45 protein-coding genes (1 of these 45 running past the window's edge) are annotated in these 57,671 nt (G+C 71.2%); 24 read left to right on the top strand and 21 right to left on the bottom strand.

What is annotated here, in order from left to right; translation table 11 throughout:
- The 4 genes from ACH442_RS13065 to ACH442_RS13050 form a co-directional block, all read left to right on the top strand.
- Nucleotides 1–192 carry the 3' portion of a DMT family transporter gene (locus ACH442_RS13065; protein WP_396338181.1) on the top strand. It extends 138 nt beyond the left edge of the window, so the window shows 192 of its 330 coding nt (coding positions 139–330); its start codon lies beyond the left edge, outside the window; its stop codon occupies nucleotides 190–192.
- A gap of 251 nt (nucleotides 193–443) precedes the next feature.
- On the top strand, nucleotides 444–926 hold the full coding sequence (locus ACH442_RS13060) for a TetR/AcrR family transcriptional regulator (protein WP_396338180.1): 483 nt from the start codon (nucleotides 444–446) through the stop codon (nucleotides 924–926).
- A 26-nt stretch (nucleotides 927–952) separates the two neighbouring features.
- A complete protein-coding gene (locus tag ACH442_RS13055) occupies nucleotides 953–1,177 on the top strand; it encodes a hypothetical protein (protein ID WP_396338179.1) in 225 nt (74 codons plus the stop codon).
- On the top strand, nucleotides 1,170–1,601 hold the full coding sequence (locus tag ACH442_RS13050) for a cupin domain-containing protein (protein ID WP_396338178.1): 432 nt from the start codon (nucleotides 1,170–1,172) through the stop codon (nucleotides 1,599–1,601). Before ACH442_RS13055 ends, ACH442_RS13050 begins: the two co-directional genes overlap by 8 nt.
- A gap of 191 nt (nucleotides 1,602–1,792) precedes the next feature.
- Here ACH442_RS13050 and ACH442_RS13045 read toward each other — a convergent pair whose 3' ends face one another.
- The 6 genes from ACH442_RS13045 to ACH442_RS13020 form a co-directional block, all read right to left on the bottom strand.
- Entirely contained in the window at nucleotides 1,793–2,422 is a 630-nt protein-coding gene (locus ACH442_RS13045) for a putative glycolipid-binding domain-containing protein (RefSeq protein ID WP_396338177.1), read from the bottom strand.
- 244 nt (nucleotides 2,423–2,666) lie between these two features.
- Nucleotides 2,667–3,032 (bottom strand): hypothetical protein, encoded by a 366-nt coding sequence (locus ACH442_RS13040; RefSeq protein WP_396338176.1) that lies wholly within the window; start codon nucleotides 3,030–3,032, stop codon nucleotides 2,667–2,669.
- A gap of 148 nt (nucleotides 3,033–3,180) precedes the next feature.
- Nucleotides 3,181–3,795 carry an FMN reductase gene (locus ACH442_RS13035; RefSeq protein WP_396338175.1) on the bottom strand — a complete coding sequence of 205 codons (615 nt, stop codon included), beginning with the start codon at nucleotides 3,793–3,795 and terminating at the stop codon, nucleotides 3,181–3,183.
- Nucleotides 3,792–4,910, bottom strand: coding sequence for an LLM class flavin-dependent oxidoreductase (locus ACH442_RS13030; protein ID WP_396338174.1), 1,119 nt, complete (start codon nucleotides 4,908–4,910; stop codon nucleotides 3,792–3,794). The genes ACH442_RS13035 and ACH442_RS13030 overlap by 4 nt, the downstream gene beginning before the upstream one ends.
- Before the next feature lie 364 nt (nucleotides 4,911–5,274).
- Nucleotides 5,275–7,233 carry a protein kinase gene (locus ACH442_RS13025; protein ID WP_396338173.1) on the bottom strand — a complete coding sequence of 653 codons (1,959 nt, stop codon included), beginning with the start codon at nucleotides 7,231–7,233 and terminating at the stop codon, nucleotides 5,275–5,277.
- A 125-nt stretch (nucleotides 7,234–7,358) separates the two neighbouring features.
- Nucleotides 7,359–8,372 carry an aldo/keto reductase gene (locus ACH442_RS13020; RefSeq protein WP_396338172.1) on the bottom strand — a complete coding sequence of 338 codons (1,014 nt, stop codon included), beginning with the start codon at nucleotides 8,370–8,372 and terminating at the stop codon, nucleotides 7,359–7,361.
- An 87-nt stretch (nucleotides 8,373–8,459) separates the two neighbouring features.
- Here ACH442_RS13020 and ACH442_RS13015 point away from each other — a divergent pair, with 87 nt between their 5' ends.
- Nucleotides 8,460–9,041 carry a TetR/AcrR family transcriptional regulator gene (locus tag ACH442_RS13015; RefSeq protein ID WP_396338171.1) on the top strand — a complete coding sequence of 194 codons (582 nt, stop codon included), beginning with the start codon at nucleotides 8,460–8,462 and terminating at the stop codon, nucleotides 9,039–9,041.
- 47 nt (nucleotides 9,042–9,088) lie between these two features.
- Nucleotides 9,089–9,646 carry a dihydrofolate reductase family protein gene (locus ACH442_RS13010; protein WP_396338169.1) on the top strand — a complete coding sequence of 186 codons (558 nt, stop codon included), beginning with the start codon at nucleotides 9,089–9,091 and terminating at the stop codon, nucleotides 9,644–9,646.
- On the opposite strand, the gene ACH442_RS13005 is transcribed toward ACH442_RS13010, so the two are convergent.
- From ACH442_RS13005 to pgi, 4 genes are all read right to left on the bottom strand, one after another.
- On the bottom strand, nucleotides 9,634–10,881 hold the full coding sequence (locus ACH442_RS13005) for a dienelactone hydrolase family protein (RefSeq protein WP_396338168.1): 1,248 nt from the start codon (nucleotides 10,879–10,881) through the stop codon (nucleotides 9,634–9,636). The two genes, ACH442_RS13010 and ACH442_RS13005, sit on opposite strands and share 13 nt — an antisense overlap.
- A gap of 288 nt (nucleotides 10,882–11,169) precedes the next feature.
- Nucleotides 11,170–12,480: a carbohydrate-binding protein gene (locus tag ACH442_RS13000; RefSeq protein ID WP_396338167.1), complete on the bottom strand. Its 1,311-nt coding sequence runs from the start codon at nucleotides 12,478–12,480 to the stop codon at nucleotides 11,170–11,172.
- 86 nt (nucleotides 12,481–12,566) lie between these two features.
- Nucleotides 12,567–13,613, bottom strand: a complete 1,047-nt coding sequence (locus tag ACH442_RS12995) for a winged helix DNA-binding domain-containing protein (protein ID WP_396338592.1) — start codon at nucleotides 13,611–13,613, stop codon at nucleotides 12,567–12,569.
- Nucleotides 13,614–13,675: 62 nt separating this feature from the next.
- The gene (pgi, locus tag ACH442_RS12990; protein WP_396338166.1) at nucleotides 13,676–15,304 is read right to left on the bottom strand and encodes a glucose-6-phosphate isomerase; all 1,629 of its coding nucleotides are present in this window, start codon (nucleotides 15,302–15,304) and stop codon (nucleotides 13,676–13,678) included.
- Between the two features lie 141 nt (nucleotides 15,305–15,445).
- Here pgi and ACH442_RS12985 point away from each other — a divergent pair, with 141 nt between their 5' ends.
- The 3 genes from ACH442_RS12985 to ACH442_RS12975 all read left to right on the top strand — a co-directional run bounded on the left by ACH442_RS12985 (nucleotide 15,446) and on the right by ACH442_RS12975 (nucleotide 21,597).
- Nucleotides 15,446–17,443, top strand: coding sequence for a glycosyltransferase family 39 protein (locus ACH442_RS12985; protein ID WP_396338165.1), 1,998 nt, complete (start codon nucleotides 15,446–15,448; stop codon nucleotides 17,441–17,443).
- Between the two features lie 99 nt (nucleotides 17,444–17,542).
- Nucleotides 17,543–18,883: an SWIM zinc finger family protein gene (locus ACH442_RS12980; RefSeq protein ID WP_396338164.1), complete on the top strand. Its 1,341-nt coding sequence runs from the start codon at nucleotides 17,543–17,545 to the stop codon at nucleotides 18,881–18,883.
- The gene (locus ACH442_RS12975; protein ID WP_396338163.1) at nucleotides 18,880–21,597 is read left to right on the top strand and encodes a DUF6493 family protein; all 2,718 of its coding nucleotides are present in this window, start codon (nucleotides 18,880–18,882) and stop codon (nucleotides 21,595–21,597) included. Before ACH442_RS12980 ends, ACH442_RS12975 begins: the two co-directional genes overlap by 4 nt.
- A gap of 336 nt (nucleotides 21,598–21,933) precedes the next feature.
- On the opposite strand, the gene ACH442_RS12970 is transcribed toward ACH442_RS12975, so the two are convergent.
- Nucleotides 21,934–22,980, bottom strand: coding sequence for a glycoside hydrolase family 26 protein (locus tag ACH442_RS12970; RefSeq protein WP_396338162.1), 1,047 nt, complete (start codon nucleotides 22,978–22,980; stop codon nucleotides 21,934–21,936).
- A gap of 284 nt (nucleotides 22,981–23,264) precedes the next feature.
- On the opposite strand from ACH442_RS12970, the gene ACH442_RS12965 reads away from it, so the two are divergent.
- Nucleotides 23,265–24,494 (top strand): dipeptidase, encoded by a 1,230-nt coding sequence (locus ACH442_RS12965; RefSeq protein ID WP_396338161.1) that lies wholly within the window; start codon nucleotides 23,265–23,267, stop codon nucleotides 24,492–24,494.
- Nucleotides 24,495–24,922: 428 nt separating this feature from the next.
- Here ACH442_RS12965 and ACH442_RS12960 read toward each other — a convergent pair whose 3' ends face one another.
- Nucleotides 24,923–26,551: an amino acid permease gene (locus ACH442_RS12960; protein ID WP_396338160.1), complete on the bottom strand. Its 1,629-nt coding sequence runs from the start codon at nucleotides 26,549–26,551 to the stop codon at nucleotides 24,923–24,925.
- Nucleotides 26,552–26,659: 108 nt separating this feature from the next.
- Between ACH442_RS12960 and ACH442_RS12955 the strand changes: the two genes are divergently transcribed.
- Nucleotides 26,660–26,932 carry a hypothetical protein gene (locus ACH442_RS12955; RefSeq protein WP_396338159.1) on the top strand — a complete coding sequence of 91 codons (273 nt, stop codon included), beginning with the start codon at nucleotides 26,660–26,662 and terminating at the stop codon, nucleotides 26,930–26,932.
- A 28-nt stretch (nucleotides 26,933–26,960) separates the two neighbouring features.
- Here ACH442_RS12955 and ACH442_RS12950 read toward each other — a convergent pair whose 3' ends face one another.
- The gene (locus ACH442_RS12950; RefSeq protein ID WP_396338158.1) at nucleotides 26,961–27,611 is read right to left on the bottom strand and encodes a response regulator; all 651 of its coding nucleotides are present in this window, start codon (nucleotides 27,609–27,611) and stop codon (nucleotides 26,961–26,963) included.
- Nucleotides 27,608–28,846: a sensor histidine kinase gene (locus ACH442_RS12945; protein ID WP_396338157.1), complete on the bottom strand. Its 1,239-nt coding sequence runs from the start codon at nucleotides 28,844–28,846 to the stop codon at nucleotides 27,608–27,610. The genes ACH442_RS12950 and ACH442_RS12945 overlap by 4 nt, the downstream gene beginning before the upstream one ends.
- 133 nt (nucleotides 28,847–28,979) lie before the next feature.
- Between ACH442_RS12945 and ACH442_RS12940 the strand changes: the two genes are divergently transcribed.
- The 3 genes from ACH442_RS12940 to ACH442_RS12930 all read left to right on the top strand — a co-directional run bounded on the left by ACH442_RS12940 (nucleotide 28,980) and on the right by ACH442_RS12930 (nucleotide 33,204).
- On the top strand, nucleotides 28,980–29,867 hold the full coding sequence (locus ACH442_RS12940; protein WP_396338156.1) for an ABC transporter ATP-binding protein: 888 nt from the start codon (nucleotides 28,980–28,982) through the stop codon (nucleotides 29,865–29,867).
- Nucleotides 29,864–30,619: an ABC transporter permease gene (locus ACH442_RS12935; RefSeq protein WP_396338155.1), complete on the top strand. Its 756-nt coding sequence runs from the start codon at nucleotides 29,864–29,866 to the stop codon at nucleotides 30,617–30,619. The genes ACH442_RS12940 and ACH442_RS12935 overlap by 4 nt, the downstream gene beginning before the upstream one ends.
- 272 nt (nucleotides 30,620–30,891) lie before the next feature.
- Nucleotides 30,892–33,204 carry a peptidase M6 immune inhibitor A gene (locus tag ACH442_RS12930; RefSeq protein ID WP_396338154.1) on the top strand — a complete coding sequence of 771 codons (2,313 nt, stop codon included), beginning with the start codon at nucleotides 30,892–30,894 and terminating at the stop codon, nucleotides 33,202–33,204.
- A gap of 212 nt (nucleotides 33,205–33,416) precedes the next feature.
- Here ACH442_RS12930 and ACH442_RS12925 read toward each other — a convergent pair whose 3' ends face one another.
- Entirely contained in the window at nucleotides 33,417–34,109 is a 693-nt protein-coding gene (locus ACH442_RS12925) for a cyclase family protein (protein ID WP_396338153.1), read from the bottom strand.
- 59 nt (nucleotides 34,110–34,168) lie between these two features.
- Between ACH442_RS12925 and ACH442_RS12920 the strand changes: the two genes are divergently transcribed.
- The 3 genes from ACH442_RS12920 to ACH442_RS12910 all read left to right on the top strand — a co-directional run bounded on the left by ACH442_RS12920 (nucleotide 34,169) and on the right by ACH442_RS12910 (nucleotide 38,777).
- Nucleotides 34,169–34,906, top strand: coding sequence for a MerR family transcriptional regulator (locus tag ACH442_RS12920; RefSeq protein WP_396338152.1), 738 nt, complete (start codon nucleotides 34,169–34,171; stop codon nucleotides 34,904–34,906).
- A gap of 9 nt (nucleotides 34,907–34,915) precedes the next feature.
- On the top strand, nucleotides 34,916–37,525 hold the full coding sequence (locus tag ACH442_RS12915; protein ID WP_396338151.1) for a VIT domain-containing protein: 2,610 nt from the start codon (nucleotides 34,916–34,918) through the stop codon (nucleotides 37,523–37,525).
- 301 nt (nucleotides 37,526–37,826) lie between these two features.
- Nucleotides 37,827–38,777, top strand: a complete 951-nt coding sequence (locus ACH442_RS12910) for a ricin-type beta-trefoil lectin domain protein (protein ID WP_396338150.1) — start codon at nucleotides 37,827–37,829, stop codon at nucleotides 38,775–38,777.
- A 359-nt stretch (nucleotides 38,778–39,136) separates the two neighbouring features.
- On the opposite strand, the gene ACH442_RS12905 is transcribed toward ACH442_RS12910, so the two are convergent.
- Entirely contained in the window at nucleotides 39,137–39,550 is a 414-nt protein-coding gene (locus ACH442_RS12905) for a DUF2000 family protein (RefSeq protein ID WP_396338149.1), read from the bottom strand.
- A gap of 50 nt (nucleotides 39,551–39,600) precedes the next feature.
- Between ACH442_RS12905 and ACH442_RS12900 the strand changes: the two genes are divergently transcribed.
- Complete coding sequence (locus tag ACH442_RS12900) at nucleotides 39,601–40,398, top strand: AraC family transcriptional regulator (protein ID WP_396338148.1); 798 nt, start codon at nucleotides 39,601–39,603, stop codon at nucleotides 40,396–40,398.
- 257 nt (nucleotides 40,399–40,655) lie between these two features.
- On the opposite strand, the gene ACH442_RS12895 is transcribed toward ACH442_RS12900, so the two are convergent.
- The 4 genes from ACH442_RS12895 to ACH442_RS12880 form a co-directional block, all read right to left on the bottom strand.
- Complete coding sequence (locus ACH442_RS12895) at nucleotides 40,656–42,236, bottom strand: amidohydrolase (protein WP_396338147.1); 1,581 nt, start codon at nucleotides 42,234–42,236, stop codon at nucleotides 40,656–40,658.
- Between the two features lie 148 nt (nucleotides 42,237–42,384).
- On the bottom strand, nucleotides 42,385–44,112 hold the full coding sequence (locus ACH442_RS12890) for an L-lactate permease (RefSeq protein WP_396338146.1): 1,728 nt from the start codon (nucleotides 44,110–44,112) through the stop codon (nucleotides 42,385–42,387).
- A gap of 165 nt (nucleotides 44,113–44,277) precedes the next feature.
- Complete coding sequence (locus tag ACH442_RS12885; RefSeq protein ID WP_396338145.1) at nucleotides 44,278–46,842, bottom strand: molybdopterin-dependent oxidoreductase; 2,565 nt, start codon at nucleotides 46,840–46,842, stop codon at nucleotides 44,278–44,280.
- Nucleotides 46,839–47,618: an FAD binding domain-containing protein gene (locus tag ACH442_RS12880; protein WP_396338144.1), complete on the bottom strand. Its 780-nt coding sequence runs from the start codon at nucleotides 47,616–47,618 to the stop codon at nucleotides 46,839–46,841. The genes ACH442_RS12885 and ACH442_RS12880 overlap by 4 nt, the downstream gene beginning before the upstream one ends.
- A 154-nt stretch (nucleotides 47,619–47,772) precedes the next feature.
- On the opposite strand from ACH442_RS12880, the gene ACH442_RS12875 reads away from it, so the two are divergent.
- From ACH442_RS12875 to ACH442_RS12860, 4 genes are read left to right on the top strand one after another with little or no spacing between them, the layout of a single operon-like run.
- Nucleotides 47,773–49,155 carry a cytochrome ubiquinol oxidase subunit I gene (locus tag ACH442_RS12875; protein ID WP_396338143.1) on the top strand — a complete coding sequence of 461 codons (1,383 nt, stop codon included), beginning with the start codon at nucleotides 47,773–47,775 and terminating at the stop codon, nucleotides 49,153–49,155.
- A gap of 7 nt (nucleotides 49,156–49,162) precedes the next feature.
- Nucleotides 49,163–50,158 (top strand): cytochrome d ubiquinol oxidase subunit II, encoded by a 996-nt coding sequence (gene cydB, locus ACH442_RS12870; protein WP_396338142.1) that lies wholly within the window; start codon nucleotides 49,163–49,165, stop codon nucleotides 50,156–50,158.
- Nucleotides 50,155–51,831: a thiol reductant ABC exporter subunit CydD gene (cydD, locus tag ACH442_RS12865; protein ID WP_396338141.1), complete on the top strand. Its 1,677-nt coding sequence runs from the start codon at nucleotides 50,155–50,157 to the stop codon at nucleotides 51,829–51,831. Before cydB ends, cydD begins: the two co-directional genes overlap by 4 nt.
- A gap of 44 nt (nucleotides 51,832–51,875) precedes the next feature.
- Nucleotides 51,876–53,687: an amino acid ABC transporter ATP-binding/permease protein gene (locus ACH442_RS12860; RefSeq protein WP_396338140.1), complete on the top strand. Its 1,812-nt coding sequence runs from the start codon at nucleotides 51,876–51,878 to the stop codon at nucleotides 53,685–53,687.
- Here ACH442_RS12860 and ACH442_RS12855 read toward each other — a convergent pair.
- On the bottom strand, nucleotides 53,635–55,560 hold the full coding sequence (locus ACH442_RS12855) for an ATP-binding protein (RefSeq protein ID WP_396338139.1): 1,926 nt from the start codon (nucleotides 55,558–55,560) through the stop codon (nucleotides 53,635–53,637). The two genes, ACH442_RS12860 and ACH442_RS12855, sit on opposite strands and share 53 nt — an antisense overlap.
- Nucleotides 55,561–56,046: 486 nt before the next feature.
- Here ACH442_RS12855 and ACH442_RS12850 point away from each other — a divergent pair, with 486 nt between their 5' ends.
- Both ACH442_RS12850 and ACH442_RS12845 read left to right on the top strand, forming a co-directional pair.
- Complete coding sequence (locus ACH442_RS12850; protein WP_396338138.1) at nucleotides 56,047–56,679, top strand: DUF6230 family protein; 633 nt, start codon at nucleotides 56,047–56,049, stop codon at nucleotides 56,677–56,679.
- Between the two features lie 84 nt (nucleotides 56,680–56,763).
- A partial coding sequence (locus ACH442_RS12845) for a DUF6114 domain-containing protein (protein ID WP_396338137.1) occupies nucleotides 56,764–57,671 on the top strand: 908 nt, incomplete at its 3' end.

The following is a 57,671-nucleotide window of genomic DNA, read 5'->3' as shown; positions in this document are numbered from 1 at the left end:
TCCCAGGCGATCAAAGGCGGCCTCCAGGTCGGCGTCGCCTACGCGATCTGGTCCGCGGTCGGCACCGCGGCGATCGTCGTCATCGGCGCGCTCTTCCTCGACGAACCGGTGACGCTCGCTAAGGTGGGCGGCATCGTCCTGATCATCGGCGGAGTGGTGATGCTGAACCTGACCGGCGCGGAATCACATTGACCGGACCTGCCGCAGCGTCCCGGCCAGGGACCCCTCGCGCGACGACGGCGGCCGGCGCTGCTTCACCCGGCGCCGCCTCTTCACCCCGCGCTGCCTCTTCACCCCGCGCTGCCTCTTCACCCGGCACCGCCTCTTCACCCGGCACCGCCTCTTCACCCGGCACCGCCTCTTCACCCGGCACCGCCTCGGAACGCCGGCCTCAACGCGCCCGGGACCCGGAAGCGCGGCGGGCCGCCCTCGCCGTCGCCACCATGGAAGTCATCGCCGAAGCCGGCGTGGGGCGGACCACCCACCGGGCCGTCGCCGCCCGGGCCGGACTGCCGCTCGGCGCGACCACGTACTACTTCCCCACCCTCGACGACCTGATCGCCGCCGGGCTCCGGCACGCCACCGACCAACTGCGCGCCGACCTCGGCGAATGGGCGCAGCGACTGGCCGCGGCACCCGACCTGCCGACCGAACTCACCGCGCTGACCAGGGAATACCTGGACGATCGGCGGCAAGTCCGGATCGAGTACGAACTGTGCGTGGCCGCCGCGCGGGACTCGGCGCTACGGCCGATCGCGGAGACGTGGATGGACGGGCTGCCGGAAATACTCGCGCCGGCGGTGGGGGCGGATGCGGCCAGGGACATCTGTGCGCTGCTGGACGGGATCATCCTGCGGGCGCTGGTGATGGAGTCGGAGCTGGACGGGGCGGGGCTGACTGCGGCGATCCGCCGCTTGATCCACTGACGAGAGAGCGCACCCGCCCTCCCATCGTGTCGAGCGATCGTCGCAACACCTTCGTGATCCCCCAACTGCACGCGGCGGTGCAGGCCGTCCTGGACCACGAGCACAGCCCGCAGCAGATCAGCAACCGGCCACCCCGCGATCATCCCGGATGGAGTGAGTGGCAGGTGTCGCACGAGACGATCTACCCGGCCGTGTACATCCAGGGCCGAAAACGAACGGTCATTCCACGAGTAGCCTGCACACATGAGTGACCGACCGCCGCTGGCCGAGCAGCTCGACATGTTCCCGCACCCGGAAGGTGGCTGGTTCCGGGAGACCTGGCGGTCTCCGACGACCTTCCGCCCCGAGGGGTACGAGGGTGAGCGCGCCACCGCGACCGCCATCTACTTCCTGCTGCACCCGGGTGAGGAGTCGGCGTGGCATGTGGTGCGCTCGGGCGAGCTGTGGTTCTGGCACTCCGGCGGCCCGTTGACGCTCACCCTGGGCGGCAGTGGCGAGCGGCCGGGCGACGCGGAGTCGCTGCTGCTCGGCCCGGACATCGCCGGTGGACAGCAGCCGCAGCTGCTCGTGCCGGCCGGTTGCTGGCAGTCCGCCGCGCCGGCCGGGGAGGAGCCGGTGCTGGTCAGTTGCGTCGTGTCGCCCGGTTTCGACTACGCCGACTTCCGCCTGCTCTGACGCCGCCCCCGAAGCCGCTCACCCGCCCCGGCAGCTGAGCGCCCGCGGCGCCTCGAGCCGCTCGGAACACCCCTCAGGCCCAGCCAGACACCCCGGCGGCTGGGCGCCCGCGGCGCCTCAACCCGCTCGGAACACCGCTGAGGTCCAGCCGAGCGCTGCCGGCTGGGCCTCAGCGGTGATGCGCAGAGCGGTCAGCGGGCGAGCCGCAGGTGACCGGCCTGGTAGACGACCATACCGGCGTCGTCCAGCTCGAACGTCGCGGCCGGCCAGTCCCCGGTGATCCGCAGTCGCTGCGGGCTGACCAGGTGATATGTCACGTTGCCGGGCACCACGGCCAGCGACGGCACCTGCACCCGGACGACCGGGACCCCGACCGGGCCGGACTTCACGGTCAGACCGATCCGGCGCGCCGCCCACGCCACGAAGATCGCGGAATCGGCGAGACGCAGCACCGCCGACGGGTCGATCGTGTCGAGGTGCTCGGTACCCGCGGGCGGCAGGTCACCCGCGTCCCCGGATTGTTCCGCGCGGCAGCTCCAGCCGGTCTGGGTGCGACCGATCCGCAGCTCCCGGCTCCAGCCGTCGCCTTGGCACCTGACGTGCAGCGACGTCACGTCCGAGGCCGGGGTGAGCTCGGCGTTCCAGGTCAGCGTGTAGGCCCGGGAGCCGGCGACGATCGCCGAACCGCTGGGCCGTGAACCTCGCGGGAACACCAGCTCGGTGCCGACCCGGTCGGTTCGCTGCCAGATCATCGGGGTCACGGGCAGGTCGGCGCGAGGCCGTTCCGCCAGGGCCGGTCCCCGCGCGCCGGTCATGGTCATAGCGCCTCCTTTGCCGCTATCCGGATCCTCATCGTTGCACTGTGCAAGCGTTCGCGCCGATGAATCGACCCCACCGGGTTCGTCCTTGCGAGAATGTCGCACGCCAACGAGACCGACGGCCCGGATCGGGCAGAGAACCACCCGCCGCCAGTGTGTCGCACACCATACGGCCGCTCTGCGGCTCATCGGTCATCAGGGGTGCCCTCAAGATCAAAATCCGATTTTCCCCGTACGCCGTGAGCCCTCAACGCCGTCCGCCCACCCCCATGAGCTGGACCAACATGACCGCGGCCCCGCAGCAGAGCAGCACCAGCGCGGTCACCGAGGAAACCACCGCGAACACCGAGTGGGAGCCCCGCCGCGGCCGCTCCCCCACCACGATCGGCACCGTCGACCGCCGGCCCGAACCCACGTCCGGAGGAGTCGGCGGCACCGCAACGCCAGGCTCCGGGACGGCCGGGCCGCGGTGCTGGACGGGCCGGCCGCGCGGGATCGCGATCAGGTGACGGTGCGTCACGGACGGGGTGGGGCGACCTCGGGGCAGGGCGATCAGGTGCCGCCGGACCAGTGGAACGGCGGCGACAGGCTGACCCGAGGTGGAGGTGGCCACCACAACACGATTAACAACGAACCGTAGTTCCGTCGATGCGCAGCGTGTGCCAACTCTGGCGCGGCCATGGCCGTACGCCGATCGGATTTGGCTTCTGAAGGTGAAACGGCGGCCCGGCACGGGAGCCGGGCCGCCGGGAAAGCGGGGCTTACAGCGATTTCATCATGTCCTCGAACGACTCGGTGAGGGCGAACGGGTCCGCCGGGGTCGCCGGTTCGCGGCGCTCCATCTCGCGGGCCAGCTCGGTCGCGGCACGCTCGACCCGGCCGCGCAGCGGGCCCTCGACCGAGTTGGCGCCCCAGTCGTCGCTGGCCGCGAAGACCGAGGTCGGGACCGGCACCGCGTGCAGGTAGGCGAAGAGCGGCCGCAGCGCGTGCTCCAGCACCAGCGAGTGCCGGGCGGTGCCGGCCGTCGCCGCGAGCAGGATCGGCTTGCCGGCGAGCGTCTCCTGCTCCAGCACGTCGAAGAACGACTTGAACAGCCCGGAGTAGCTGGCGCTGAAGACCGGCGTGACCACGATCAAACCGTCGGCGGCGGCAACCGCGTCCTGTGCGCTCTTGAGGGCGGCCGGCGGGAAGCCGGTCAGCATGTGGTCGGTGATCTCGTGGGCCAGGTCGCGGAGCTCGATGACCTGGACCTCCGCGGCGACGCCGAGCTGGGCGGCGGCCCGCCCCGCCGCCGCGGACAACTGGTCCGCGAGCAGGCGGGTGGACGACGGCTGGCTCAGGCCCGCGCTGATGACGACGAGCTGGCGCTGTTTCATGCCTGCACTTCTTCCTTGATCTCCGTGATCCCGGTGGCCTTGGCCAGCTTGGCCGCGAGCAGGGACGCGTGCGTCGGCGCGTCCGGCACGTGCGCCGGCTTGAGGGCGGCGAACTCCTTGCGGAGCACCGGCACGACCTCGGAGCCGAGCAGGTCGAGCTGCTCCAGCACGGTCTTGACCGGCAGGCCGGCGTGGTCCATCAGGAACAGCTGGCGCTGGTAGTCGCCCACGTACTCCCGGAACTTGAGGGTCCGGTCGATGACCTGCTGCGGGCTGCCGACGGTCAGCGGCGTCTCACGGGTGAAGTCCTCCAGGGACGGGCCGTGGCCGTAGACCGGGGCGTTGTCGAAGTACGGCCGGAACTGCTTGACCGCCTCCTGGCTGTTCTTGTGCATGAACACCTGGCCACCGAGGCCGACGTAGGCCTGGTCGGCGGAGCCGTGACCGTAGTGCTCGAAGCGGTCGCGGTACAGCTTCACCATGCGCTGGGTGTGCGACGCCGGCCAGAAGATGTGGTTGGCGAAGAACCCGTCACCGTAGAACGCGGCCTGCTCGGCGATCTGCGGGCTGCGGATCGAGCCGTGCCAGACGAACGGCGGGACGTCGTCGAGCGGGCGCGGCGTCGAGGTGAACGACTGCAGCGGGGTGCGGAACTTGCCCTCCCAGTCGACGGTGTGCTCGCGCCACAGCTTGTGCAGCAGCGCGTAGTTCTCGATCGCCAGCGGGATGCCGGCGCGGATGTCCTTGCCGAACCACGGGTAGACCGGGCCGGTGTTGCCGCGGCCGAGCGTCAGGTCGACGCGACCGTCGGCCAGGTGCTGGAGCATCGCGAAGTCCTCGGCGATCTTCACCGGGTCGTTGGTGGTGATCAGCGTGGTCGCGGTGCTGAGCTGCAGCGTCGTGGTCTGCGCGGCGATGTAGGCCAGGGTGGTCGTCGGCGAGGACGAGAAGAACGGCTCGTTGTGGTGCTCACCGAGCGCGAAGACGTCGAGGCCGACCTCCTCCGCGTGCTTCGCGATGGTGACGATGTCCTTGATGCGCTCGGCCTCGGTCGGAGTCTTCCCGGTGGTGGGGTCGGTCGTGATGTCGCTGACGCTGAAGATGCCGAATTGCATGACCCGCTCCTGAAACCCTCGGCCGGGGTTCTGACGTCCCGGACTGCCTCGCACAACGTTGTTGACGCAGAAACTATTTCAGATTCAAAGAACTTCGGCTGCGGCGGGGGTCACACCACCGGTACCAGGTTTGCCTCAGGTCGATCCGCGGCTCTCGCACGGCCGGAATTCTGCCGACCGGGCGGTGTCGTCGAGGTGTCGGCGGCTGACACCTTGATGACACCGCCCGAGGCGTAGACCGGACCTGTCCGATGCGACCGAGGGAAAGGGACGTCCGATGCCGGAACTGCCGACGAGCCGCCGCGGTCTGCCGCCCCGGCCGGGGCCGGTGGCACCACGGCCGGGCGGCCGACGAAGCCACCGATCAGAAGCCGGTGCCCGTGTCGACGTCGACGGCGGTCACCGGGACGGACGTGCCGTCGATCGAGGTGGTGCGGTTGGTGACGTCCAGCTGCGGGGCGGGGCCGGTCTGCTCGCCCTCGGTGAGGACGCCGACCTGCCGGCCGTCGGGAAGGACGATCCAGGAGCCCTTGACCTGCGCATTGCGAACCTTGGTGGTGGTGCGGTAAAGGCCGGACGGCTTCTTCACGATCCCGAGGACGAAGTCGTGGGTCTTGCCGATCACGGTGACCCTGCCCCGGGCACTGGCGGTGTCGAACGTGCCGACGACCTTGGCGCCGGCCTTGCCGGTCAGGTCGAGTTTGCCGTCCTTGGCGGTGCCCTTCAGCCAGGCCTCGACCTTGGACCCGTCACAGATGTACGCGATCGCCTGCTGATCCCGGATCGAGATCGCCAGTGTGCCCGCGCCGTCCGCGACGTGACCGGCCAGCGTGATCCGCACCGGGGCGGGAGCGGCCGTGGTGGTCGTGCCGGTCCGGACCGGCTCGGTCGGCAGGGTCGCACCCGGCCCGGCGGCACCGGCAGCACCGGCAGCACCGGTCGCGCTGCTCGCGCCGGTCGGCGAGGGAGTGGCGGTCGCCCCGGCAAGGGCGGCTTTCCGGTCGTCCGCCCGGCGGTCCGCTGCGACGGCCAGGTTCACGCCGATCAGCGTGGCCGCGATCGCGACGACCACACCGAGGGCCACCAGCGGGCCCCGGCGCCGGCGACGCCTCGGCTCACCGGCCGGCGGCGCGGCCTGAGGAGTGCCGCCGGGCGGCCCGGCGAAGCCGGCGCCCCAGGCGAACTGACCGTTGGGAGCGGGCGTGGCGACCGGCCGACCGGCAGGCGGCGGCGACCCGGCAAGCCAACCCGCAGGAGCCGGGGCGCCGGCGAGCCAACCGGTCGGCGCGGACGCCTCGCCGCCGGGACCCGCGGGAGCCGACGCTCGATCCGGCCGGCCCGGCCAGGCGGAGAGTGCGGCGGGCGGCGCGGGCCGCGACGGCACGCCCTGGGACGGCGCGGGCTGCGAGGCCGCGGACTGCGAGGCCGTGGGCTGCGAGGGCGCGACTCGGGACGACGCGGGGTGCGAGAGTGCGGGTGGGAAGGCGCCGGCCCAGGGGCCGGTCGGCTCCGGGCGGCGCACCGTCGGGAGCCGGCCCTGGTCCGCGGGGCGGAGCTCGCCCAGGGCGCCGGACGCGACGACGCCGTGCAGGTAGGCGGCCACCCGGCGGGCCGTCGGACGCTGGGCGGGAACCGGGTTCAGGCACGAGCGCGCCGGGCCGGCCAACTCCGGCGGCAGCGCCTCCGGATCGCCCTGCAGGTCACCCGTGACCAGCTCGACCAGCAGGACACCGAGCGAGTACACGTCGGCCGCGGCGGTGGGCGGGGCGCCCTGCCAGATCTCCGGGGCGGTGTAGCCGGGCGTGCCCCCGGCCGCCCCACGATCGGCGTCCATGAGCAGCGCCGCCACACCGAAGTCGGTCACCCGGATCTCGGGCGGGTCGCTACCCCGTACGAGAAGAAGGTTCTCGGGTTTGAGGTCCAGATGGACGACACCGCGGGCGTGTGCGGCGTCGAGCGCGTCCGCGACCTGCGCCAGGATCGTCGCGGTCTCCGCCGGGCTGAGCCGGCCACCGCTGTCGGCGAGGTGACGGCGCAGGTCCGGACCGTCCACGAAGTCCATCAGCAGCGCAAGCGTGCCACCCTCGACGACCAGGTCGTGGAACTGCACGATGCCGGGGTGGTCGACGGCCCGCAGCGCGGTCTCCTCACGCAGGAAGAGGGTGCGGACCCGGCGGTCACCGGCGAGTTCGGGCCGCATCAGCTTCGCGGCGAGGGCGGGCCCACCGGAGCGCCGGCTGGCCCGCCGGACGACGGCGAGCGATCCGCTGCCGATCTGCTCGTGCAGCAGGTACTCACGGCCGAGCGCGTCCTGACCGGCCATCCCCGCACCTTCTCTCGTCTCGATCCCCGCACCGGGAGATCAACTACGATCGATCGCTTCCCCGTTCCTATCATCTGCTGGATACCGCTTTTCGGGTATCCGGGTTCACCCGAAATCGAGGATCTTCAGGCCGCGCGCGGCTGCCCGGTCACGGCGGGCAGCACGGTCCCGGCGCTGACGTCGTCCAGCCGGGCCCGGATCTCCGCCGGCAACCGCTGGTCGAGGCCGTCGAGCGCCGCGGCGAGGTGGCCGGTCGAGCGCGGCCCGAGCACCACCGCGGCGATGTCGTCGCGCCCGGCGATCCAGGCCAGCGCGATCGCGGCGCTGCTCGTGCCGAGCGTCCGGGCCGCCGCGGTGACCTCGTCGGCGACGTCGAAGTGCCGGTCGGTGAGCAGCCCGTCCACCCAGGCGCGGACCATCGCGCTGGGCATGGCGGCCCACTCGGCGAGCCGGCTGCCGGCCTCGGGCGCGTCACCCCGCCGGTACCGCCCGGCGAGCACGCCACTGCCGAGCGGGCTGTACGCCAGCACGCCGATCCCGTGCGAGCGGCAGACCGGCAGGATCTCCGCCTCGATGGACCGGGCGATCAGCGAATAGTTGGCCTGGAGGCTCACGAACGCCGAGCCGCCGTGGCGTTCCGCCGCCCACTGCGCGGCAACGATCCCGGCCGCGGTGTAGTTCGAGCAGCCCGCATAGCGCACCTTTCCCGAGCGGACGAACTCGTCGAGGACGGCCATGGTCTCGTCGGCCGGGGTGTCCGGGTCCGGCATGTGGCACTGGTAGAGGTCGATGTAGTCGGTGCCCAGCCGGCGCAGGCTCGCGTCGAGCGCACGGGTCAGGTGGGCGCGCGACAGTCCGCGATCATTCGGCCCGGTGCCGCGCGGACCGCCGGCTTTGGTGGCGAGCACCACCTCGTCCCGCCGGTGCGCGATGGCCCGGCCGACGATCTCCTCACTCGTCCCACCTCGGTAGACGTCCGCGGTGTCGATGAGGTTGAGCCCGGCGTCGAGGAACGCGCCGACGATCCGGCGCGCCTCGGCTTCCGGGGTGGGCGCCTGCGGGTCGAGTCCGAAATTCATCGTGCCGAGGGCGGCACGGGAGACGCGCAGGCCGGAGCGGCCCAGCGTGCGGTAGAGCATGGTGACCCCCGTAGAATCGGAATCCAGGTTCCGCTTGACTGTACGGAATGTAGATTCCGTTTGTCATCATCGGCTGAGGAGGATGCCGTGCCACGTTCGGACGCGCTGCGCAACCGGGCCAGGGTGCTGCAAGCGGCCGAGGAGGTGCTGGCCGAGCAGGGGCTGGCCGCCAGGATGGACGCGATCGCGGCCCGCGCCGGGGTCGGCGTCGGCACCGTGTACCGCCACTTCGCCACCAAGGAGGCCCTCTGGCAGGCGATCGTCGAGGCGCGGGTGGACGTGCTGCTCGCCGAGGCGGAACGGTTGCGCGCCGAGGCCGACCCGGCGACCGCGTTCTTCACGTTCTTCGCACGGATCGTGGCGGACGCGGCGGCCAAGAAGGCGTACACCGACGGGCTGCGGGACGCCGGGATCGACGTCAAGGACTCGCAGGCCGAGCAGGTCGCCGCCATGCGCGCCGCGATCACCGCCCTGCTCGGCAGCGCGCAGGCGGCCGGGGCGGTGCGCGACGACGTGGCGTTGCCCGAGGTGCTGGCCCTGCTGCGAGGCGCGAGCCTGGCCGCGGAGACCGGCGACTTCCCGCCGATCGCGCTGGAGGTGATCTTCGCCGGGCTGCGGGCCGGTTCCGCCACCACGCCTCGGGGCGCGGTGCGTGCCTCGCGGCCGTAACCGGGACAGGATGGAGCCGCGAGGTCCGCGAGGCTGAAGGAGACGTTGTGGCACGGCTGATCTGCACCGGAATCACGTCCCTGGACGGGTACATCAACGACGAGCAGGGCAATTTCGACTGGAGCGCACCGGACGAGGAGGTGCACTCGTTCGTCAACGACCTGGAACGGCCGATCGGCACCTACCTTTACGGGCGGCGGCTCTACGAGGTGATGCGCTTCTGGGAGAACGCGCACGCGCTGCCGGACGCCTCCCCCGTCGCGCTCGATTACGCCCAGTTGTGGCAGGCCGCCGAGAAGATCGTCTACTCGACGACGCTCGAGGCCGCGGCCACGGCCCGGACCAGGGTCGAGCGCACCTTCGACCCGAAGGCGGTGCAGGCCATGAAGGACAGCGCCGACCGTGATCTGAGCATCGGCGGGCCGCACCTCGCGGCACACGCGTTCCGCGCCGGCCTGGTCGACGAGGTCCAGCTCTTCATCTCGCCGGTCGCGGTGGGCGGTGGGACCAGGTTCCTCCCTTCCGGTGTACGCCTCGATCTCAAACTCGCCGAGCAGCAGCGCTTCGCGAACGGGGTGATCTACCTCCGCTATCACGCAGCGTGAGGATGGAGCCAGCGGTCGAGCCAGTCGAACGCCGCCTCCTGCATCTGCTCGACGAAGACGTGGCCGAGGCCGGGCCACACCCGGGTCGTCAGTCGCTCCCCAGCACGCTGCGCATTCCAGACCACACCCATCTTCCGGTACGCCGAATCGCGCCCCGCCGCACTGAACAGCGGATCCAACTCACCGTCGCAGACGAACATCGGACGCGGAGCGGCGATCGACGCCACGTCGGGGATGTCGAGGAACCGGAACAGTCCGGGGTGCAGCATGAAGAACGCGGACTGACCGCGCAGCGTGTTGTTGCCCGGCACCATCATCTCCTTCAGCCCGGTCATCCAGCAGGCCGACACGGTTGCCGCGACATGGTCGGAGAGGGCGGCCACCTGCCACGCCCGGTAACCACCCATCGAGAAGCCGACGGCCGCGACCCGGCGCTCGTCGACCTCGGGCAGCCCGGCCAGCATCGCGGCCGCGCGCGCGTCCTCCCGTGCCATCAACCCGGCCGGGGAGGAGCCGAGATTGTAAAGATTGGCGGCCAGCGCCTGCTGGCCCTCGTAGGCCATGCCGCCGCGATCACCCCAGCCGAGCGCGTCGACAGCAAGAACGGCGTAGCCCCGCCGGGCCAGCACGTCACCGATGAACCGGCCGCTGAAATACTTGGCCGACCACGCCTGCGCGGAGGCGAGACGCACGTCGTCGTACCACGGCTCGATGACCTTCTCCTTGCCGATGTCGAACTTCGCGCCGTGGTCGTGCAGCAGCAGCGCGGCCGGGAACGGGCCCGGGCCGGCGGGCACGAGCATGGTGGCCCGGACCCGGCTGTGCCGCGTGACGTCGAACGCCAGCTGCCGCCGCCGGTAACCGTCTCCAGGCTGCTCATCGATGACCTCCACCTGGAAGGGACTACGGTCGTCGGGCTGCTGGAGCAGCTCCTCGACCTTGGCGCGAGCCCGACGCCTCCAGGTGCGGAAGTCCCGCTCCCGGCTGGCCGGCCAAGCGAGCGGGAAGTCGAGCTCATCCCTGAGACGTTCATAGAAGACCGGCAGGTTGTCACCGATCACGCCCGGATTCTCGAACCCGGCCGCCTCGGCCGCGTCACTCGGCCCGGTCGCGGCCACCGCCTCGGCCACGTCACTCGGCCCGGTCGCGGCCACCGCCTCGGTCGCGGCGGTTGCCTCGACCAAGCCGGTGGCGAGCGTCGCGGCAGGAAGGGAGATCAGGGCGCGCCTCTTCATCAATTCCTCCTCATCGATCGATGAGGTCGACGCTAGAAAGCCCTTTCCCGCATGTCAACGGCCCGGCCGAGTCGCAGGGACGACCCGGGCCGGGCCTGGCGGGCCGGAGCGGCGGTTCAACCGGTGAAGGTTGCCGGGCGCCGACCGTCCGGGGCGGCTGCCGGAGCCGACTCGGCCTGAGCCGGCCGCCCGGGGGACGGCGATCCCGGTCTCGGGAGGGGAGACAGAAAGGGCGCGGCACCCGGACGGGCGCCGCGCCGCTACCTCGCTGCCCCCTGACCAGGGAGCTCAACGGCCCTGAAGAGACCTCACGTTGTCGCCGAAGGTCCAGCTCTTCGAGCCGTCCCAGTTGATGGACCACGTCATCAGGCCCTTGATCCCCGGGACACTGTTGTACGCCTGGGTGACCAGCGAAGGCGCCAGGTATCCGCCACCCGCGCCGGACTGTGCGGGCAGGCCGGGCACCTGCTTATCGTACGGGATCTTGATGGTGGTGCCCTGGATCGTCAGCCCGTTGTTGAGGCACTGTGTCTGAACGGTGAATCCCTGGACCGCGCCCGCCGAGTACGAGTCGCCGGAGCACCCATACATCGACCCGTTGTAGTACTGCATGTTCAACCACCAAAGGCGGTTGTTGTCCAGATATTTCTTGATGATCGGCAGGTAAGAGCCCCAGATCGATCCGTAGGTCACGCTGCCACCGGTCACATAGGCGGTTTCCGGCGCCATGGTCAGCCCGAAGTTCGACGGCATCGCCGCGAGCACCCCGTCGATGATCCGGATCAGGTTCGCCTGCGAGGTGGAGAGCGTGTTGATGTTGCCGCTACCGGAGAGCCCGGTCTCGATGTCGATGTCGATGCCGTCGAAGTTGTTGGCCTTCAGGATCGGCACGAGCGTGGACACGAACTTGTCGGCGACGGCGCTGGAGCTCAGGTCGATGCCGGCCGCCGCGCCGCCGATCGACATCAGGACCGTGGCGCCCTGCGACTTGGCCGCGCAGATCTCGGCGGCGGTGGGCACTTTCACGCCGGCGTCCATGCCGTTCTCCCACAGCACGGTCCCGTCCGAGCGGATCACCGGGAAGGCGGCCATCAGCACGTTGTAGCCGTGCTGTGTGATCCGGCTGTCGTTGATCGGGATCCAACCCATTCCCGGGTGTACGCCGTTGGAGGCCCCGTCCCAGTTCTCCCAGTACCCCTGGAGCACCTTCCCGGCGGGACGGCCGCGCGTCGCACAGCCCACCGGCGAGGTGGTCGGGCCGGGGGACGCAGTCGGTGACGCGGTGGGCGACGCGGTGGGCGACGCGGTGGGCGAGGACGTCGGGCTGGTGCCGCCACTGCAGGCGCCGAGGTCCTTCCACAACGTGGGCGTCGCGGCTGGGTTCCAGCCGGTGCCCACGTACGCCGTATGGGTGACCAGTGCCTGGTACAGCTTGGACTGGTAGGTCACCTGCTGCCCGGCGGTGTAGGTGACCCCTTCGGCCCAGACCGTCGAGGAGCAGGCGACGGCGGCCTCCCCGGTCGCGGAGAACGCCACGGTCGACCCGAGTGCCACCCCCACCCCGGCGACCAGTGCCAACACCTGGCGGCGAACACCCATGGCAACTCCTCGACAGCGTGAAAGTGACCTGTGCCACCACATGGTGGCTTTCACGTTCACAAATATCAAGGGTTCTTAACAGTCATTTATTCAAGTTTCTTAACAGTGACGGGGAGGCCGACAAAAGTTCCGAACGGCTGCAGCGCCTCCTCAGCCGCCGCCCAGTCCGTCGCGGTGAAATCCGTCAGCGGGGAGACCGTGACCGAGACCGCCTTCTTGCCGAGCGTGCGTTTCCACACCGCGCGCACCCTCCCGTCCTGCACCAGCGTGGACTGGAAGATGCCGTTGCCGCCGGGGATGATGCTCTTCAGCATGTCCGCCGTGGCCATCATCGAACGATCCTTGTAGCCCAGCATGTACTCGTCGAAGCCGGGCAGCGCGTGCCAGCCACGCACCGGGCCGGCGTCCAGCACGGCCGGGTCGGCCCACATCTCGACGCCGTCGACGTCTGCTCGCTGCAGACCCGCGGCTGCGATCCCGGCGCGCGCGTCCTTCATCGGGAGCATCGTCCAGCCGGCGAAATCCTTGGCCGTCGTGGGGCCGTGACCGCGGAAATAGCGGTGCGCCAGGATGCCGAGCGCCTCCTCCCGGGACGGCGTGTTGCGGCTCGGCGCCCACTCGTCGAGAAGCACGAACGTCTGCTCGGACCCCTCGTTCGGGGCGATGGCCGTGACGCCGCGCTGACTCGCGTACCACAGCAGGTGGTAACCGAGAGGACCGGAGACCTGGACGCCGCCCTCGTTGAGAGCGGCCACGCAGGAAGATCGCGTCAGGCGGCCGCCGCCCGCGAGGGCGGTGCCGAGGATCTCGGCCGCCTTGTCGGCGTCGGCCTCGGAGAGGCCCAGGAACTCGCGGCGTTTCGCCGCTCCGGCCAGCGCGCGGACGCCGGTGAGCTCCAGCATCCAGTGCGCGTCGGCGGACGGGATCAGGTGGACCGTGCCGCGCATCGGCCAGGTGCGCACGACGTCGCGTTTCTCGGTGTCGGCGACGATCTCCGGCAGGGTGCGCCCGGGCAGACGGGCGCCCAGCGACCAGAGGACGCTGTTGAGATCCTGCGCCTGCATGGCGCCGAACCACTCGACGATCTCCAGGGTCGACTTCTTGGCCACGCGGCCGAGGAGAAGGCTGGTCATACGAAGGCTCAGCGCCGTGTTGACATCCACAGCGCTGAGCCTAGAGAACCCCTACGACAAAATCAGCGACCGCGCGCGGCCCGGTACCGCTTGATCAGCGTGTTCGTCGACGAGTCGGCGTCGTCGGCCGGCGCCTCGGCCGAGGTCAGCTTCGGCGCGACCTGGTTGGCCATGGCCTTGCCGAGCTCGACACCCCACTGGTCGAACGAGTTGATCTCCCAGATCACGCCCTGGGTGAACGTGATGTGCTCATAGAGCGCCACGAGCTGGCCGAACGTGTGCGGCGTCAGCTTGTCGGCGAGGATCGTCGTCGTCGGGTGGTTGCCCTGCATGACCCGGTGCGGCACGACCGCGGCCTTGGTGCCCTCGGCCTCGACCTGCTCGACCGTCTTGCCGAAGGCGAGCGCCCCGGTCTGCGCCAGGAAGTTCGACATGAACAGGTCGTGCATCTCGCCGATGTCGTGGTTCGGCTGGGAGAAGCCGATGAAGTCGGCCGGGATCAGCTTCGTGCCCTGGTGGATCAGCTGGTAGAACGCGTGCTGACCGTTGGTGCCGGGCTCGCCCCAGAAGACCTCGCCGGTCTGGAAGTTCACCGGGTCACCGTCGAGGCGCACGGACTTGCCGTTGCTCTCCATGGTCAGCTGCTGGAGGTAGGCGGCGAAGCGGTGCAGGTACTGCGCGTACGGCAGGACGGCGTGCGACTGGGCGCCGAGGAACGTGTCATACCACACGTTGAGCAGGCCGAGCAGGGCCGGCACGTTGCGCTCGACCGGCGTCGTACGGAAATGCTCGTCGATCTTGTGGTAACCGGCGAGCAGGTCGGCGAACTGCTCCTTGCCGATCGCGATCAGCACGGACAGACCGACCGCGGACGGCAGTGAGTACCGGCCGCCCACCCAGTCCCAGAAGCCGAACATGTTCGCGGTGTCGATGCCGAAGTCGGCCACCTTGGCGGCGTTGGTGCTGACCGCGACGAAGTGCTTGGCGACCGCCGCGTCGTCGTTCAGCGTCGCCAGGAGCCACTTGCGCGCCTCGCGGGCGTTGGTCAGCGTCTCCTGCGTGGTGAACGTCTTCGACACGATGATGAAGAGCGTCGTGGCCGGGTCCAGGTCACGCGTCTTCTCGTACAGGTCGGTGGGGTCGATGTTCGACACGAACCGGGCCTCGATGTCGCGCTGCGAGTAGTCCTTCAGCGCCTCGTAGGCCATGACCGGGCCCAGGTCGGAACCACCGATGCCGATGTTGACGATCGTCTTGATCCGCTGACCGGTGTGGCCGGTCCACTCGCCCGAGCGCACCTTGTCGGCGAACGCGCCCATCCGGTCGAGCACCTCGTGCACGTCGGCGACGACATCCTGACCGTCGACGACCAGCGACGCGTCGCGCGGCAGGCGCAGCGCGGTGTGCAGGACGGCCCGGTCCTCGGTGACGTTGATGTGCTCGCCGGCGAACATCGCGGCGATCCTCTCGGTCAGCTTGGCGCGCCCGGCCAGCGCGAACAGCGCGCTGAGCACCTCGTCGGTGACCAGGTTCTTGCTGTAGTCGACATACAGGTCGGCGACCTCGGCGGCGTAGCGCTCACCACGCTGCGGCTCGCTGTCGAACAGGTCGCGCAGGTGGACCGCCGAAAACTTCTCCGCGTGACCCTGAAGCGCCTGCCATTCGGCGCTGTCGGAAACGTGTTCGCTCATCTCTCCACTCCCGGACCTGGGACACTGCACACTTCGCCCATCGTGGCACGTACCGCTGCCGGACGCGGGCGATCTAGGTCTCATAGGCGGCCCACAGATTGATCACAGGGCCGCCGTAGCACCGCCCACGAGGTTAGTCCCATGACGACCACCACCCGCCAGCGTGTCCCCTTGGTCATGCTCCTGCTGGCAACTGCGGTTCTGTACCTCTGGGATCTCAGCGCCTCCGGCTGGGGCAACAGCTTCTACGCCGCCGCCGCGCAGGCCGGCGCGCAGAGCTGGAAGGCCTGGCTCTTCGGCTCGCTGGACGCCGGCAACGCGATCACCGTGGACAAACCGCCCGCCGCGATGTGGGTGATGGGGCTGTCCGCACGCATCTTCGGGGTGAACAGCTGGTCGATCCTCGCGCCGCAGGCGCTGATGGGCGTGGCCGGCGTGTTCCTGCTCTACCTGACGGTGAAACGCTGGTTCGGGCACGCCGCCGGGATGCTCGCCGGGGCCGCGCTGGCGGTGACCCCGGTCGCGGTGCTGATGTTCCGCTACGACAACCCGGACGCACTGCTGGTGCTGCTGATGACCGCGGCCGCGTACACCACGGTCCGCGCCACCGAACGGGCCGGCGCGCAATGGCTGGCCTGGACCGGGGTACTGCTCGGTTTCGGCTTCCTGACCAAGATGATGCAGGCGTTCCTGGTGCTGCCGGCGATGGCGCTGGTCTACCTGGTCGCCGCGCCGACCACGATCGGCAGGCGGATCAAGCACCTGCTCCTCGCCGGCCTCGCCCTGGTCGCCTCGGCCGGCTGGTTCATCGCCCTGGTGTCGTTGTGGCCGGCGTCGTCCCGGCCGTACATCGCCGGTTCGACCAACAACACGCTGTGGGAACTGGCGATCGGTTACAACGGCCTGGGCCGGATCCTCGGCGGCTCCGGCAACGGTGGCGGCGGTGGCGGCGGCGGGGGTAACGTCGGCTTCGGCGGGGCCACGGGCATCGGCCGCCTCTTCGGCGAGTCGATGGGCACGGAGATCTCCTGGCTGCTGCCGGCCGCGCTGATCGCCCTGGTGGCGGTGCTCGCGGTCACGTGGACCGCGCCGCGGACCGATCGTGCCCGGGCCGGCATGCTGCTCTGGGGTGGCTGGCTGCTGGTCACCGGCGTGACCTTCTCCTACATGAGCGGGACGATCCACCCGTACTACACGGTCGCCCTGGCACCGTCGATCGCCGCGCTGGTCGGCATCGGAGCCCGCGTCCTCTGGCTCTACCGCGCGCAGATCTGGGCCCGGATCGTGCTCGCCGGCATGATCCTGACCACCGCCGGCTGGGGTTTCGTGCTCCTCGGCCGCACCGAGTGGGAGCCGTGGATCCGCTGGGTGGCGCTCGCCGCCGGCGTCGTCGCGGCCCTCGCCCTCGTCGCCCCCGCGGCCCAGCTGCGCCGGCTCGCGGTCATCGGCATCGTCGCCGGCGTGCTGTCGGCCGGGCTGGGCACCGCGGCCTACGCGGCCGCCACGGTCACGGTCGCCCATACGGGCTCCATCCCCAGCTCCGGGCCGTCCGGAACGTCCGGCATGGGCGGTGGTCCCGGAGGCGGCGGATTTACCCGTACGGGCAATGGCGGCAATTTTCCCGGAAACGCCCCCACGGGTGACGCGTCGTCGTCGGATTCCCCGTCGTCCACCGACTCCTCGTCCTCCTCGTCGTCCCCGTCGCAGTCCTCCTCGTCCTCCACGGACTCGTCGCAGTCCAGCGGCGGCCCGATCGGCGGCGGCACGGGCGGCGGCCGTGGCGGTGACAGCAGCAACAACAGCGAGCTGACCGCGCTGCTCAAGGCCAGCACGACGACGTGGTCCGCGGCGGTCAGCGGCGCCACCTCGGCGGCCGACCTGGAACTCGCCTCCGGCACGTCGGTGATCGCCCTCGGCGGCTGGAACGGCAGCGACCCCTCCCCCACGCTGGCCCAGTTCCAGGCGTACGTGAAAGCCGGTCAGATCCACTACTACATCTCCGGCGGCGGGATGGGCGGCGGTGGCGGCATGGGCGGCGGGACGACCGACTCGTCGCAGATCGCCACCTGGGTCTCCCAGAACTACGCGGCCACCACGGTCGGCGGCACCACCGTCTACGACCTGACGGCCACCGAGTAGAAGTCTTCCTCCTCGAACAGTGGGCCCCGCAGCTTCCCCGTGCTGCGGGGCCCACGCCTGTACGGGAAATTGTCGTACCCCTCTTCTAGGTTTTCGCGCATGGTTACCGCGGCTTACTCGTACCTCGGTTCGTCGACTCTGGACGACGGCCTGACCTTGCAGACCTCCGGCGGCCCGGCCGCTCATCCCCGTTTCTTCACCGGCTTCCTGACCTCGCCCGCTGCCGCGGCGACCGGCCTGCTCGCCGTCGCCGAGGTCGCCCGCATGCGGTATTTCCGGCCGCTTCCCCCGGCCAGCCTCGACCCGGTGGTCACGGCCGGGTCCGACCGGCTGCGGTTCGAGTCGTTCTCCGGCTGCGGCGGGGTCTATGCGCGGCTCGACGTGCTGCCCGGCGGGCTGGACGGTGAGATCGTCGCCCACGGCACGACGAATGTGGACGTGAACCTGCCCCTGCAGCGCGCGCTGACCCGGGTCGGCCGGTCCGATCCGATGCACGTCGCGGTCGGCCCCGACGACCTGACCGTGACGACGTTCGACGGGCCGCTGGTGGAGAGGAAGGTGCCGCTGCCGTCGCGCTGGCTGCGCGGTTTCGCCGAGGCGCAGGTGCTGACCGCCCGGTTCGACCCGCGGGCCGAGATCGGGGTCGCCGAGGCCCGGGCGCTGTTCAACCGGCTGCCGGCCACCGACAAGTCGGTGCTGTGGGCGGTCCCGGCCGGTCGTTCGCTGCGCTTCACCTCCCGGCCTGCGCCGGGCGCGGTCTGCCTTCCCGGCGCCGGCCGGCTGTCCGCCCTCAAACCCTTCTTGAGGTACGCGACGGGCCTGCGCGTCTACGGCCCGGCAGTCGCCAGTGGCAGCCGGCCGGTGGCCAGCACCTGGGAGTTGTCGATGCCGGCCCTGCGGTTGTCGCTGACCCTGTCGCCGGAGCCCTACCGTGGCTTCTCCGGCGAGGGCGCGGTCCTGGAGTCCCTGGCGTCCGACGAGGTGACCGACGACGCCGACCTGGTCAGCGCCCTGCTCTCGTGGGACCCGACGATCGACGTGGACTCACTGGCCAGTGCCTCGGGGCTGGACGCCGCGCGGGTGCGCGACGCGCTGACCCAGTTGGGCACGGCCGGCCGGGTGGGCTATGACGTGGCCGAGGCGGGCTACTTCCACCGCACGTTGCCCTACACGGCGGAGGCCGTCGAGCGGATGAATCCGCGCCTGGCCGGCGCCCGCGCGCTGATCACGGCCGGCGGCGTGACCGTCGGCGCCGAGGGGTCCGTGGTGGTCAGCGGCGACGAGACGTACCACGTGCGGAACGAGTCGCAGTCCTGCACCTGCCCGTGGTGGGCGAAACACCGGGGTGGTCGCGGCCCGTGCAAGCACGTCCTCGCCGTCCGGATGGCCCGCGCCGGCGAGACCGCCGCGACGATCGCGAAGGCCGAGGCGTCGGCATGACCCTGACCTGGGAGCTTCTGCGCGGGCGGGCGCAGAACGGAAGCCTCACCGGTGTGGTCCGGCTGCTCGTCCGCGCCACCGAGGAGGAACGTCTCGCCCTCGCACCCGAGGTCGAGGCCGCCATCAAGGCGCTGGACCGGAACGGCTGGTGGCGCGGGCAGAACAATCCGAACCCGGGCTACGCGCTGGCCGTGATCGGCTGCATGCCGAGCGCCGCGCGGGCCGCCGCCCTGCTGCAGCGCACCAGCATGCAGAGCTGGGCGAAGGACGGCCCGGCCCACTTCCTCGAGGTCGCCCGCGCCCGCGAGCTGACCTGGCTGGGCGATCTGGGTGCCCGCCTCGCGCAGCGGCTGCCGATCCGGGATGCGAATGTCGACCTGTGGCCGGTCGTCTCCGCGTTCCTGCGCGAGGGCGGCACCGAGCCACCGGTCACCGAGAACGTGGTCCGCGCCTGGCTGGACCGCTTGCTCAGCCCGCCCTGGCAGCGCAACGAGGACAAGACGCCGCTGAGCATCCGGCTGCGCGAGGACCCACATCGCGACCTGCTGCTGCCCGGCGTTTTCGAGTTCACCGGGTTCGGCTCCGACCTGGCCGCCATGGGGTGGGACGAGTCGACCGGCCAGTGGGAGTCCACCCCGGTCCTGCCGAAAGTGATCGCGCACCTGGTCGCCGACGGCACCCTGGAACGCAAAGTCATCCTGGACCTGACCGTCGACCGGCTGCTGCGCGGCGGCAGGCCGAACGAGGTCCGCCCGTTCGCGCTGCTGCACGACGCCCTGGCCCCGACCCTCGACGAGGCCTGCAGCCACGCGCTGGACTATGCGCGCCTGCTCCCCGAGGCGCCCGGCGCGGTCGCGACCCTCGCGCAGAAGGCGTTGCGCCAGGTCGACGAGGCCGGGCGGCTGGAGCTGGAAACCCTGCTCGACACCAGCGGCCCGACCCTCGTCCGCAAGGAGAAGACGCTGGTCAAGGCACAGCTGACCTGGCTGGAGAAGGTGGCTCGCCGCGAGCCCGGCCGGGCTGGCGAGGTGCTGGAGACGATCGCCACCGCCTTCGGCCACCCCGCGCTCGACGTGCAGGAACGCGCGCTGACCGGGATCGGCAAGCAGGTCGCCGGGCTGGACGCGGACACCGTCGCCCGGCTCGCCGAGGCGTCCGTGATCCTCGGCGGGGACCTTCCGGCCCGGGCCGTCGAGCTGTTCGGCGTCGCCGCACCGGAGTCCGCCGACAAGGTGCCGGAGCTGCTGCCGGCCGCCCCACCGGCCGAGATGCCGGCGCCGATCGCCACCGCCACCGAGCTCGCCGAGGAACTGGTCGCGCTCGCCCACGAGCGGGGCGCCATCCGGTGGGAACGGGTGCTGGCCGGGCTGGTCACGCTCTACGCGACCGAGGGCGCGACGGTCCTGCGCGCCGCGCTGCAGCCGGTGCTGGACCGATACCCGGGCGACTTCGCGGAGAGTTCGTGGAACCGGACCGAGCCGCTGCTGCACCTGGGCATCGCGATCCGGTCCGTGATCGGCCCCGACTCGCCCGCCGCCGCCCCGCGCACCGGCGTCGGCCGTTCCGGGAACCTGTGGGAGTGGCTGGTCACGTCCGTCCGCACCGCCTGGCAGGACGGACGGCGCGGCGGTGACGACTCCGCGCTCGCCGCCACCCCCGACGGGGTGCTCGGCCTGCGCGTCGCCGAGCTGGCCACCCAGCTGACCCGCACCATGGTTCCGCTGATCATGGCCACGCCGACGCACGTGACCGGCAGTGTGGACGCGTCCGTGCTGCTGGAACGCTTGCGCCGGGCCGAGGCGGAAGGGTGGCAGCCGTGGCCCGTCGACTTCGAGCAGGCACTGCTGCGGCTGCCCCGCGAAACCGATCCCGCAGTCGTCGCCGCGGCCGGGCAGCTGACCTCCCCGGCCGGGCGGCAGTTCGCCACCTGGCTGACCCGCGGTGGCCTGCCCGACCCGGTGACCCGGCGTTTCGAGCAGACCCCGGATGACAAGAACCGCTACTACTGGTCACCGGGCGTGCGCCGGGTAGTGGCGGCCATGAGCCCGGCCCGCGACGGTGGCCTGCGCCTGGAACGTCAGCTGCTCACCGTCGTCCCGGGCACGCACCCGGCGGGCTACCCGGGCACCTTCCACGGCACCGGTGACGTGCTCACCATGGTCCTGCCGCACCACCGGGAGGCGGCGGCCGCCTGGGCGCTGCCCGAGGTCGCCGCCACAGCCGACCAGGAACAGCGCGAAGGCGCCGGGGTGCTGCCACTGCTCGCCGAGTGCTCGGGGCCGGTCGGGCCGGCGCTCGCCCACGGGGTCGCGTACGGACTCGGAGCCCGCCACCACGAGAACCGGGTCGCCGCCACCGACGCGTTCCTCACCCTGGCCGCCCGGCCCGAGCCGTTCGCGGCGGCGGTCGGGGGCGCGCTGGCCGACCTCGGGGCGGACGGCGTTCTCAAGATGTCGCGCGTCGTCCCCGCCCTGGCCGAGGTGCACCGGGCCGGTGCCTCGGTCGCGCTGTGGGAGGCTCTGGCCACGGCTCTGCCGACGCTGCTCCCGGCCGCCCCGCACGGCCTGCCCGACCTGCTGGAACTGTGCAGCCAGGTCGCCCGCGCGGTCCACGCGCGGACGGAGATCGCGGGGCTGGCCGACGTCGCTTCCCGCCCCGGCACGACGCGGCTGATCAAGGAGGCGAGGCGCTTGCAGACCGTCCTCACCCCCTGACCGGCGCACGCCCGCCTCGCCGCCGGCCGGCCGCAGCACCGCCAGCACCCAGCCGGGCGGGCGCGGCCGGCGGCCAGAAGTGCCTCCCCCGGGCCGAAGCACCGCTCGCACCCAGCTCGATCGGCACGGCTGGGGGTTGGAGGCGGTTCGGCGAGGCGGGCGCGTGTCTGCCCGGGTGGCCGGGTCGGTGCGGACAGGGTGCTGCGGGAGTGTGGCTGAGCAGGGCGGGCGTGGGCGTACACGGGAATTGGGGTGGGGTGAGTCTGGAGAGGGAAAACGGAAACGCCGCCCGGGTGGGGGACCCGGACGGCGTTTCCTCAGGGGGAGGGTTGAAGATCAGCCGAGCTTCACGTCGAAGATCGGGTTGGCGGCCAGCTTGCGGAAGGCCGCGAGCGACGCCTTCGAGCTGTCGATGCTGATGTCGCGGTCGCCCTCGTCGTCGTGCTTGGTGTCGAAGTGCACGATCGCCTTGATCGCCGGGCGCTTCTTCAGCTCGTCGAGGACGCTGTTGTAGACGGCCGACTTGTCGGCGATGTGACCGACGCGGTGGTAGCCACCCCACTCGGCGACCATGATCGGCTTGCCGGCGTGCTTGGTGGTGGCCCAGTCGTACCAGCCGAGCGTGCCGCCCTTGGCCTTGCGGTCGAGCAGCGAGGCGAAGTTGCCGTAGTGGTAGTAGCCCTTCTCCACGGAGACGTAGGAGTCCAGGCCGACCCAGTCGACGACGTCGTCACCCGGGTACAGGTCCTTCCACCAGGACTGCGCCATCCACTTCTCGTTGCCCATGTACGCGACGACGTTGATCACGTTCGACACGCCCTGGGCGCGCAGGCGCTGGATGGTGTGGCGGTACATGGCCGCGAAGTCCTTGGCCGCCATGCCCGAGCCGGCGCGCGCGATGACATCGTTCTCCGGCTCGTGGTTCAGGACCAGGAAGAACTTCTTCCCGTACGCCTTGGCCCGCGCGGCGAAAGCGTCGATCCGCTTGTCCTGCTGGCCCTTGGCGACGGCCGCCCACGTCGTGCCGTACGCGATCTTCCAGTTCTCCAGGAGCACCCGCGGGTGCGCCGCGTCCTGGGTCATCGCGATCTCGGCCTTGGTCGGGAACGGCTCGTTGCCCTTGTGGTACTGGTGGAAGATGCTCGCGGTCCGGCCGCTCGCGTTCTCCCAGTTCTTCAGCGCCTCGTCACGCGGGGCGCTGGTGAAACCACCGGCGGCACCGCCCCAGAGAACACCACAGGTCGGGACCAGCTTGGCGCCGGTCGTGCAACCCGCGTCGGCAGCCTGCGTAGCGGCCTGTGCCGGCGTCGCCGTCACCGCACCGGCGAAACCGGCAGCGAGGGCGGTGAGCGTCAGTACGGTCTTGCGCAGCGTCGACTTCAAAATCAAATACCCCCCGGTCTGTCCAGCGGCGTTGCCCGCCGGGCATGTGAAAGAGATTCCAGGGCGACGGGTGCGCGCCCAGTGCCCGTGCCGGTGCGGGCCGGTTGCGGGAAAATCGGCCCCGCCGGGCACGTCCCGCCCCGCACGTCCCGCCCCGCTGGGCACGTCCCGCCCCGCCGGGCCTTGGCCTGCGTGACCTTTCCGGGACGCGGCGACGGCGAAGGGCACACGCCGGTCGGGGTGTCTCGCTTGCTTCCGCGGCGCGCCGGGAGTAGCCAGGACAGATGTGGATCTTTGACGGGCACAACGACCTCGCCATGCGGCTGCGCGAGGAGCACGGCTCGAGCGTCACGGGACTCGACCGGTCGCGGCCGGAGCTGCAGACCGACCTGCCGCGGCTGCGCAGCGGGAACGTCGGCGCCCAGTTCTGGTCCGTCTACGTGCCGTCCTCGCTGCCCGAGCCGGAGGCGGTCACGCACACCATGGAGCAGATCGACGTCGTGTATCGGCTGCTCAACGAGTACCCGGACGCGCTGGAGGCCGCCTTCACGGCCGACGACGTCGAGCGGATCGTCGCCGCCGGCCGGGTGGCCTCACTGATCGGCATCGAGGGTGGCCACTGCCTGGCGCGCTCGCCCGGGGTGCTGCGGGCGTTCGCGCGGCTCGGCGTCCGCTACGTGACGCTGACCCACAACCATCACACCGCCTGGGCCGACTCGGCTGCCGCGCCGCCGTCCGTCGACGGCCTGACGGCCGAAGGGCTTGCTCTGGTACGCGAGATGCAGCGCATCGGGGTGCTGGTCGACCTCTCGCACGTGGCGACCGAGACGATGCACGCCGCGCTCGGCGAAGCCGCCGCACCGGTGATCTTCAGCCACTCCGGGGCGCGGACCGTCACCGATCATCCGCGCAACGTGCCCGACGACGTGCTCGAACGGATCCCGGCCAACGGCGGGGTGGTGCAGATCCCGTTCGTCGCGTACTTCGTGTCGTCGGCCGCCCTGGAGTGGTACCACGCCGCCGAAGCCGAGTGGAAGCGGCTGGGGCTGCCGCCGGTCGAGCACGACTGGGTACGCGGGCCGCGCGCCGGGGAGACGTCGCCGCCCGTCGCCAAGGTCGCCGTCCAGGTGTCCGAGCCGGCGTTCCAGCCGTGGCTGGCGGCGAACCCACGCCCGGACGCGACCGTCTCGGACGTCGCCGACCACGTCGAACACGCCCGCGCGGTGGCCGGGATCGAGCACATCGGGCTGGGAGCGGACTTCGACGGAACCTCGGACCTGCCGGTCGGGCTCGGCGACGTGGCCGGATACCCCACCCTGCTGGCCGAACTGTCGGGTCGCGGCTGGTCCGACGACGACCTGCGGAAACTCGCCCACCGGAACGTGCTGCGGGTGATGCGCGAGACCGAGCAGCACGCGACCGAGCCGCTGTGGCCGTCCACTCGCCTTGTTGCGACGGGCGGCGCGTCAGGGCGTCCGGAGGAGGCGGCGGCGCTCGCTCGCGAGGACGTCTGACATGGCTGATTCGCACATCGAGCGGTGACCGTGCGAGGTGGACCCGGGCAACGGGACGGGCGGTTACCGTAAGTGACAAGCCTGGGCGACGTGCGTGCGACGCCGCCCAGGGTGCCGGCCCGCGAACGGGGCCGGAAAAGCGCGGATCCGCCGGAGCCCGGCAGCTGGGTCCGGATGCCGGGGTGCCGACGGATCGGGCGGCCGGTCGCCGGAGAACTTCTTGGGTTTCACGACGACTGCCGGATGTTCAACGGCGTGGACCGCACGAACATGGAGATCATACGGTTTGTTTCCGGATCGTGCACCGGCCGGGTGATCCAGATCGCCACGGCTCGTTGCGATCTCCGGTGAGAGGTTAGCGCCGGGGCGCCGGTGGGGTGATCGCGGGTGCGTCACCCCACTCAGACCACACAGGAAGTCACGCTCAGTCAACCGGCTGGCGGCTTCTCGGAGCCCTCCGGCTTGATCGGTTTCGGTGTGGGGGTCGTCCCGTTGGGCGATGCCGGCGGCTCGATCGCCGACGACTCGGGGTCGCGCGCTCGCGAGGCGGTGGGCGTTGCCGGGGGCTCGGGGTCGCGCGGATGCGGGGTGGGGCGGGGCTCAGTGCGTACCGAATCGGGGGTTCCAGGGTTTTCTGGGGGAAGGCCGGTGCCGATCGCGGCGTAGACCGCCGGCTGGTCGCGGCGAAGGCGGCGGCCCCACCAGACGCCGAGCAGGTAGACGGCGAGGAAAGCGACCGGCGGCAGGTAGACCTTGACCGGATTGTCGGAGTCGAGGAGGTCGCCGAAGAAGACGACCGAGAGCAGCAGCATCAGGATCAGGAAGACCGCGGCGATCCACGGGGCGACCGAGCGGCGCCACGTCGTCTCGCCGTGCGCGTCGCGGCGGAAGAAGCGGACGACCGCGACCGACGCGATCGCCATCAGCACCAGGACGCCGAGGCCACCGGAGACCGTGCCGAAGAAGAAGAGGTCCGTCGTCGGGTTCAGCACGAGCGCCGCGAAGATCAGCAGTACGACGACGGCCAGGCCGGACTGGGCGATGGACGCACCGACCGGCACGTCGTCGCGAGTGCGGGCGAGGGTTCGCGGGAGCACGCCTTCGCGGGCGACGGTCAGCGCATACCGCGCGACGGTGTGATGGAAGGCGAGCATCGCGGCGAACAGGCTGGTCGCGAAGAAGATCCGGCCGAGATCGATGAGCGCGGTCGGCAGGTACGGGTCGGGGAGCACGAAGAAGAGGTCGTTGAGGTACTGCGCGGCGACGTCGATGATCCGGTCGGGCCCGGCGACGACGGACATCGCCCAGGCCGAGCCCCCGTAGACGATCGCGGCCACGCCGAGCGTCATGAAGATCGCGCGGGCGACCGTGCGCCGCGGGTCACGCGCCTCGGCCGCGTAGACCAGGGGCGATTCGAAGCCGACCATCCCGGCGACCGCGCCGACCAGCAGGGACACGCCGCCCGCGCTGGCGATCAGCCCCGGGTTGAGCGTGTCGGCGCTGACCGAGCCGCCGGCCGGGTGACCGAGCATGACGGCGTCGAAAATCAGCACGATCAGCACTTCGGCGCAGACCAGGACGGTCAGGATACGGGCGTTGAAATCGATCTGCCGCAGGCCCAGGAAGCTGATCACGGCCCAGCCGAGCAGCGCCCAGACGATCCACGACAGCTTCAGCCCGAAGATCGCCGCGGCGTTGTGGGCGGCCACGCCGAACGCGCCGTAGAGGCCGATCTGCATCGCGTTGTAGGCCACGAGCGCGACGAGAGCGGTCCCGACACCCGCCGGTCTGGAGAGACCCTTCGCCGCGTACGCATAGAAGGCGCCACTGTTGGGCACGTGCCGGGCCATCGCCGTGAGGCCGACCGTGAAGATCGCCAGCACGACGGCGACCAGCACGTATGCCACCGGGATGCCCTTTTCTCTCACCTCCCCGTAGCCCAGCGGAAGAGCCCCGGCGACCACGGTGAGTGGCGTCATCGCGGATACCGCGATGACGAACACGGACCACGTGCCGAGTTTGTGCGAATTCTGCTCGGTAAGCCCCGCTTGCGACACGGTGCCTCCTGTCCACAGCGGATCAGTGCCAGACGCCGAAGATATCGAAGTTAACTGATCTTGGGGCGGCTTGTTTTCCCCCCTCTCGGCCGGGGTAGATTCGGTTCCATGCCCATCGGCCCGCAACCGCACGGCCGCCGCGGCACCGTCGAGGAGCCGTACAGTCCGCTCAACCTGCGCCTGGTCCTCGCCGCGTTCGGCATGGTGGTGTGCGCCGTCCTGTCCGTCGTGCTGTTCCGGGCCGGGTGGACCCTGCCGGGCTGGCTGCTGGCGGCGTGGGCGGCGGTCGCCCTGGTCGACATCGTGGTGATCCAGTTCCGCCGGCGGGCCCGCGCCCGTGCCGAGGGCGGAGCGACGAAGGACCACAGCCTCTTCGAGTGATCGCGGGGACCACAGCCGCTTCGAGCGGTCAGGCCAGGCCCGCGTCATGGACCAGCAGGGCGATCTGGACGCGATTGTTCAGGTCGAGCTTGGTCAGCAGCCGGGAGACGTGCGCCTTCACCGTCGCGACCGACATGAACAGGTCGGCGCCGATCTCCGCGTTCGACTTGCCCTGCGCGACCGCGAGCGCCACGTCCAGCTCACGCGTGCTGAGCTGATCGAGCCGGCGGCCGGCCTGCCCGCGGTCCGGCTGCGGCGCCGTCACATGCGTGATCAACTGCCGGGTCACGCTCGGGGACAGCGTCGCCTCACCGGCCGCGACACGCAGCACGGCGTCCCGGATCTGCGCCGGTGGCGTGTCCTTCAACAGGAACCCGCCGGCCCCGGCCCGCAACGCCCGCAGCACGAACTCGTCGGCGTCGAACGTGGTCAGGACCAGCACCTCGGGCGCATCCGGCCGGCGACGCAGCGTCTCCGTCGCGGTCAGCCCGTCGACGCCGGGCATCCGGATGTCCATCAGCACGACGTCCGGCCGGTGCTCGGCGACCGCTCCCGGCACCTCGGCACCGTCGCTCGCCTGCCCGACCACGTGCAGGTCGTCGGCACCGGTGAGGATCATCGACAGGCCGGCCCGGACCAGCGGGTCGTCGTCGACGATCAAGACCCGGACCGGATTCACGGCTCCTCCCACGGCAGCCACGCGCCGAGGCGGAACTCGCCGTCCGCCGGACCGTGGGACAGGCTGCCGCCGGCCAGGGTGGCACGTTCGGTGAGGCCGATCAGTCCGGTGCCCGTACCGGGAAGGGGTTTGATCGGCGCGGCGACCGGAAGCGGATTGACCACCTCGATGGTGAGCCCGGTGCCGCGGGCACCGCCGACCCGGACCTGGACGACCGTGCCCGGCGCATGCTTGCGCGCGTTGGTCAGGCCCTCCTGCACGATCCGGTACGCCGCACGCCCCACGCCGGCCGGCACCTCCCCCAGGTCCGCCGTCACCTCGAGGTTCACCTTGTCACCGGCCGACCGTGCCTCGTCGACCAGGGCGGGCAGCGCGGTGAGCGTGGGCTGCGGTTTCTCCGGGGTGGGGTCGCCGCCGTCCGGCCCGGCGCGCAGCACGCCGATCACCGCCCGCAGGTCCTGCATGGCCTGGTGCGCGCTGGTCCGCACGACCGCGGCCGCGCCGGCGATCTCCTCCGGCGGCGCCCCGGGACGGAATTCCAGCGCACCCGCGTGCAGGGTGAGCATGGAGATCCGGTGTGCCAGCACGTCGTGCATCTCGCGGGCGATCCGGGTGCGCTCCAGCGCGCGGGCCTGCTCGACGCGCAACTGCTGCTCGGCCTCGGCCCGGGCGGCCCGGTCCCGCCAGGAGACGACCAGCTCGCGGCGGGCGCGGACCACCATCCCCCACAACGCGAGGATCACCACGATGGCCAGGCCCCAGAGGAACGTCTCCAGGAGTGAGTTGTTCTTCTCCGGCCGGATCGCCGCGAAGACCACGTTCGCCGCGCCCGCGAAGCCGACGAACCCGGCGAGCACCACGAAGCGGCAGTGAACGGCCACCGTGAGGATGGCGACGAAACCGGTGAACGCGATCGCGACGCTGAACGTCGACAGCGCCAGGCAGTAGATCCCGAAGAGCAGCGGGAACCGGCGCCGCCACCACAGCCCGATACCGGCGACGCCGCTGAGCACGCCGTCCACCACGATCAGCCAGTGCGGGGTCGGATGCCACTCCTGCACCACGGTCGGGTTCGGCCCGAGCAGGTCGGCGGTGGCGAGCACGGTGAAGCCGAACCCGATCACGAAGCAGATGCTGTCGACCACCCAGTCGCGGGTGGACCGGCGGGCCGGTGCGTCCGGCTCGGCGGACAGGGTGGCCGGCAACAGCCAGCTGAACTCGACGGTGGTCGCCACGCGTCCGACTCTACGAGTGGGCCGCCGCCGGCCGATACCGACCAAAGTAGGTGCCGGACGCTCGACCAAGGTAGGCCCGGACATCGACCGTGGACCGAAGCGGCGGCCCGGTCCCGGCCGACACGCTGAGCACATGATTGCGGTCGAGAACCTCACCAAACGGTACGGCGATCAGCGTGCCGTCGACGACGTGTCGTTCACGTGCGAGCCGGGCACGGTCACCGGCTTCCTCGGTCCGAACGGCGCCGGGAAATCCACCACCCTACGGATGATCTGCGGTCTGACCCCGCCCACGGCCGGGTCGGCGACCGTGGCCGGTGTGCCCTATCGACGGCTCGGCAACCCGGGCCGTCGCGTCGGGGTCCTGCTCGACGCGTCCGCGCAGCACGCCGGGCGGACCGGGCGGGAGACCCTGGCGCTGGCGGCCCTGACGATGGGGCTGGACACCGCGCGGGTGCCGGACCGGCTGGCCGCGGTCGGGTTGGACGCCAGCGCCGCACGTCGACGCGTACGGGCATATTCCCTGGGTATGCGGCAGCGGCTGGGCCTGGCCTACGCGATGCTGGGCGACCCGGCCGTGCTGATTCTGGACGAGCCGGCGAACGGGCTCGACCCGGAGGGCATCTTCTGGATGCGCGGATTGCTGCGCGAGTTCGCCGATCGTGGCGGCACGGTGCTGCTCTCCTCGCATCTGCTGCGCGAGGTCGAGGCGGTGGCGGATCGGCTGGTGGTGATCGGGGGCGGCCGGATCCTCACCCAGGGCGACAAGAACGCGCTGCTCGGCGCGGCCGGCACGGTGGTGCGCCCGGCCGATCCGGCCGAGCTCGACGCGGTGCTGAAACGGCTGGACGTGACCGGCACCCGCTCGTCGGACGGCACGATCCTGGTGCCGTCCGAACCCGAGGCCATCGCCCGGGCCGCCGCCGCGGCCGGAGTGGTGCTGCTGGAGTTGCGGCCGGCCGGCGCCGGCGGCCTGGAAGAGATGTTCCTGCGTCTGACCAGCACCGGAGGAAACCGATGACCGCCACGACGACGACCCCGGTCGTTCCGCTGCCCCGGCTGACCGGGGTCGAGCTGCGCAAGCTCGCCGACACCCGGGCCGGGTTCTGGCTCCTGCTGATCATCGGGCTGGCCACGGTCGCCACCTCGGCGATCATCCTGGGCTGGTCCCCGGACGAGGAGATGACGTTCGAGGGGTTCTTCACGTTCGGGCTGCTGCCGTCCGCGGTGCTGCTGCCGGTGCTCGGCATTCTCGCCGTGACCAGCGAGTGGTCGCAGCGGACGGCGCTGTCGACGTTCACGCTGGTGCCGGCGCGGAGCCGGGTGATGATCGCGAAGATCGTCGCCGGGGTGCTGATCGCGATCGCCGCCACGGCGGCGACCGCCCTGCTCAGCGTCGTCGCGAACGTGATCGGCCGGGCGATCGGCGGCGACGGGTCGTGGCACGTCGACGGCTCGCTGATCTGGCAGGGTCTGCTGCTTCAGGTGATCTTCGTGCTGATGGGGATCGGGTTCGGCGCGCTGCTGCAGAACACGCCGCTGGCGATCGTGCTCTACTTCGCGCTGCCGATGGTCTGGACGCTGCTCGGCAGCATGATCAAGGGTTTGAAGTCGGCCGCTGAGTGGCTGGACATCAACGTGACGACGACGCCGCTCTCCGAGGCCGACATGAGCTCGGGCGAGTACGCGCGGCTGGGCGTCTCGGTCGCCGTGTGGGTGCTGTTGCCGCTGGTGGCGGGCTCGATCCGGGTGCTGCGCCGCGAGGTCTCCTGACCGCGCCGGGGCCGTCTGGCGATTGCGGGGCGGCCCCGGCTCCGAACCGCGCCGGGGCCGTCTGGCGATTGCGGGGCGGCCCCGGCTCCGATTCCGGGCCACGGGGGCCGGGCAGGGTGCCATCCTGAATGGCGGCCGGTGACCGCAGGTGAGACCGCGCGGGCGGATGATTCATGATCGACTGCGCGTGTTGGGGTCATTCGCACCTTTAGGCAGGTAACGTCCGCTTCGTGAATCGCACCGGTCTTGCCAGCTTCGCTGCACTCGTGGTAATGATCCCACTCGTCACCAGCCCGGCCGCGGCGCAGCAGCAACGGCCGCCCGCGCCCGGCACCGGCCCAGGCGCCCGAGCACTTGCGGTTGACGACAGCCGAGAGCTCACCCGTACCCACCTGGAACTTGACGGAAAAGCCCTGCCGCAGGCGCGGTATCGGCCGCAACCCACCGCCCGCCGCGCGCCCGCGGCGACGCCACCGATCGGCACCGTGCGCAGCTGGGTCGGCCTCGACGACACCGACAACGACCTGTACCGCAAGGACTACACGCTGCGGGCCGTCGGGAAGCACATCGAGGTGTGGGTCGCCAAGGACATCGCCTTCCCCACGAACGACTGCCGCAAGAACGCCACCGAAGTGACCGACGCACAGGTCGCGGACCTGGTCAGCCAGTTCGACGACAACATCTACCCCAAGGAGACGGCGGCGTTCAGCACGCCGCCCGACCGGACCGGCGCCAACCCGGGAATGCCCGGCGACTTCAGCGGCGACGGCGACAAGACCGTGACCCTCGTCGACAACGTCCGCGACGACAACTACTTCCACTTCCCCGAGCGGCCCACCTACATCGCCGGATTCTTCTCCGCGCAGCTCAACGAGCTGTTCGACCGGAACGTGATGACGATCGACGCCTACGACTGGGCACACCGGCTCGGCGCCAACCCGAAGAACGAACCGACCGACGACCTGTGCACCAGCCGGCCCGCCCGCCCGCGGATGTACGAAGGCACGTTCGCCCACGAATGGCAGCACCTGCTCGAGTACTACACCGACCCCGACGAGGCGGACTGGCTCAACGAGGGGATGTCCGACTATGCCCAGACGCTGGTCGGCTACGTCGACGCGCGACTCGGCGTGCACCACATGGGCTTCGACAGTCACCTCGCCTGCTACCAGGGCTTCGGCAGTGTCAAGACGACGTGGAACGCCAACCCGCGCCAGTGCGGCGGGCCGCAGAACTCACTGAACCTGTGGGACGAAGGCACCCCGAACGAGGTGCTGGCCGATTACGGCATCACCTACCAACTGATGATCTACCTGCGTGACCGCTTCGGCGAGAAGCTCATCTCGGAGCTGCACCGGGACGGGAAACACCAGTCACTCGACGCGCTGCGGCAAGCACTGCCGGCCAAGACCAGACTCACCGACGTGCTGCACGACTTCCAAGTGATGACCCTCGTCGACAAAGAAGTCGGAGAACCCGGCGGGACGATCACCGGAGTGCCGCGCGAGCGGGTCACCGCCGCTGGACTCCGATCGACGATCAACCTGGGCAACCCGTCCGACTACGAGCAAGCGGGAGCAGCACCCAACGGGGCGGACTACATCCGGCTGCGCGGGCCGCTCGACTCGGTGACCTTCACCGGTGCGCGAACGCTGCCGCCGACACCACTCGCGTGGACGATCGACTCAGGGCTGCTCTTCAGCGGCAACGCGTCCGACACCGACGAGACCGCGGCACGGCAGGTCGCAGTACCGGCCGACGATCCGGTGCTGCGGTTCACGACCAGTTACGGGATGGAGAAGGACTTCGATTACGGGTACGTGACGATCTCCGCTGACGGCGGGAAGACGTACACCGCGGTGGCCGGGGACAACACTGTCAAAGGGCCGGAAGGTCCCGGGCTGACCGGGCAGGTGGCGGACGTCGAGCAGAGCTACGACCTCTCGGCGTACGCGGGGAAGAAGGTGCTGCTCGGCTTCCGCTATGTCAGCGACGCGGCGGTCAACCTCGGTGGCTGGCACATCGGGGACGTCTCGATCGGCGCCAACAAGATCGCAAGCAACTCGCTGACCGGGTGGAAGTCGCCGACGCAGTGGCATCCGGTGGCGGTGCGCGGGTGGCACGTGTCGCTCGTCGGGCTCGGGAAGCTGCGGGCCGCGGTCGTGCCGATCTCGCAGGCGGCTTCACTGCGCGGGTTCCCCAAGGTGGTGGCGATCGTGGCGCAGGACGATCCGACCGGGACGATCACGCAGTATGCGCCGTACACGCTGACCGTGGACGGGGTGGTGCAGCCGGGTGGTGGGCAGGTGGCGGCGGGTGGAAGTGACGTGCCGGTTGCGGGGGTAGGGCCTGCGCCGGGACCGTCCGCGAGCGCGCCCGGTGGGGCCACGCCGTCGGCTTCGGTGACACTGTCAGCGCCGTCGGTCCAGCACACGCCGTCAGCATCGTCCGCGCCGTCGGCACCGTCGGCACCGTCGGCACCGTCAACGCCGTCGGCACCGTCAACGCCGACGGCACCGTCCGCGCTGTCGGCCGCGTATGCCTCGTCGGCCCGTTCGGCTCGGTCGAATCCGACCGTGCATTGACGCGACATGGCCTGCCATGCCCGGCCGCGCGGCGTTCAGGCTGACGTCCTCGCCGCCCGCACCCAGACCCACGAATGGCGTCCAGGGCGGGTGCCCGGCCCGACAACGCGAGCGCTCAGCTGGACAACGTGGCCCTCAGCCCCGCCGCGCGGGTGCCCGGCACCGCGGGTCAGAGGCGTCCAACGCTGCAGCATCGCCTCGTATTCGAAGGATCAACTTCCGGGTGGCAACACCCCGTAGATGAGCGCTGTCGAGCCGGAACCGGCCCGATTGATCTGCCCGCCACACAGGACCCAGGCTCCGGTGGCGGGCAGATCCGTAAGATTCGCCAGCACCTCCAGACTGATCCGGCGACGCTGATGGACCAGCTTGGACACGGCGAACCCGGTATCGCTGCTGACATCCGGACTGAACGCGTCAGTCCCGGTGCCGCCGCGCTCCCCCAGCCGCCCGCTCTCCACCAGCCATCGCACCGTCTCCGGCGCGAAGCCGGGATGTCGCTCGAATGCCGCGCTCCCGAACCTCTCCTCCCACCCGGTCCAGATGATCACCACCGACTCGGCGGGAATCCGGCCGTGGCGCCGCTCCCAGGCCTCCAGGTCGGCGATCGTCACCGCATGATCCGGATCGACCGCGCACGCGGCACGCACGTCCACCTTCACCGCCGGGCGGAACAGGTCAGCCGGCGTCAGCTCGTCGGCGAGAAGCCCACCCGCCGTGAAGTGCCCGGGCGCGCCCCAGTGCGTGCCGGTGTGCTCACCGCCGCGAACCGCACGTAAGTAATAGCCATCGGCCTCCAGCGTCGCGACGGTCTCCAGCTCGAACGGCGGATCACCCGGAAAGACGCTGACCCGGGCCGGATCGTTCACGTGCGACAGGCTCACCAGCCTCAAATCCTCGAACATGCCGCCATCCTGCCACGAAAGTTTGACACTGTCACGCTGACAGTGTCAGAATCTCAGGCATGTGGACGATGGAGGAGCTGATCGACCGGGTGCGCCAGGCGCTCGCCGCGGAATACTCCGGCGCGCCCAACGGCCGGGTCCGCGATCTGCCCGACCGGCGTTCGATCCGGTGGTATTCGACGATCGGCCTGGTCGACCGCCCCCTCGGCACGCGCGGCCGCACCGCGCTCTACGGCCCGCGCCACCTTCTTCAACTGGTGGCCATCAAACGCTTGCAGGCCGGCGGCCGGACTCTCGCCGAGATCCAGGCCGAGCTGTCCGGCGTCTCGCAGGAGGGGCTGGCCGGGCTCGCGCGCGTCCCGGCCGACCTGCTCACCGTCGACCCCGACGCCACTCCCCCGGCCGCGGCCGAGCGGCAGCCGTTCTGGAAGACGCCACCGGCCCCTCCCGAGCCGACCGTCGACTGGGCGTTTCCCGACCCGGCCTCCGGCCCGGCCCGCCGAGGGCGAGCCCCTGATTCACCGCCGCCCTCGCTTCATTCACGGCCACCAGACCCCCATTTGAGTACGGTGCCGGCCCCGTTCCACCCCGCGCCCGACGTGCCCCCGCCGCCGTCCGATCCCGGCGGCCTGCCTCGGGGCGGCACGGATGCGCTGCTCACCGGAGTTCCACTCGGCGGCGGTGTGATTCTGCTGGTTCCTGGTCCACTCACTCTCGACGTCACCGATCGTGCCGAGCTCGCCGCTGCGGCCCGACCTCTGCTCGACCTGCTCGCATCCCGTGGGCTCCACCGATAGGAGAGATCCGTGATCATCTACGTCAATCCGATGGGCCCGGGTGAGCTGGAGCGTCTCCCGCAGCTGCCGGAGTCCGGGTTCGGCTCGATGCGCACCGGTTCGGGCAACCTGCCACTCGACCGGCTCGACGTCCGGGCCACGATCAACGGCCTGGTCGCGCGCACCGAGGTCACCGCCGAGTTCGTGAACGGGCACGACACCGCGCTCGAGGCGACCTATGTCTTCCCGCTACCCGACCGCGCCGCCGTCACCGGTCTGACGATGACCGCCGACGACCGCACGGTCACGGCTGAGCTGCAGGAGCGGGGCGCCGCCCGGGAGCACTACGACGAGGCCATCACCGCCGGTCAGCGCGCGTCGATCGCCGAGGAGGAGCGGCCCGACGTCTTCACGATGCGGGCCGGCAACATCCTGCCCGGCGAGCGCGTCGTGGTGCGGTTGTCGCTGGTCGGCCCCCTGCCCTATGAGGACGGCGCGGCCACGTTCCGGTTCCCGCTCGTCGTGGCGCCGCGCTACATCCCGGGCACGATGCTGGCCGGGCCGGCCGCGGGCGACGGGCAGGCGGCGGACACCGACGCCGTGCCGGACGCGTCTCGCATCTCGCCACCGGTGCTGCTGCCCGGCTTCCCCAACCCGCTGCGGCTCTCCATCGGCGTGACCGTCGACCCGGCCGGGCTGGAGCTCGGCGAGGTCCGGTCCAGCCTGCACACCGTCACCGAGGAGGACGGGACACTGCGGATCGCCCCGGGCGAGCGCGCCGACCGGGACTTCGTGCTGCGGCTGGCCTACGGGCCGGGCAGTCAGACCGCGATCGCGGTGCCGGACGGGGAGGGCGGCGAAGGGACGTACCAACTGGTGGTTCTGCCGCCGGCGGAGACCGCGCCGCCGCGTCCGAAGGACGTGGTGTTGCTGCTCGACCGTTCCGGCAGCATGGGCGGCTGGAAGATGGTCGCCGCCCGCCGGGCCGCGGCGCGGGTCATCGACACGCTGACCAGCGCCGACCGGTTCGCCGTGCTGACCTTCGACCACCAGGTCGAGCGGCCCGACGGGCTGGAGTCCGGGCTGAGCGAGGCCACCGACCGTCATCGGTACCGCGCGGTCGAGCACCTGGCCCGCGCCGACGCCCGCGGCGGCACCGAGCTGCTCACGCCGCTGACCGCCGGCCTCGGGCTGCTCGCCGACAGCACCGGGCGGGACAGGGTGCTGGTGCTCGTCACCGACGGCCAGGTGGGTAACGAGGATCAGATCGTCCACGAGGTCACTCCGCTGATCGGCGGCACCCGGCTGCACACCATCGGCATCGACCGGGCCGTCAACGCCGGCTTCCTGGGCCGGCTCGCCGCGCTCGGCGCCGGGCGGGCCGAGCTGGTCGAGAGCGAGGACAGGCTGGACGAGGCGATGGAGCACATCCACCGCCGGATCGGCGCTCCGCTGGTCACCGGCCTGTCGATCGCCGGCGAGGGGTTCGCGCCGCTGGACGGGACGCGCAGCCCGCAGCGCCTGCCGGGGCTCTACCCCGGGGTGCCGCTGGTGATCACCGGGCGCTACTCGGGTGCGGTCGCCGGCAGCCTCACGGTCACCGGCAGGACCCGCGACGATCAGGACTTCAGGGCCACGGTGGCGGTGCAGGAGCGCGCCGAGCAGGCGATCGTCAAGCAGTGGGCGCGGGCCCGGCTGCGCGACCTCGAGGACGCCTATGCGGCCGGCGATCTGGCCCTGGAGCCGCAGATCGTCGACACGTCATTGCGGTTCGGGGTGTTGTGCCGCTTCACCGCCTATGTGGCTGTCGACGAGCGCGTGGTCAACGAGGGCGGCAAGGTGCGGAAGGTGACGCAGCCGGTCGAGATGCCCTCCGGGTGGGAGCCGCCGGTTCCGCCGATGGCAGCCGGGGTCATGCTGGCCTCCGCGCCGTCGCCGTTCCAGAGCGGCCCGGCGCCGGTCCGTTCGAGGAGCTTCCCGCCTACCCCACCCGCGCCCGGTGGGCCCGTGCCGGGCGCGCCGCGCTTCGCCCCGGCCAGCGCGGCCGATGCCGGGTCGCCGCCCCGGCGGAAGGCCGCCGTCTGGCGCGGGCTCGCGGAGGACGACGACACCGACTACGAGAGCGGGCCGCCCGCGGTGACCGGGCCGCCGCGCCGCACCGGCCTCCCGGAGGCTCCTGCGGCTGGCGCCCCGGTGACCGGTGCCCAAGAGGCCGGTGGCCCTGTGACCGGTGCCCCAGAAGCCGGCGTTCCGGCAGCTGGTGGTCCTGCGGGCGGTGTAGCGGCGTCCGGTGCCCGGGTTCGGGGGTTCGGCCGGTCGGTGCGGACGTTCGAGAGCGCTGCCGGGGTCGGGCTCGACGACGTGCGCGCGCTGGCGACCGTCGAGGCCGAGCGGCTGCGCGTCGCCGCTGACCAGCCTGTCTACGAGCGGCGTGACCTGCTGGAAGATCTGGCCAGTCGGCTCACCGTTCTGCTGACGTCGCTGACCGGCGGCGAGTTCACCGCGTTGCACGACCTGGTGGCGTTGCTCAACGGCGACGCCGCGCTCGACGAGAAGTGGTCCACGGCGCTCCGGGTCCTGACGGACTTCGGCGCGGGCACACAGCCGAAGCCCACGCCCAGACCGTTCTGGAAACGCTGACCGCTCACCCGGCGAGGACGGGCCGCCCACCGCGGGCGGCCCAGCCGTCAGGGCGGCCGGGCAGCCGCCGGAAGTGACGGGTGGGTAGGAGCACGGAGCGCGAAAGAAAGTGAGCGGGATAACTGGGCCGGTGCTGGGAAGGTTCGCGGTTGGGGAGTGGCTGGTCGGGTGGGTGGGACACCGCTCAGACCGGAGCAGGGGCGGCTCATACGAAGCGTGGATCGGCCGAACGGACCCCGCGCAAGTGGACGAGGGCCGGTAAGTTGATTCATCGATTGCCGACCGGGGGGTGTCACTGTCCGTGGACGACGAGGATTTCGGTAGCGACCGAGACCCGTTGCTGGTGCGTCCCTTCCTGGCGCAGGACGACGCGCCCGGGGAGCACACCACCTCGGCAGCTACCTGGCCGGCCGGGTCGGCGTCGGATTCGGCGACGCAGGTGTTGCCGGTGTTCTCCGGCGGTGCCGCGACGGTGGCGAAACCCCGGCCGGGGAAGCGACGGACTCTGCTGGTTGCCGGCGTGGGTGCGGGGGTCGTCACGGTGCTCGCCGTCGCGGGGTACACGGCGTTGCGGCCCGATCGGGACGCCTCGTTCTCCGCGGGTCTTCCGGGGCCGTCGTTCCCCGTGGTGACCGGTCCGCCCAGCGCGGCCGCTTCGACCGAGACCGGTGTTGCCGACGAGACGGTCGGTGGCGGCGGCGACAGTGACACGGGCGGCGGTTCGACGCCGGGACGGACGAGCGCGACGACTACGCCGACGGCCGCGGCGCCGTCCAGTGCGGGTACGGCGGGGACGGTGAGCACAACCGCGCCCGGGTCGGCCGCGCCGAGCGGAACCACCGCGCAGCCGAACGCACCGGCGCTGGCACCGCCCCCGCCCAAGGTCGGCACCGGCACGCTGGTCAGCGGGAACGGACTGTGCCTGGACCTGACGAACGCGATCCCGGTCGACGACAACCTCATCCAGGTCTACGACTGCAATCGGTCGATCGCGCAGGTGTGGACGCTCGCCGACGACGGGACGCTGCGCGTGATGGGCAAGTGCGCGCTGCTCGTCGGGGACGACACCGTGCACCTGACCGGGTGCGACGGGCGTACTACCGCGCAGTGGCGGGTCGGTACCGGGCGGGAGTTGATCAGTGCGGCGAACGACCGGTGCCTGACCGATCCGTCCGAGGGCGCTCGACCCGGCACCCGCGTTCTGGTCGTCAAGTGCACCGGCCGCTCCAACCAGGCCTGGTCGTTGAAGTGACAGCCACACCTGGTCGACGAAGTGACAGCTACGCCCGGTCGACGAAGTGACAGCCACGCCCGGTCGACGAGGAGACAGATCAGCACGGACCGGTTGATCTCCGCGTCGAGCGGCAACTCGGCGGCGACCCCGACGACCAGGAACCACCGTCCGGCGATGTAGACGTGCCCGCCCGCGGCTGTGATTCCGAGGCGCCGGGCCGCGGTCGAGCCGTTGTGCTGTTTCGCCTGCGCCGGCTCGGCGTCGGAGATCGGCGGCGGGTTGCCCTTGCCGCACGCGGCGAGCGCCGGCGCCACCACGATGATCACTGCGAGTTTCCTCATGCGGCCGAGCATCGGCGGTCACCGGTTTCCGAACGGTCACCTGTGCATCGAGGCGCCTTTGAAGATCTTGTCGACGGCGTTCCGCGGCCCGTGGACGGCGAGCCCGACCAGGTCCAGCTCGGCGGTCGGCACCGCACGGACGGCCGCGCGGTTCGCCGCGTCGTGGCCGGTCGCGAAGAGATCCGACGTGAAGATCGACATCCGTACGCCCCGGCTGAGTCCCCGGGTGTGGGCCGCGGTCAGCAGTTCCTTGCCGCCTTCGAAGACCAGCACGGGCTGGCGGAACATCGGCAGGTACTCGACGTCGCCGCCGTCGACGTAGGTCTCGCCGAGCGTCTCCGGCTCGGCCGCCGCCAGCCCCGAGACGAGGAAAGCGGTGACGTTCAGGCGCTGCCAGACGAGCAGATCGTCCCGCAGCAGGACGGCGATCTTGGTGGTGAATCCGGTCATGGCTACTATCGTCGACCGGCTGCTACCTGCGGGTCTTGTACGATTTTGACGTGCCACCGGCCCCGACGATCCACGCGTGGCGACCCCCGCTGGACGGCGTCGTCGAGGTGCTGCACGCCCGTTTCCCGTCGCACGCCTACCCGATGCACGCGCACGACGCGTGGACGTTGCTGCTGGTCGACGACGGTGCGGTGCGCTATGACCTGGACCGGCACGAGCGCGGCGCGTTCGGCGAGCTCGTCACGCTGCTCCCGCCGAAGGTTCCGCACAACGGCACCGGCGCCAACGGGCACGGTTTCCGCAAACGGGTCCTCTACCTCGCGCCCGAGCAGTTGCCGGAACGGCTGATCGGCGCTTCGGTGGACGCTCCCGCGCTGATCGATCCGGGCTTGCATCGGATGATCTCGACGGTGCACCGGCTGCTGCGCTACCCCGGCGACTCGCCGATGGCGAACGAGTTGCTGGCGGTGTCGCTGGAGCGCCTGCGCGTCCGGCTGGCCGCCCATCCCGTCCCGGCGCCGGACTCCTCGGCCGCGCGAACGTTACGTGACCTGCTCGAAGCTCACCTCGTGCAAGGCATGTCGCTGGCTGACGCGTCGTCGCGGTTGCATTTCGCCCCGGCCCATCTGGTCCGGTCGTTCCGCCGCGAATACGGCATGACCCCACACCAGTACGTCATCTCCCGCCGAGTCGACCTCGCCCGCCGCCTGATCGTTTCCGGCCACTCGTTGCCGTCGGTGGCGCTGCAGAGCGGCTTCTACGACCAGCCGCACCTGATCCGTCACTTCAAGCGCATCCTCGGCACCACCCCCAAGACCTTCCAAACCCCTCTTCCCGTACGCCCATAGCTCGCGCCCGTCCCAGTCCGCAACCTCGGTCGCCGGCTGGCTCTCACCGTGGTCATTCGTGCCTCATGAACGGTGAGAGCCAGCCGGAAGAGCGCGCCGCGCGACCCTCACGAGCACCGCGAGACCCGCACGAGCGCCGGATGGGCGCCGCGCGAGACCCACCCGGCTGCGGGGCGCGACCGAACAAGCCGAGCGCCACCCCGGGCACCGGCCGCGCATCAGCCTCCCGGCGTCGCCCTCGACCGGCACCGGGCTGATCACGCTCGGTGAGCCACCGTTCCGGCCACCACTGTCAGCGGGACTGCGGATTCGGCGAACTCGTCCGGGTCGGCGGTCAACGGGTCCAGCTCGAAGACCGACAGGTCGGCCCGGCACCCGACCCCGATCCGGCCGGCGTCCGGCTGACCGGCGGCGGCCGCGGCCTGCGTCGTGTATCCCTCCAGCGCCATCCGCGCGGTCAGCGCCTGCTCCGGCAGCACCGGCGGGGTCGTCGGCGAGCCCGCGGGCCGTCGCAGCCGGGCTGCGGCCAGGATGCCGCGCGGGTCGAACGGCGCGATCGGCCAGTCCGACCCGAGTGCCAGCCGAGCCCCGTTTTCTCGCAGGTCACGAGCCCGGAAGGCACGGTCGGCCCGGAGTTTGCCGAGCCGCCGCGACCAGTTGTCGCTGTGGTCGGCCCGCGTGTAGTGCGTGCAGTGTGTCGGCTGCATGCTGGCGGTCACGTCCAGCTGCGCGAACCGTCCGATCAGGTCGCACGGCATCGTCTCGAGGTGTTCGATGCGGTGCGGCACGCGCATCCGGGGCAGGGCCGCGAACGTGTCGAGGACGTAGCGGATCCCGGCGTCCCCGATCGCGTGCGTCACGATCGGCACGCCGTGACCGGCCAGGTATCCGGCGGCCGCCGCGTACTCCGCCGGGTCGGGCCAGAAGCACGCCGTCGACTCGCCGTGCGTGTCGGGTTCGTCGAGCCAGGCCGTCCCTCCGTCCACCGTCCCGTCGATCATGAACTTGGCGCCTTCGACCTGCCAGCGCCGCCCGCGCAGCCGCTGTTTCTCCACGACTTCGGGCAGCGCGGCCCCGGGCATCACGAACGGCGCGCACCGCCACCGCACCGGCAGTTCCCCGTCCGCCTCCAGCGCACGGAACAGGTCGAGCGAGTCCTCCTCGAAGTCCATCGCGTTCGCACCGGTCAGCCCGCACGCCGCCATGCGCGCCATCAGCTCCCGCAGCCGCGCACACCGGTCGGCGAACGCGTCCCCGGGCAGAATCCCGCGCACCAGCTCGACCGCTTCGAGCTCCAGCAGATGCCCGGTAGGCCTCCCCTCACCATCACAGACGACGCTCGCGCCGGACCCGAACGAGCGCGGCCCGGTGATCCCCGCCACCTCCAGCGCCCGCGGGCTGACCAGCGCGGAATGCGCGTCGAACATCCGCAGGAAGACCGGCACGTCCGGCCCCACCGCCTCGACCACCGGCGCGGACGTGACCGGCGCCCCGCCGAACGCATTCGGGTCGAGCCCCCACCCTTCGAGCCAGCCGCTGCCCCGGGCCGCTCTCAGGACCAACTTCAGATCCGAGAGAGTGCGTACGCCGGAGAGGTCCACTCCGCGCGTCAATCCGATCCCCATCACGGGGTGGGCGTGCCCGTCCACGAGTCCGGGAGTGATCGTGGCAGCACCCAGGTCGAGCACCTCGGTGTGCGGCCCGCGCCAGTCACGGGCGGCGGCCCGGTCGCCGGCGGCGACGATGCGTCCACCGGCGACGGCGAGTGCAGTCGGTTGTGGACCGGAGCCCATCGTGTGGATCCGGTCCGCCATCAGGATCAGGTCGGCGCTGGTCATGCCGAGCACCCCTCACGGACGGTAGCCATAGGATTACTTCTTCCATGACTACCGTCCGTGGCGCAGTCGGGTTCAGTCCTGCGGGTGCCGACCTGGCACGAAATGTGAATTCGGTGCGGACGCCACGGCCGTACCCCCATCGGGTTCTTCAGGGTGTTGAAGGGATCATCCAGCCGAGCACCGGCGTGCCCTGAAGGGTCACCAGGATGCACATGACGAGCAGCAGAACCGCACTCCAGAGCACCACTTTGCGGAAGATGTCGCCCTCGCGCCCGGCCATGCCGACCGCGCCGGCCGCGATGGCCAGGTTCTGCGGACTGATCATCTTGCCGAGCACGCCGCCGGACGAGTTCGCCGCGGCGAGCAGCACCGGATCCAGGCCGGCCTTCGCGGCGGTCTGCACCTGCAGGGCTCCGAAGAGCGCGTTCGACGAGGTATCAGAACCGGTCACGGCGACGCCGATCCAGCCGAGGATCGAGGAAAGGAAGAGGAAGACGCTGCCGGCCGTGGCGAGGAACGCGCCGAGCGTGTTCGTCTGGCCGGACTGGTTGAGCACGTAGGCGAGCGCGAGCACGGCCATCACGGTGACGATCGGTTGCCGCAATTCGGCATATGTCCGCCCGCAGGCCCGCAGCGCCGCGCCGGGGCGGATCCGCAGGACAACAGCGGTCAGCACGCCCGCGATGACCATCAGCGTCCCGGCCGCCGGCAGCCACCCGAACGTGAAGTTCGTCGATGTCAGCGGCTTCCCGTTCGCGCCGAGCACGTCCAGACCGGGCCACTTGACGACGACAGTCCAGGGTTCGTGCGCGAGTGCGTCCTTGACCGGCCCCAGGTTGGCGATCGCAAAAATCACGATAATTATCGCGTACGGGGCATAAGCGCGAACAACCTCAGCCGGAGCGTCCCGCCGCACGGCCGTCGTCGCGCCCGCACCGGCGGTCGGCGCGACCGGTGCAACCGCGGGACCGGACGGCGCCTCCGTGGCCAGCGCAAGATCAGGCGTCTCCACCGGCTGCCACACGCGCAGCAGCAGGACCACCGCCGCAGCCGCCGCCAGCGAGGCGATGATGTCCGTCAACGGCACCGAGATGTAGTTCGACGCCACGAACTGCGCCGCCCCGAACACGAACCCCGCCACGACCGCGGCCGGCCACGTCTGCCTCACCCCCCGACGCCCGTCCACCACCGCGACCAGCACGAGCGGCACGACCACGGCCAGGATCGGCGTCTGCCGCCCGACCATCGCCCCGAGCGTGTCGGCGTTCAGCCGCGGGTCGCTCGCCGCCCCCGCGGTCACCGTCCCGAGCGTGGTGATCGGCGTGGCCAGGGCTCCGAACGCGACCGGCGCGGTATTCGCGATCAGCGCCACCGAAGCGGCCCGCACCGGGGGGAACCCGAGCGCCATCAGCATCACCACGGTCACCGCGACCGGCGTCCCGAACCCGGCGAGTGCCTCGAGCAGCGCCCCGAAACAGAACGCCACGATGATCGCCTGGATCCGCAGGTCCGGGCTGACCCGTTCCATCGACCGCCGCAGCACGTCGAAGTGCCCGCTCACGACGGTCAGGTTGTAGACCCAGATCGCGTTGATCACGATCCACAGGATCGGGAAGAACCCGAACGCCGCGCCCTCGGAAGCGGACAGCAGCGCCTGCCCGACCGGCATCGAGTACACGGTGACGGCCACGATCAGCGCCACCCCGAGCGAGATCACACCGGCCAGCCAGGCCCGGACCCGGAACACCCCGAGCAGCAGGAACAGCGTCAGCAGCGACAGAACCGCGAAGATCGCCGACAGCGCCACGGAGTCCGCGACGGGATCGGTCACGATCTGGAACTGTTCCGCGAGGACAAGATCCGCCATGGCAGCCATCCAGGAACGTCGATCACTTTCCCCGCAATGTAATCGCAAACCTCCCGCGAGGAAACCGCCCACCGGAGAACAGCGCGAGGTCCCGGCCGGTTCTGACCGGCAAGCGCGAGCAGCACTACGGCCCGGTGCACCCGAGGGTTACGGACGACACGCCACAGCGGGTGCTCAGCCGAAAGGGGTGACATCCCCCTGACGCATGGCCTGCCAGATGCGGTCGGCGGTGAACGGCAGCTCGGTCATCCGGAGGCCGATGGCGTCGCGCAGGGCGTTGGCCAGGGCCGGGGCGACCGGGTTGTACGGGCTCTCGCTCATCGACTTGGCGCCGAGCGGCCCGATCGCGTCGCGGGTGGAGGCGAAGTGGACCTCGGTGAACGGCGTGTCGGCGTATGTCGGAAGGTGGTATTGCCGGAACGTCGTCGTGGTCACCTCCCCGGTCGCGTCGAGGTCGACGTGCTCGCTGAGGGTCGCGCCGAGCGCCTGCGCCACCCCGCCCTCGATCTGCCCGCGCAGCTGGAGCGGGTTCATGACCGTCCCGGCGTCGGCGCTGTGCACGCTGCGCAGGATCCGCAGTTCACCGGTGGCCGGGTCGACCGCGACGCGGAACCACTGCGCGTTGAACGCCACCGACCGCGGCGTCCCGTCGAAGTGCCCGTGGCCGATATCGCCGCCCGACGACCGCAGTGCGCGCGCCGCCCGCAGCACCGCCTCCCCGGCGACGACGACTCCCGTCGACGCGAAAGCCCCGGTGTCGTGGCGCACCACATCGGTGTCGGACTGCCGGATCACGATCTTGTCGGGTGTGGTCCCGAGCTCGTCCGCGGCGATCTGCGCGTGAACGGTCGTGCTCCCGTTCCCGAACTCCGCGGTTCCCACCGACAGCTCGAACCGCCCCGAACCCAGCGCCCGGATCGACGCATCGGCGAAGTGCCCACCGGGCGGGCCCGCGGCGATCATCGCGATCGCCATCCCCTCCCCGACGAGCCACCCGTCGGGTGCTGTGTCCGCGAGGTCATGGCAGGCCCGCATCCGCTCCAAGCACTGGTCGAGCCCGTAGGACCCGATCCCCAGGTCGTCCACGTGATCCCCGGGAGCCGTCAGATCATCCCCGTCCCGGACCACGTTCAGCTCGCGGAACGAAACCGCGTCCATACCGATCCTGCGCGACAGCTCGTCCAGGACGGACTCGACGGCGAAGGTCACCTGCCCCAGCCCGTACCCTCGAAATGCCCCTGCCGGCACGGTGTTGGTATAGACGGTATGCGCATCTGTCCGCATGTTTCCGCACTTGTAGACCGCCACCGACTCGTGACACCCGTGGAACATCACCGATGCCCCGTGGTTCCCGTAAGCCCCGGTGTCCACCAGCACGGACAGCTGCAACCCGGTAAGCACCCCGTCCCGCCGGGCCCCGGCCTTGACCGTCACCACGAACGGATGCCGGGTGGTGGCCCCGAAGAACTGCTCCGACCGGGTGAACTCCCACTTCACCGGCCGCCCGGTCCGCAGAACCGCCAACGCCACCAGATCCTCGGCAAGCATCTCCTGCTTGCCGCCGAACCCTCCCCCGACCCGCCCGGCCAGCACCCGAACCCGGTCGAGGGGCAGGTCATAGAGCGAAGCCACCGCCCGCCGGGTCAGGAAGGGAGTCTGCGTCGAAGACCGGATGACGAGCCGCCCGTCCTCGTCCAGCCACCCCACCGCCCCGTGCGTCTCCAGCGCCGCATGCTGCACCCGCCCGGTCCGGAACGTCGCCTCGAAGATCTCGTCCGCCGCCGCGAACCCGGCCTCGACGTCCCCGAGCGACGCGTGCAACTCCCCCACCACGTTCCGGTCCTGCTTGTCCCCGTGCACCAGCGGCGCCTCCGCGGCCAGCGCCGCCACCGGGTCGAGCACGGCCGGCAGGATCTCGTACTCCACGTGCAGCCGCCGGCAGCCTTCTTCCGCTGCCGCCTCACTGTCGGCCACGACCGCCGCCACCCGCTGCCCGATGAACCGGACCACGTCGTCGAGCACGCGAGTGTCCGCCGGGTCCTCGGCCACGTTCTCGTGCTGCGCGGTGGAGAACAGCCGGTCCGGCGAGTCCTTGTGGGTGAGGATCAGTTCGACGCCCGGTACCCGCAGAGCGGCCGCGGTCTCCACGGAGACGATCCGGGCATGCGCGTACGGCGATCGCAGCACCTTGAGATGCAGCACCCCCGGCACGTCCACGTCGAAGGTGTACCGCGCGCTCCCGGTCACGACCTGCGGCCCGGCCGGGGCGCCGAGCGCCGCACCGACCGCCGGGCCGAACGGGTCCACGTTGCACGTCCCGGCGACGGCGTCCCCGATCGCGCGGTACCCGGTGCACCGGCACAGGTTGCCTTTCAACGATCGGGGCAGGTCAGCGCGCTGCTCGTCGGTGAGCGCGGCGGTCGTCATGACCAGACCGGCCGTACAGAATCCGCATTGGAAGCCCTGTGCCTCCAGGAACGCCTTCTGGGTCGGATGCAGCTCACCGGACGGGGAGGCCAGGCCCTCGATCGTCGTCACTCGGCGGCCCTCGGCGCGGAACGCGGGGTAGACGCACGAGTGCACGGGCTCCCCGTCGACGTGCACGGTGCACGCCCCGCAGTCCCCGGCGTCGCACCCCTTCTTGACCCCGAGACAGCCCTCCTCCCGCAGGTAGGTCCGCAGGCACTGGCCGGGCCGCGGCGCCCGCTCGTGGGCCGTTCCGTTGATCTCCACGCTCATGTGCTCAGCTCCGTCCTGATCTGCTCGGCGTAGTACCTGGTCAGATGCGCACGCCAGGCGGGCCGCCCGTGCACGTCGTCGACGAGATCCGCCGCGGTGATCGCGTCCAGCGCCGCCGCGACCTCCTCCGGCGAAGGGAACCGGGCGAACCGGAAGACCCACGGTCGCCAGGTCGCCGCGGTCACGGTCAGCGTCAGCCCACCGTCAGGATCACGAACCCCGATCAGCAGTACGGCGGAACGCCCGTGCCGGTGCAGCGACCCGCGCCGGAACGCGGTCCTCGAGGTCAGCGCGGGCAGGCGCACGGACCGCAGCAACTCCCCGTCCCGCAGCACGGTTCGCCCCTCGCCGGTAACGAACTCGGCGACCGGCACCTCGCGGGACGACGACGGGCCGAGGATCGTGCACACCCCGCCGAGCGCCGCGCCGAGCGAGATCATCGGCCCGGCCGGCAGTGCCGCGCAGAGGTTGCCGCCCACGGTCGCGACGTTCCAGATCTTGAACGACGCCAGGAACGAGTGGCAGCACCGGGCTACGACGTCGTACGCGCCGAGGGTCTGGAAAAGCGTGGCGATGGTGCACGTCGCCGCGATCTCCACTCCGTCGTCACGCACGGTGATGGGTGACCAGCCCGCGGACGGGAGGTCGAGGAGCCGGGAGATCGACGGACGTGGTTCGCTGAAGAGCGCTGTCCCCCCGCCCAGCCAGGCGTCCCCGGGGCGCCACATGCCGGGCGCGGCCGAGCGGACCACTGCGGTGACCGTGTGCAGATCCACGATCGCACGCTACGCGCCGTGTGTTTCCGGTCGAGGCGTTCTTTCGCGTCGTCGAGACGTGGGACCTTCCGCGGCCCGCGCTCGGGACCTTTGGCCCTGATCGAAAGGTACTTGCTGGTCAAGGCTCGGATCGACGTTGCGGAAAGGATCTCAGGTGGATTCGCTCGACCTCTCGCGGTGGCAGTTCGGCATCACCACCGTGTACCACTTCATCTTCGTTCCGATAACGATCGGACTTTCGGCCCTCGTGGCCGGTCTCCAGACGGCCTGGGTCCGGACCGGCAAGGAGCACTACCTGCGGGCCACCAAGTTCTGGGGCAAGCTGTTCCTGATCAACTTCGCGATCGGTGTCGTCACCGGCATCGTGCAGGAGTTCCAGTTCGGCATGAACTGGTCGAACTACTCGCGGTTCGTCGGGGACATCTTCGGCGCGCCGCTCGCGATGGAGGGCCTGCTCGCGTTCTTCCTGGAATCCACGTTCCTCGGCCTGTGGATCTTCGGCTGGGACCGCCTGCCGAAGAAGCTGCACCTGGCCACGATCTGGACGGCGTCGATCGGCACGATGCTGTCGGCCTACTTCATCCTGGCCGCCAACTCCTGGATGCAGCACCCGGTCGGCTGGAGGATGGGTGACGGCCGGGCCGAGCTGACCAGCATCGGCGCGGTGCTGACCCAGAAGACCACGCTGGTCACGGTCCCGCACACGCTGACCGCCTGCTTCCTCACCGCCGGCGCGCTGCTGCTCGCGGTCTCGGCCTGGCACCTGCGCAAGGGCAACCAGGAGGAGGTCTTCCGGCCGTCGCTGCGGCTGGGCGCCTGGGTGGTGCTGATCGCCGGGGTCGGCGTGCTGATCACCGGTGACGTGCAGGCGCGGGTGATGACCGAGCAGCAGCCGATGAAGATGGCCGCGGCCGAGGCGCTCTACCGCAACACCGAGTCGGCGTCCTTCTCGGTCTTCACGATCGGCTCGCTCGACGGCAAGGAGGAGGTCTGGAGCGTACGGATCCCGTCGCTCCTCTCGTTCATGGCCACCGGCAGCCCGTCCGGCGAGGTCGAGGGCATCAACGACGTGCAGGCGCAGTACGAGCAGAAGTACGGCGAGGGCGACTACACCCCGATCGTCCCGATCACCTACTGGTCGTTCCGTCTGATGATCGGCTTCGGCGGGCTCGCCATGCTGGTCGCCCTGGCCGCGCTCTGGTTCAACCGCGGCGAGCGCCGGGCGCGCGGCCGCTGGCTGTGGATCGCCGGGATCGGCACGGTCGCGATGCCGCTGCTGGCCAACTCGTTCGGCTGGATCTTCACCGAGATGGGCCGCCAGCCGTGGACGGTCTTCGGCCTGTTCAAGACGTCCGAGTCAGGATCACCGTCGGTCTCCACGAGCGAGGCCGCCACGGGTCTGATCGTGCTGACCGTGCTCTACGGGATCCTTGCGGTGATCGAGGTCGGACTGTTCCTGAAGTACGCCCGCGCCGGAGCCCCGGACATCCCTGTCGAGAACGAGGCCGACGACCGGCCGCTGGCCTTCGCGTACTGAGGAAATCATGGATCTCACCACTGTCTGGTTCCTGCTGATCGCCGTGCTCTGGGCCGGCTACTTCCTCCTCGAGGGCTTCGACTTCGGCGTCGGCATCCTGCTCCCGTTCGTCGGCAGGGACGACCGCTCCCGCCGCCTCGCGATCAACACGATCGGCCCGGTCTGGGACGGCAACGAGGTGTGGCTGCTGGTCGCCGGCGGTGCCACCTTCGCCGCCTTCCCCGAGTGGTACGCCACCCTGTTCAGCGGCTTCTTCCTGCCCCTGCTGATCATCCTGGTCGCGCTGATCGTCCGCGGTCTCGCCTTCGAGTACCGCGGCAAGCGCGACGGCGCCGTGTGGAAGAAGCGCTGGGACACGGCGATCTTCACGTGCAGCCTGATCCCGGCGATCCTCTGGGGTGTCGCGTTCGGCAACATCCTGCGCGGCGTGCCGATCGACGCGAACCACGAGTACGCAGGCGGATTCTTCAACCTGCTCAACCCGTACGCGCTGCTCGGCGGCCTGACCACGCTCGTGCTGTTCACCCTGCACGGCGCGGTGTTCCTGGCCCTGAAGACGGACGGGCCGATGCGCGAGCAGGCCGGCCGGATCGCCGAGACGACGGCGCTGGTCGCGGTGCCGATCGCGGCCGGGTTCCTGATCTGGACCGGGTTCGCGCACACCGACGTCTGGGGCATCGCGCTCTCCGCCCTCGCCGCGGTCGCGCTGGTCACGGCGATCCCGCTGACCCGGGCCGGCCGCGAGGGCTGGGCGTTCACGGCCACCGCGGCGACCCTGCTGCTGGCCGTCGCCGCGCTGTTCGTGACGCTCTTCCCGAACGTGATGCCGTCGACGCTCGACCCGGCGTTCAGCCTGACCGTGCACAACGCGTCCTCGACGCCGTACACGCTGAAGGTGATGACCTGGGTGGCGGTCTTCTTCACCCCGATCGTCCTGCTCTACCAGGGCTGGACCTACTGGATCTTCCGCAAACGCCTCAAGCTCAGTGACATCCCCGCATGAAACCGATCAACCCCAAACTACTGGCGTACGGCCGGAGCACCCGGCCGTACCTGGTGGCGACCGTCGCCCTCGGGGCGGTCCACGCCGCTCTGCTGGTAGCCCAGGCCACCCTCCTGGCGAACGCGATCACCGCGGTCTTCCTGCACGGCGACGACCCGTCGTGGCTGCTGCTCGCGCTGGTGATCGCGGCCCGGGCCGGGGTGGCCTGGCTGCAGGAGCTGGCGTCGGCCCGCTCGGCGGCCGCGGTCAAGAGCGAGCTGCGCGGCAAACTCGTCGCGCAGCTCGCCGCGCTCGGCCCGGGCCGGCAGCGCCCCGCCGGTGAGGTCGCGGCCCTGGTCACGCACGGTCTGGACGCGCTCGACGACTACTTCGCGAAGTACCTCCCGCAGCTCGTCCTGGCCCTGCTCGTCCCCGCCATCGTGCTGACCCGCCTGCTGCCCGCCGACCTGACCGCGACCGTCACGATCGCCGTCACCCTGCCGCTGATCCCGCTGTTCATGGCCCTGATCGGGATGCACACCGAGGCGCAGAACCGCCGCCAGTTCCGGCTGCTGGCCCGCCTGTCCCACCACTTCCTCGACGTGGTCGCCGGGCTGCCCACCCTCAAGCTGCTCGGACGGGCGAAAGCGCAGGCCGGGATCATCCGGCGGATCAGCGCCGAGCAGCGGGCCGAGACCATGCGCACGCTGCGGACCGCGTTCCTCTCCTCACTGGTCCTCGAACTGCTCGCCACGCTGTCGGTGGCGCTGGTCGCGGTCGGCATCGGGCTGCGCCTGGTCGCCGGCCACCTCGACCTGGAGACCGCGCTGCTGGTGCTGATCCTGGCGCCGGAGGCGTACCGGCCGCTGCGCGAGGTCGGCGCGAACTACCACGCCAGCGCCGAAGGGCTGGCCGCCGCCGAGGAGGCCTTCGCGATCCTGGACACGCCCGTGCCGCCCGCCGGGACCCGCCTGCCGGTCTCCGGGCCGATCGTCTTCGACGACGTCGAGGTCCGCTACCCCGGGCGCGCCGAACCCGCCCTGCGCCTGACCGCGACGGTCGAACCCGGGGAGATCGTGGCGCTGACCGGGCCGTCCGGCTGCGGGAAGTCCACCGCGCTGTCCGTGCTGCTGGGGTTCGTCACGCCGGTGTCCGGGCAGGTCACGGTCGGGGGCATTCCGCTCGGCGAACTCGACCCGGGCGTCTGGCGGCGGTGGATCGCCTGGGTCCCGCAGCGCCCCCACCTGCTCGCCGCCAGCCTGCGCGACAACATCACGCTCGGGCTCCCCACCTCCGCGAACGCCGCCGCGCCCTCCTCCGCGCCTTCTCCTGACGCGGCGGTGTCTCCTGACGCGGCGCCCTTTCACGCCGCGGCTTCGGCGGCCGGCGTGGCCGAGTTCGTGGCCGGTCTACCGGACGGTTACGACACGCTCCTCGGCGACGCGGGGACCGGGCTCTCCGCGGGTCAGCGGCAGCGGGTCGCGCTCGCCCGGGCGTTCCTGCGGGACGCACCGATCGTGCTGCTCGACGAACCGACCGCCAACCTCGACGAGGTCACCGCGGCCGAGGTGATGACGTCCATCCGCGAGCTGGCCCGGGGCCGGACCGTGCTGATGGCGGCCCACCGGCCGGAACTGATCAGTCTCGCCGACCGGGTGATCACGGTCGGCCGCATTCCCGCGGGGTGTTCATGACGACGGACGGGCTCACGGCGTACCGAACGATTCGCCCTCTGGGTGTGCGGTTTTTCCTCGCCGTGCTGGCGGGAGCGGGTGCGGCGGGCTCGGCGGTGGCGCTCACCGCGGTCAGCGCGTGGCTGATCTCGCGGGCCGCGCTGCACCCGCCGATCCTGCACCTGATGGTCGCGATCGTCGCGGTCCGCGCATGCGGCCTGGGGCGGGGCGTGCTGCGCTACCTGGAACGGCTGCTCGGCCACGACGCCGCCTTCCGAGTGCTCGGCGACGTGCGGGTCCGGCTCTACCGGCGGCTGGAGGTGCTCGCCCCGGCCGGGCTCGCCGACTTCCGCCGCGCTGACCTGGCCCGGCGGCTCGCCTCCGACGTCGACGCGGTGCTCGACCTGGTCACGCGGGTGCTGCTGCCCTACGCCGTGGCCGCCGTCACCGGGCTCGCCTCGGTACTCGTGATCGGCGCGCTGGTCCCGGTCGCCGGACTGGCCCTCGCGCTCGCGCTGCTGGTCGTCGCGGTGATCGTGCCCCTGCTGCAGCGCGCGGCGGCCCGCCGGGCGGACGGGCGGCTCGCCCCGCTGCGCGCCGGACTCGCCACCGGAGTCGTCGACCTCGTGCACGGGATGCCCGATCTGATCGCCGGCGAGGCCGTCGACCGCCACCGCGCGCAGCTGGCCGACCTGGACCGGCAGCTGACCGCGGCCTCGAAGAGGTCCGCCGCGACCGCCGGCCTCGGTTCCGCCGTGACCGTTCTGTGCACCGGGATCGCCGTGCTGGCCGGGCTGCTCGCCGGGGCGGCCGCCGTCCGCGCCGGCACCCTCCCCGGGGAACTGCTGGCCCTCGTCGTGCTCACTCCCCTGGCGGTCTTCGAGATCGCCGGGCCGTTGCCGGCCGCCGCCCAGCGCTGGGCCAGCGTCCGCGAGTCCCTGCGCCGCCTCACCGAACTCTGGTCGGTCCCCCTCCCGGCCGGCTCCCGGGGGTGCGGCGAAGAGCTCGAAGCAACCCCGAAGACCAGCCGAGTCCCGGCGCCGCCCCGCATGCCCGGCACGGTCGCGGCCGGGCCCCGGAAGTCCGGCAATCGCCGGGAGGCACAGTGGGGAGCCGGCCGGGGGCTGGGGCAGGGACAGGACGGGACGGTTACGGCGGTTGAGAGCGCCGCTGCGGCATCAGCGCCGCCGATCGGGGGCGGAGTCCCGGAACTGCGCCTGGAGGGCGTGACGGCGGCCTGGACGCGCGGACGCACCGCCGTCGAGGACGTCGAGCTGACACTCGCGCCCGGCGAACGCGTCGCTCTCGTCGGGCCGAGCGGCTCCGGCAAGAGCACGATCGCCGCGCTGCTGGTCCGCTTCCTCGACCCGGTCGCCGGACGGATCACGCTCGACGGGGCGGATCTGCGGACGGTGCCGGCTGATCGCGTACGGGAAATCGTGGGTTATCTGCCGGAGGACGCCTACCTCTTCGACACCACGATCGGCGCGAACCTGCGGATCGCCCGGCCGGCCGCCACCGACGCCGAGCTGCTCGCCGCACTGGACCGGGCGCGCCTGCTCGACTGGGTGCGGACCCTGCCGGACGGGCTGGACACGCTGGTCGGCGAGCACGGCCTGGCGCTCTCCGGCGGGCAGCGGCGGCGGCTCGCGCTGGCCCGGCTGCTGCTCACCGACGCGCGGGTGCTGATCCTCGACGAGCCGGGCGAGCACCTGGACGACGAGACCGCGGGGGCGCTGGTCCGCGACCTGCTGGGGGCGGCGGACGGGCGTACCGTCCTCTTGATCACCCACCGCACGGCCGACCTGGACGGATTGCGGGTGGTCAGGATGCCGGGACGGGCACCGCGACCGGCGCCGGCACCGCGGGCAGCGTGACCGTGAACGTGCTGCCCCGGCCGACCACCGACTGCACGGCGATCCCGCCGCCGTGGTCGCGCACGATGTCCCGGACGATCGCCAGGCCCAGCCCGGGTCCCTGAACTGCCTGGTCCATCGCGTTCCCGGCCCGGTGGAAGGGCGTGAACAGCCCGGGCACGTCCTCCGCCGGGATCCCGATGCCGGTGTCGGTGACCACGATCGTCGCCGTCTGCCCGTCCGCGGCGCAGCTCCAGGCCACGCTGCCACCGGCCGGGGTGAACTTGATCGCGTTCTCCAGCAGCTTGCGCAGCGCGCGTTGCAGCTGGGCCCGGTCGCCGCGGACCCAGGACGGCTCGGCGTCGAACGTGACCGCCAGCTCCTTGGCGTGCGCGGCCGCGATCAGCTCACCCTGCACGGTGGTGGCGAGCGCGGCCAGGTCGAGCGGCTCGGTCACCGCCTCGGCGGCGGTCGCCGGGCGGTCGAGCAGCAGCAGGTCGTTGATGGTGTCCTGCAGCCGGTGCGCGTTGCGCAGGATCGCGGTCAGCGACCGGGTCTGCATCGGCGTCAGTTCCTCGTCCTCGTCGACGAGCATCTCGGTGTAGCCGAGAATGCTGGTCAGCGGCGTGCGCAGCTCGTGCGTGACGGTCTGGATGAAGACGTCCTTGCGCTGGTCCAGCATTCGCAGCTCGCTGATCAGCAGCTCCTGCTGGACGCGGATGCTGCGCTGGCGCAGCGCCCGTTCGATCTCCCGGGCCACGCCGGCCAGCAGCCGGTGCTCGGGGTCGGTGAAGCCGGGCAGGAACTCACGCACGACCAGCAGGTATCCGCCCGGGCACTCGCTGTCGCCGCCGATCGCGACGGCCAGCCCGCCGCCGCACGGGATCGGCCGGCCGGGCGGCACGGTGGCCAGCTCGGCGGTGATCGCCGGGTCCGGGTCGGGGGCGTCCTCCGGCCAGCGCATGCCGATCTGCCCGGCACCGGGCACGAACAGGTCGCCGTGGACCGCGTCGGCCGCGAGCGCGCCGCCGATCCGGGTCACCACCCGATGCCCGATGGCCGGCGGGTCGGCGTCCTCCTGCTGCAGCTCGCCGACGACCGCCTGGCACAACCACGCGCGGGCGGTCCGGGCCTGCTCGGCGGCGATGAGTTCCGCGGTCTGCGCCGCCAGATCATTCAAAGCCTCGATTACGGTACGGAGCTCCGCCGCGCCCGCCGTCTCGGCCCGCGCCGAGAGGTCCCCGCCGGTGAGGCGCCGGATCGTGTCGCCGAGCCGGGCGAGCGGCCCCAGCAGTTCCCGCCGGCTGACCCGGACCAGCAGGTAACCGGCGCCGAGCACGGCCAGCACCAGCGCGGCCGAGACGACCCCGAGGAGCCGTTCGGTACGCCGGGTGACGGCGGTCTCGGCGCGCAGCTCCGCGAGGATCGCGTCGTCGACGGCGGCGTTGAGCGCGCGGACCCGGTCGAAGAGCTGCTTGCCGAGCGCGCTGCGGGTGTCCGTGCCGTCCGGCCGACCGGCCACGACCGGTTCGGCGTACTGGCCGAGCCAGTCCTGGACCGCCTGCCGCTCGGCCTCGATCAGCTCGCGGGCCTGCGGGTCCCGGCTCTGCAGCCCGGCCCGGGCGAGCGCGGTGATCGCGGCGCGGCGGCCGGTGTCGTACGGGTCGAGGAACAGCTGTTCGCCGGTGAGCTGGTAGCCGCGGATCCCGGTCTCGGCGTCGGTCATCCGCTGCAGAGCGTGCTGGTTGGCCTCCCGGGCCGCGCCGATCCGGGCGGCGGTCCGCTGATGTCCGTCGCGCACCCGGGCGCCGACCCCGAACTGCACCGCGAGGAATGCCGTGAACAGCACCAGGAGGGCGGCAAAGCCCAGGTTGAGCCGCCGCTGCAGCCTCATCGGCCGAGCTCCTCGAGACGGGTCATGCTCCTCACATCGGCAGGCTCCCGGCCGGAGATGAGTCGGACTACCCATTCGGTGGAGGAGAACATCAGCCGGATCACCGAGGAAGACTGTGAAAACGGCCGGTGAAAGCGGTTACTGAGAGATCTCTGAACTTCGTTACCGATCCGTGACCAACAATGCCTCGTATACCTGTGGTTACCGCCACACCGTTGAACCCGGGTCGATTGTCGGGTTTATAGCCGGAATTCCGGACACCCCCGGTCGGATCCTCACGCTGAGTGACCAGAATCGAGTGATGCGGGTTACTGACTAGTAGCTCCGGCCCTTGTAGTCACCGTGCAGGAGCGGCAACATTTCCCGAACGTTACGACGACGGCATCGACTCGCCTCACTGTTGACGGTTGGCAGAAGTGTCGCCCGTCGATGCGAGCCATCGACAGTGTGATCGGCTGAGCCGTCATCTCTTCTATAGGAGGATCCGTGGAGGATTCGCAGAGCGCTCCGGCCGCCGGACGCACCAACTGGCGCCGGTTCGCCGTCGCGGCGGGGGTTCCCGCCGCTGTGGCGGGCGGCCTGGTTGTCGCACTGAGCACCGGTGCTCTGGCCGCGAACATCACCGTGTCGGGCACGCAGTTCAAGCTGACGGCGGACCACCTCGAGGGCACTGGCTTCACCCAGTACAGCGGTGCGCTGAACGGCACCATCCCGTCGGCCATGTCCGGCATCAACCACGCCGACCTGTACAACCTGTGCCAGTCGGTGAACGCCGGTCCGATCACTCTCAAGATCACGGCCGCCACGGACGCCAAGTTCGACGCCTCGAACCCCTCGGGCTCCGCGGCCAACGCCGTGCAGGCCGACGACCTGCTGATCGGCATGTCGGAGCTGGGCGGTGACGCCACCTTCAAGAACATCCAGATCGGTGTCGACGCCTCGACCCTCAACGCCGACGGTGCGGCTACGCACGGCGAGAAGGGCGGCTTCGGCCAGCAGGCTTCCGGCGTCAGCATCGACAACTTGAAGCAGCGGGCGTACCTGACCACCGCCTCCAGCTTCAAGCTCAAGGGCATGAGCCTCAAGCTGCTGCTCGGCAGCGGCAACGAGTGCTTCTGATCCAGTTCTGCCGGGGCTCGTGGAGCTGACCTCCACGGGCCCCACCCTTTGTGAGCCGTGGCAAGAGATCTACTGGAGGAACGAGTGGCAACGGACGACTTCTGGGGCAAGTTCCGCCGCTGGCGGCGGGGCCGGCCGTTCTGGGGTGGCCTGTTCCTTTTACTGTCCGGCCTGTTCCTGCTCCTGAGCTCCAACCTGTCGGTCTTCACCGACATGACGGTGGAGATCCACATCGGCCCGCAGGGCTTCCTGTCCTACGTGCTGCCCGTCCTGATGTTCGTCGCCGGCATCCTGGTCTGGGTCACGCCCGTCCAGCGCCTCTTCTACGGCATCATCGGCCTGCTGACCGCGCTCTACTCGTTCATCGGCCTGAACTTCGGTGGCTGGGGCCTCGGCATGATCTTCGGGATCGTCGGTGGCGCCCTCGCGGTCTCCTGGGCACCGCCCCCGACCACGCCCGGCACCCCGACGCACGACGCGCCCGACGTCTCCGGCCCGCCGCGGTACTCGCCGCCGGCGAACGGTCAGCCGCAGGCCGGGCCGGGTGAGACCACGCAGGTGATCCAGGTCGCCGGGCACGACGACCGCCCGCACCAGCCCGCTCCCGCGGTCAGCGACCCGAGCATCCTGCCCGGTTTCGAGGGGCCGCGCAGCGCGGCCCCGGCCGAGCCCGAGGGCCCGCGTGAGGACCTGCCCGGCCCGCGCCGCGGGCTCAACCGCAAGGCGCTCGCCATCATCATGGTGCCGGCCTTCGTGGGCGGCACGTTTCTGATCGGCAGCCGCCTCCCGGCCAGCGCCGACGACGAGTGCCCGGCCGGCCTGCCGTCGATCACCACCTCCGTCACCTCGAAGTCCGCGGGCGCCTCGGCGTGCGCGGCCGCCCCCGGGGGGGGCGGGGGCCCCGCGGCCCCCCCCCCCCCCGCCCCGGGCCCGCCCGGGCCCGCCCCCCGCCCCCCCACCCCCCCCGGCCCCCACCCCCCGCCCGCCGCCCC

Source organism: Actinoplanes sp. NPDC020271, from assembly GCF_044388125.1.
Classification (GTDB): domain Bacteria; phylum Actinomycetota; class Actinomycetes; order Mycobacteriales; family Micromonosporaceae; genus Actinoplanes.
This window is presented reverse-complemented; position numbering and strand designations above follow the sequence as displayed.

What these genes read in the sequence shown, in the direction of transcription:
- ACH442_RS13060 (WP_396338180.1), top strand. Translation starts at nt 444, where the DNA reads ATGGAAGTCATCGCCGAAGCCGGCGTGGGGCGGACCACCCACCGGGCC.
- ACH442_RS13050 (WP_396338178.1), top strand. Translation starts at nt 1,170, where the DNA reads ATGAGTGACCGACCGCCGCTGGCCGAGCAGCTCGACATGTTCCCGCAC.
- ACH442_RS13045 (WP_396338177.1), bottom strand. Translation starts at nt 2,422, where the DNA reads ATGACCATGACCGGCGCGCGGGGACCGGCCCTGGCGGAACGGCCTCGC.
- ACH442_RS13035 (WP_396338175.1), bottom strand. Translation starts at nt 3,795, where the DNA reads ATGAAACAGCGCCAGCTCGTCGTCATCAGCGCGGGCCTGAGCCAGCCG.
- ACH442_RS13030 (WP_396338174.1), bottom strand. Translation starts at nt 4,910, where the DNA reads ATGCAATTCGGCATCTTCAGCGTCAGCGACATCACGACCGACCCCACC.
- ACH442_RS13025 (WP_396338173.1), bottom strand. Translation starts at nt 7,233, where the DNA reads ATGGCCGGTCAGGACGCGCTCGGCCGTGAGTACCTGCTGCACGAGCAG.
- ACH442_RS13020 (WP_396338172.1), bottom strand. Translation starts at nt 8,372, where the DNA reads ATGCTCTACCGCACGCTGGGCCGCTCCGGCCTGCGCGTCTCCCGTGCC.
- ACH442_RS13005 (WP_396338168.1), bottom strand. Translation starts at nt 10,881, where the DNA reads ATGAAGAGGCGCGCCCTGATCTCCCTTCCTGCCGCGACGCTCGCCACC.
- ACH442_RS13000 (WP_396338167.1), bottom strand. Translation starts at nt 12,480, where the DNA reads ATGGGTGTTCGCCGCCAGGTGTTGGCACTGGTCGCCGGGGTGGGGGTG.
- ACH442_RS12995 (WP_396338592.1), bottom strand. Translation starts at nt 13,613, where the DNA reads ATGACCAGCCTTCTCCTCGGCCGCGTGGCCAAGAAGTCGACCCTGGAG.
- pgi (WP_396338166.1), bottom strand. Translation starts at nt 15,304, where the DNA reads ATGAGCGAACACGTTTCCGACAGCGCCGAATGGCAGGCGCTTCAGGGT.
- ACH442_RS12985 (WP_396338165.1), top strand. Translation starts at nt 15,446, where the DNA reads ATGACGACCACCACCCGCCAGCGTGTCCCCTTGGTCATGCTCCTGCTG.
- ACH442_RS12980 (WP_396338164.1), top strand. Translation starts at nt 17,543, where the DNA reads ATGGTTACCGCGGCTTACTCGTACCTCGGTTCGTCGACTCTGGACGAC.
- ACH442_RS12975 (WP_396338163.1), top strand. Translation starts at nt 18,880, where the DNA reads ATGACCCTGACCTGGGAGCTTCTGCGCGGGCGGGCGCAGAACGGAAGC.
- ACH442_RS12965 (WP_396338161.1), top strand. Translation starts at nt 23,265, where the DNA reads ATGTGGATCTTTGACGGGCACAACGACCTCGCCATGCGGCTGCGCGAG.
- ACH442_RS12955 (WP_396338159.1), top strand. Translation starts at nt 26,660, where the DNA reads ATGCCCATCGGCCCGCAACCGCACGGCCGCCGCGGCACCGTCGAGGAG.
- ACH442_RS12940 (WP_396338156.1), top strand. Translation starts at nt 28,980, where the DNA reads ATGATTGCGGTCGAGAACCTCACCAAACGGTACGGCGATCAGCGTGCC.
- ACH442_RS12935 (WP_396338155.1), top strand. Translation starts at nt 29,864, where the DNA reads ATGACCGCCACGACGACGACCCCGGTCGTTCCGCTGCCCCGGCTGACC.
- ACH442_RS12930 (WP_396338154.1), top strand. Translation starts at nt 30,892, where the DNA reads ATGATCCCACTCGTCACCAGCCCGGCCGCGGCGCAGCAGCAACGGCCG.
- ACH442_RS12925 (WP_396338153.1), bottom strand. Translation starts at nt 34,109, where the DNA reads ATGTTCGAGGATTTGAGGCTGGTGAGCCTGTCGCACGTGAACGATCCG.
- ACH442_RS12920 (WP_396338152.1), top strand. Translation starts at nt 34,169, where the DNA reads ATGTGGACGATGGAGGAGCTGATCGACCGGGTGCGCCAGGCGCTCGCC.
- ACH442_RS12905 (WP_396338149.1), bottom strand. Translation starts at nt 39,550, where the DNA reads ATGACCGGATTCACCACCAAGATCGCCGTCCTGCTGCGGGACGATCTG.
- ACH442_RS12895 (WP_396338147.1), bottom strand. Translation starts at nt 42,236, where the DNA reads ATGACCAGCGCCGACCTGATCCTGATGGCGGACCGGATCCACACGATG.
- ACH442_RS12890 (WP_396338146.1), bottom strand. Translation starts at nt 44,112, where the DNA reads ATGGCTGCCATGGCGGATCTTGTCCTCGCGGAACAGTTCCAGATCGTG.
- ACH442_RS12885 (WP_396338145.1), bottom strand. Translation starts at nt 46,842, where the DNA reads ATGAGCGTGGAGATCAACGGAACGGCCCACGAGCGGGCGCCGCGGCCC.
- cydB (WP_396338142.1), top strand. Translation starts at nt 49,163, where the DNA reads ATGGATCTCACCACTGTCTGGTTCCTGCTGATCGCCGTGCTCTGGGCC.
- cydD (WP_396338141.1), top strand. Translation starts at nt 50,155, where the DNA reads ATGAAACCGATCAACCCCAAACTACTGGCGTACGGCCGGAGCACCCGG.
- ACH442_RS12855 (WP_396338139.1), bottom strand. Translation starts at nt 55,560, where the DNA reads ATGAGGCTGCAGCGGCGGCTCAACCTGGGCTTTGCCGCCCTCCTGGTG.